Genomic DNA, 45,595 nt, shown 5'->3' on the forward strand with positions numbered 1-45,595 from the left:
CGGCAAAAGCAATTCAAAAAAATATACGGTTGGCACAAAAACAGAAAGATATCGAGCGTCATAACGAGCGAGCAACGTTGTTAAACAATAGCCGTATGGGTAAGCAGCGCGGCTTATATCAGTATGGTAGTGCCCAGATATTTGTGAGTAGCGGTATTGGTACGCGAGGATTGCCTTTTCGCTTGTATCGTCCCACTATCGATGTGTTGACAATTCGTTAATAATATCTGAAAGTCTTATCAGCGCTTATTTATATTGCCAACTACTGGTTAAGTAATGACGCTATTAATGATAGGGTTTGAGCTTGGCATCTACAATGTTTAGAGAGAAAAGACACTGTTGATTTGGCGTTGAATGATTATATGGAACGTTAATTGTTTGATAGCGGTCAAATCAAAATATGCTACACTAGCAGTCGTTTTTATTATTAAATGTTTATTCTTTCATAGACATTATTAGTCATTGGCAAAAATAACGTCAATACTGATTTGAGTGTTTAAATTTTATAATATAAATGCTCTAATAATAGCCAAACAGACAGCATTAATATCAAGCAATATGCTTATTAGTTATTAGTTATTAGTTATTAGTTATTAGTTATTAGTTATTAGTTATTAGTTATTAGTGTCTATTTTTACACATATTATGAGTGTAGGAACAGACATAAAGATTGATACTGGCAAACGACCTATCATGTGACAGCTTTGAAAAAAGCTAGGATAATACAACAGTAAGGCACAGTTATGAGCACAGCATACGACGAGATTAAAACCCGACTACAAGGCTCAATGGTAGCTTTGGTAACGCCCATGCACCCTGACGGCAAGGTCGATTATAAACGTCTGTCTGATCTCATAGACTGGCAAATTGAGCAAGGCACGCATTGTCTTGTGGCGGTTGGCACGACTGGTGAGTCAGCGACATTGTCGATGCAAGAGCATAGTGATGTTATTCGTTATTTTGTGAAGCACGTTAACGGTCGAGTGCCAGTGATTGCTGGTACAGGCGCAAACAATACCAGTGAAGCGATTAAGCTGACGCAAGATGCGGCAGATGCGGGTGCGGACTGCGCATTGTTGGTTGCGCCTTATTACAATAAGCCGCCGCAAGAAGGCTTGTACCAACATTATAAAGCCATCGCCAAAGCCGTAAATATCCCGCAGATGCTCTATAATGTGCCTGGGCGTACGGTGGTTGATATCGCTCAAGAAACGGTCGAGCGCTTAGCTGATATCGATAATATCGTTGCGATTAAAGATGCTACTGGCTCTGTTATCCGCGGTGAACAATTGATCAAAGCCGTTGGTGATAGAATAGTCGTGCTATCGGGCGATGACGGTACGGCGCTGGAACTAATGAAAGTGGGCGGTCAAGGTAATATCTCAGTGACAGCCAATGTTGCTCCAAAAGCCATGAGCGAAACTTTCGCTGCAGGTTTGCGTGGCGATTTTGACGCGGCAAATAAAATACATGATATTGTCAAACACTTGCACCGTGACTTATTTCTCGAATCAAGTCCTATCCCAGCGAAGTATGCCCTACATAAAATGGGTATGATAGACAATGGCATTCGCCTGCCACTAGTATGGCTGGCTGAACAACATCACGCCACTCTTGATGACGCTTTATTGCGTGCAAAAATAATGTAGCTGCATGAAAAACAATATAATTTCGTACGAGACGACGATGGATTCGTGCAAAATTATTATAGCAATACAACGATTAATAGCAATACAACGACTAAATGCTAAGTCGGTTGGTAATAACATGACTTAGCAAAATTTTATAAGATTTAGTAAAAACGATAAGCCAATTGTTCAAATGAGCAATCACTGCTAACCCAGAGAGATAACATGATGAAAACATCATCAATAACTGCAAAGATATTCCCTGCAATGCTGACCTTAATTATGGGAAGCACCCTAGTATTAAGCGGCTGCCAAGCAACTAAAGATTTACTTGGTAAGCGTGACAATGGCAGCTTAGAGTATCAACAAAGCAAAAAACTTGCGCCAGTAGAGCTAAAAGCTGACCAAGAAACGGCGCCCTTTGTCCCTTTGTATCCAACTCCTAGTGCTGGTGCAAATACACTCACACTGCAAAACGAATCAGGCAGCCAGTACAAACTGCCAAAGCCTCAACGTGTTGTCAGTAGTCCTTCAGAGTAACCCTATTTCCCCATTTATACCGCTGGCTTGTTATTACGATTAATTTGAATACAATTAATTCAGTCGTATAAGACTCAGCGGTCGCTGCGCGTTTTTACCACATAAGCTTGAACGAACAGGAACTCCAATAATGCAAAAGCAAAAACTGCTGTATAAAGGCAAAGCCAAATCTGTCTATGAAACAGAAGACAATGATCTTTTGATTTTACATTTCCGTGACGATACCTCAGCGCTTGATGGTAAGCGTATCGAACAATTAGCCCGAAAAGGCGTCGTTAATAACCGCTTTAACGCTTTTATTATGCAAAAGTTGGCTGACGCTGGTATCGAAACGCATTTCGAAAAACAGCTGTCTGAAGACGAAGTTTTGGTCAAGCGTTTAGAGATGATTCCAGTTGAGTGCGTTGTCCGTAACTTTGCGGCAGGCAGCTTGGTTCGTCGGTTGGGCTTAGAAGAAGGTCAAGCACTGACCCCATCTACTTATGAGCTTTTTTATAAAGATGATGCGCTTGGTGATCCAATGGTAAACGCCTCACTTTCTGTGTCTCTTGGCTGGGCAACTGACGCACAATTGGCAAGAATGAAAGAGCTGACGTATCAAGTGAATGATGTATTAAAAGCATTGTTTGATGCAGGTGATTTGATATTGGTCGATTTTAAGCTAGAGTTTGGTGTATTCCATGGCCGCATCGTTTTGGGTGATGAGTTCTCACCAGATGGTTGCCGTATTTGGGACAAAACCACCAAAAAGAAACTAGACAAAGACCGTTTCCGTCAGTCATTGGGTGATGTGATCGAAGCTTACGAAGAAGTGGCTAACCGTATTGGCGTGCCTTTAAGCTAAATGATCTAACTAAGCTTCTAAAATAAAAAAAACTGAGCCATGTGCTCAGTTTTTTTATGCAAAAAATTACTGAATCGTTATGAAATACGCACGAGGAATGTGACTGACTATTCTTATAATAAAGCTTATTTACTCAAATTATTTACTTAAATAGAAGGCTTAGCTTCTATGCTCAAACCTACAATACCTAAATCGAGAGCATCTAAATTGGAAAAGCCTGAATCGACATCAACCGTTTTAGATCCAATATGGTTTACTCGTCCAACTTGTGTGGTCGCTGCTGATTTGGTCGGTAAGGTGCTTTGCAGAAAGCTGATAGATACTGATGGCACGGTGAAAGTATTGCGCATGCGCATCTCAGAAACCGAAGCTTATATTGGAGAAGAGGATCCTGCTTGTCACTCGCATGCGGGCACTCGGACGCCGCGCACTGAAATTATGTACGAGCAAGGTGGGGTATTCTATGTTTATTTGACCTATGGCATTCATCATATGCTCAACGTAATCAGTGGCCCTCTAGAATCACCTGAGTCGGTGTTGATTCGTGCTGGATTCTTAACAGAGGATAGCGATCGCTTGATTGAAGAACAACAACTGAGTCCAGACAAGCAGCTTACCCATCCCAAGCAATTTGCAGGTCCTGGCAAACTGACTAAGCAATTACAGATTGATCGCCAATTATATGGCAAATTCATCGTTCCTGAGTCAGGAGTTTGGATAAAAGATGATGGTTGCGCGCCGCCAGTATCGTTGCGTCCACGTATTGGTATTGATTATGCTGGGGATGCCAAAGATTGGTTACTGCGCTATATATGGACGGCGCATCCCTCTTTATCCAAAAAATAGCGGTGCTCAAATAATAACATTAGCCAAAAATAGTAAAATCGTTCCACTATAAAGTAGATACAGTGTTACTGGGGTGAATTTTGCGTAGCCTTTGGCAGTAACGGCACAGCAAGCAAGGAAAATTTATCTCAGTAGCGCGTGATAATAGCTGTATCTCTTTTATCTAGGACTGACTATAGTATTGCTGAGTGTCCAACTTTACTTTTAGCTGGTTTGACGAGGGCATTATATGTATAAGCTGACGGTTTTTATCCCCAATGATGCACTCGATACGGTGAAGTCAGCTTTGTTCGCCGCTGGTGCAGGAAAGATTGGCAATTATGAGCAATGTTGTTGGCAAGTACGGGGTATGGGGCAATTTAGGCCATTAGCAGGTAGCAAACCACATATCGGAGCGCAGGATCGACTCGAAGAAGTTGACGAATGGCGAGTTGAGATGGTCGTTGATGAACCAATGATTCATGCTGTTATCGCTGCGTTAAAACGAGCACATCCTTATGAGATGCCCGCTTATGATGTGATAAAGGTCTTAGATTTTTAAGGTTGCCTATACTTATTAAGATTACCAGTATTTCTAATAAAATAAAAAAAAGCCAAATATACCAAGGGCTGGTTTATTTGACCAAGAACATCACAAAGCTCGTGATGTCAAAACTTATATATCGTTAAAAAACAATAAAAACGCGACATTAATGCTGGAATGAATTTTTTGAAGCCTCTGTCTGCAACGACGCAGCAAGCGAGGAAAATTTATACCAGTAGTATCTGACGATTGATGGCTGATAATGCCATTCTCTTTAAGTATTAGTGATTTTTATAATGCTTATTGTTGTTATGTTTGCCATTATTATTGTGCTTGCCGTTATTTCTGTGTTTATCTTGCTTATGATGGTCTTTTTTATATCTATTATTTTGCTCTTTGTTAGACCAAGACGTTTTATTTGAGCTAATGAGTCTGAGGCTAGGATAAGTATATTTCAGCTCGTAAGGCTGGTTATTCTTTTTGGCATAAGCTGTGAGGACGCGATCACCACGGTAGTTATCAGATTTGATATCCATCACCTGATAGCCTTGACGGCGTAAGTCTTGACGCAGCTGTTGTTGGGCGCGATTGTAATTAGCATTGCTATTGCCATTATTACTATTATTATCGCGATATATCGGTCGATTGTCATAGCCTGAACCTGCAACCGTACAACCAACTGTAGTGCCCAATAAAACAGCCACAAGGCCAGTAGATATAACGGTTTTAAACGAGAAAGCCTTTAAAATGTTCATAATTCAATATCCTATTATATTTACAAACTTCTCGTTACTGTCGTCGATGATGGCAGCTGAAAGAGTTAGGCACTTTGTGAGTTTTGGCATGATTGGGTTTGTACCATATCTACGCGATTACGTTTTAAAAAATAATTAGTTTAAGAATCATTCATTCTTTAAAACGTATCATAAATTATTTGGAAATATCTTCTTACATTATCTATATTAAGCGACAAAGCTTGATAGTACGTGTCTTGTGCGTTAATGAGTTGTAATTTTTTTTGAGTAATATGCATTTTGTAAGCATATGCTTACACGCAATGACGCTTACGCGACTTAACATCGGGTTAAGATAAAGGCATTATAGTCATACGGCATTAGGGAATGTGACTCAAGGATTGAGTTGACCGCATTAAGGATAATGATTCATTTACTAGCATCAGGATGATAAAAGTAAGTGAAGCAAGGACACATAACCTTTGCTGATAGATAGCAGTAGTGAATATTGCTAAACGTAGTAAAAAGGGTAGGATGCCCAGTGTCACAATATACTGCATATTATGCAAGGATGCATAGGAAACAGTCGTGATAGGTAACATGGATCGTTAACAATAAAACCGCATAACAATTAATTGCTATGCGGTTTTATCGTGTCTGGGTGTTAAGTCTATAGGCTCTTTTATGACATTTTTTACCAAACAACTTATGCTATGAGTCTATATTTTTTCGTTAAACAATAAAAAACCGCATAGAAGTCTATACGGTTTTTTATTGTTTAACGGTTATAGAGTGCGAGTTATAAATAATTAGTATTTATTTTCAGCGCGCCAATCATCGACTGCACGTTCAGCGTCTTCTTTATTGTGACCATAACGTTCTTGGACTTTACCTACTAGTTTGTCGCGACTGCCTTCAACATGCAATAGATCATCATCAGTAAGATCCGCCCATTTTTGTTTCACTGAGCCTTTCATCTGATTCCAGTCACCTTTTAGCGTATGTTCGTTCATTATTATATTCCTTATTTTATTATTAAATGATTGTTAAGACAATTTTTCCATCTGTCTTTAATTAACAGTTTACTCAGTAGCTTTGTCAGCCAGCTGATAACACTTAATATAAGCGTCCAAAATTGCCTTGTCTGTATGTGCAATGTTTATAGTGTTGCGTTACTATAAAAATCGGCATGGTTGTGTTATGAGTCGCTTGTTTGTGTAATAACTGATGAGTGTTATCAGCGAGATACGTAAACAGAGCCGATGAATTTGGCAGAGATTTCTGACGCTGTGTGAGAGAAAAAGCATTATTTTTATTACAACGATAATGATTAAAAACTTAGTGATAGACATATCAGATAAATGACTATAGGCTTATAGTTGAAACAGTCATCGTCTTTAAATTGAACCGACTATAAGCTTAGGGTAGATTAATGGTAAGTTCTTCCAAAACAGTAACTCTTACAAATGAGATGGTTGAGGCGCCAGTAGAATCAAAGCGTGAGCTGGCAAAAGCCAAAACGCGTCGTGCCTTGTTAAAAAGCGCGTTAAAGTTATACAGCTTGGAAGGCGCTTGCGGCATGAGCATGAACAAAATCGCAAAAGGCGCGGGTATTGCACAGCCAAGCTTCTATAATCATTTCGCTAGCTTAGATGAGTTACAAAATGAGTTGAGCGAGCAGCTCAAACACAATTATCTCTCACCCATGCGCAGCGCTTGGATAACTATGTTAAAAGATTATGCAACGCTGACGCACGAGCAATTTAATGAACGTTGTCAGTACTGCTTGACCGTGATTTTTGATGCTGCATTCCAAAATATTGACTTGTTCCAACGATTAATCGAGGATAGCATACGCGATCATCCACAGACGGCAAATCAATACAGGTCAAACGATGCCTCACTCTCTAACCACTCAGAAAATAAAGGTTTGGGACGGCTGATTGGTGAGATAAAAGAAGAGTGGGCAGCGATATTTATTCAGGGATTAGTGTCAGCCGAACACCTCATTGACCGGTCTGAGATAAATCTATGTGTCGATGTTGCCACTGCACAAGTACATGAGCTGATACTGGGCTGTCATCAATTGCGTTATTCACGTCAGCAAGCAGTAGCTATATTGTGCAAAAATTTTGATGCGCTTTTCAGGAGCTTTTCTCAAGCGCGTTGCTAAGATTGAGTAAAGAATAAGAAACTAACTCTTAAGCTCATGATTTGATAATCACTAGTCTTATCGCTGGCTAGTTATAGAGATTATTAAAGAAACTGTTGTCATAAAATCGCTAAAAATGGAATTTATATAGTGGGAACGATAGTAAATAAATAATAGGGAGCGCAATCATGAGTAGTGAACCAGTCAAGGATAATGAACAAACACACTTTAGAACCTGCAATTTATGCGAGGCGATGTGCGGTATCGTCATCAAGCATGATGGCAAAAAAGTACTATCGATTAAAGGTGATAAAGACGATCCATTTTCGCAAGGCTACATTTGCCCAAAAGCGACTGCCTTGCAAGATTTACATGAAGACGCTGATCGCTTGCGCGCTCCTGTAGAGAGAACGGCTAATGGCTGGAAAGAAATTAGCTGGACGGACGCGCTGGACAAAGTGGCAGCAGGCATCGAATCTGTTCAACAAAAATACGGACAAAATGCGTTTGGGGTGTATTTGGGTAACCCTAACGTCCATAACATGGGCGGCATGTTGACGATCAAGCATTTATTACACAGTATAAAGACGCGCAGTCGTTTTTCTGCGACTTCTATTGACCAGTTGCCGCATCACATCGTGAGTATGCATTTATTTGGGCATATGCTACGCATCCCTGTCCCTGATGTGAATCACACCCAATACATGCTCATCATTGGTGGTAATCCGCTGGCCTCTAACGGCAGTATTATGACAGCGCCAAATATGCGCCAAAAACTAAAAGACATCAAAGCTCGCGATGGCAAAGTGGTGGTGATTGATCCAAGGCGCACCGAAACGGCAGATATCGCCAGCGAACATCACTTTATTCGCCCAGCGAAAGACGTTTTACTATTACTGGCTATGCTCAATGAAATTTATGCACAAGGTTATGCGCGAGTGGATAGCAGAGCCGCAGCGTTAGCGCCAGAGATTGACCGTATTGCTTCATTTGCTGAAGAATACACGCCTGAGTCCGTCGCAGATATTACGGGTATTACCGCCGCTGAAATAAAACGCATTGTCAAAGAGTTTTGTGAAGCCGAAAGCTCAGTCTGTTATGGCCGTATGGGTATATCGGTGCAAGAATTTGGTTTGTTAAGCCAGTATCTGTCTATGGTCATCAATATTGTGACAGGACGCTTGGATGAAGTAGGCGGATTGATGTTCCCCAATCCTGCCGTCGATGTTGTGAATAGCTCCGGTCCTGGCTATTTGGGCAAACGTCATAGCCGTGTGAGTAATCTGCCTGACTTTAATGGCGAGTATCCCGTGGTTGCGATGGCAGATGAGATGTTGGTAGAAGGCGAGGGACAATTGAAAGGTTTTATGAGTGTCGCGGGTAATCCTGTCCTGAGCACGCCCAATGGCGAAAAATTGGATGAAGCCTTGGCAAACTTAGATTTTATGGTTTCATTGGATTATTTTGTGACCGAGACCAGTCGTCATGCCAATATCATTTTGCCACCCGTCTCGCCACTTGAGCGCGATCATTACGACGTCACGTTTAATGGCTTTGCCGTACACAATGTAGCCAAGTACTCGCCGGCATTATTTAGCAAAAACGACAGCGAAAAGCACGACTGGGAGATTTATTTAGAATTGGCCAATCGTTTGGATAAAGACGCGTCAGAAGCGACGCAAAAAGAACGTGCAGCGACAAAAGCATTTGGACCCAAGTTTTTACTCGGACAAGCTCTCAAATATGGGCCTTACAAAGATGTCACATTGGACGCGCTGATAGACAATCCACACGGTATAGATTTGGGACCATTGCACAGCATGTTGCCAGAGGCTATTAAGCACACGGACAAGCAGATTCATCTCAATGTTGACTTTTATCAGGCAGATTTGGCGCGTGTCAAAGCAATGAGGCAACAATACGATCATAATGAGATTTTGCTCATTGGTCGTCGTCATGTACGCAGCAACAATTCGTGGCTGCACAACAGCCATCGACTGGTAAAAGGTAAGCCTCGCTGTACGTTAATGCTACATCCAGAAACGGCCAAGGAGTACGGTATCGAGGATGGTCAGCAGGTGAAGGTGACCTCACGTGTCGGTAGCGTTACTATCATCGCGGAAGTGACTGACGAGCTTATGCCGCGGGTTGTGAGTATTCCGCATGGTTGGGGTCATGGTCGCAAAGGCGTGAAACAAAAAATTGCTCAGGCACATGCGGGCGTCAGTGTGAATGATTTGACGGACGATACACTTATCGATACGTTAAGTGGTAATGCGGCCGTCAATGGCGTGCCAGTACAGTTAGAGGCAATCGCGCCAGCAGCGCTTGATTTGAACACTATTGATTCCAACCCTGAATCCAGTAGCGCTGCATAAAGTAATTCTAGACTAAAATTTTCAACTTGAATAAGAAGGGCGCTCATATACTTACATAGAGCGCCTTTTTTATGTTGTTATACCAACAAAATCAAAGTCAACTATTGGCGTCTCACCCTGTATCAGCAAGCTAAGCGCTTTTGCTGACCCGCATGCATGTGTCCAACCAAGCGTGCCATGACCAGTATTGAGCCATAAATTATCAAAAGTGGCATCCACGTTATGGCTACCGTGACGGACTTGACCCATATGCGCCCGTCCGATTAAGGGCACATTGGAGGGAGTCATAGGACGTAGCCCTGTCCAATATTGCACAGAACTTGCGACGATCCCTTTGGGGAATAATTGCTGTACACGTTTGGTGATGGCTTCACAGCGGACGCGGTTTAAATCCAAATTATAGCCATTAAATTCAGCCGTACCTGCTACCCGCAGTTTATCGCCCAGCCGTGAGGTGACCAGCTTAAATTCATCATCAATGAGACTGACAAAAGGAGCATGGTGCGGCGACCGAGGATTGACTTGATAAGTCGCTGAATAGCCTTTCGCAGGGAAGATAGGCAGATGGATATTGAGTGCTTTCATCAGCGGCACGCTATAACTACCAAGGGCTAGTACGTGGCTGTCAGCACTAAAGGTTTGTGCGTTTTCACCTTTGGGTCTAATGGTAATACTGTACACGTGCGGGCGACTACTGTGCGTATCTGTATTAATGGCTAAAATCTCTGTCTCATATAAGAAACGGACGCCAGCCTCTATGCAGCGCTGCGCAAGACGCTGAGTAAATAGGTGCGCATTGCCTGATTCATCACGACTGGTATAAGTTGCGCCCGTGAGCTTGTGAGCAATGGGATAAAGGGCTGGCTCCAAACTGACGGCGTTATTGATGTCAATTACATGGCGCTCACAACCAAGCGCTTGCATGCGCTCCGTTGGTTTGAGAGCTGCATCAAACTCAGCCTGATTGGTATAAAAATGCATAATGCCGCGGGTTTGCTGCTCGTAATTGATACCGATATCCGCTCGTAGCTGCTGCAAGGCATCGCGTGAATACAGTCCTAAACGAACCATCTGTACCAGATTGGCATCGGCTCTATCAGCGCGGCACTCTTGCAAAAACTGCATGGCCCATTTGAGCTGCGCCTTATCAGCACGCAAGCGATAGAGTAGTGGTGCATCCTCTTTAAACAGCCACTTCAGTGCTTTCATCGGAGTGGCAGGATTGGCCCAAGGAGTGGCGTGTGATACCGATATTTGACCACCATTGGCAAACGAGGTCTGCATGCCTGCGGCTGATTCGCGCTCGATCACCGTTACATCATAGCCTGCTTGACGTAGATACCATGCGGTGGTCACGCCCACCACGCCTGCTCCGAGTACCGCAATATGTGTCATAGGACGCTCTGCTGCATTTTAGTAAAAATACATGAAAATGTGCTTATCGTTTAGTATTACTTCGGACGAGCAACATTCGCTTGTAAGGCAGGTGGTAAGTCCAATACAGTCAGATCACTCTCAGCGAGATGTTCTGGGCGAGCCACTACAAGCGCTTCAAAGCCATCCGCCTTCGTTAGCGTATTGACCACTTGGATTTTATCCAATTTTGCACCTGCTGTTGGTGCAGCACCCGAGCCTTTTACATAGTGCAAAAATGCTTTGGGTGCTGATTTGAAATAGATACGGGCGATGACTTCTTGACCCAAATAACAGCCTTTATCGTAGTCCATGCCGCCACGTTGATGCAAACGCAGCTCTTGCGGTTGGAACTCGCCTTGAGTGTCGGCGACGATCCAATAGTTGCCAGCGGTAATACTGCATTGCACCCAAGCCTGCGTGTCCTCTAGGGTATTGTGGTCATCTTTATGGCTAAAAGTCGGCTCATTTGCTAATACGCAAGGATAAATCGCTGCTGGTGCACTAGTCTCAAACTTTGAAAATGCTCCGAATTTTTTTAAATGCGCTTGCAAAGCATCGGCACAATCGGCACTGATGACCACGTCAAAGTGTTTTTCTGCTTGTTTCTTGATCCAGATGCCGAATTCAATGCGACCTTTTAAGTTACAGCTGGCGGCAGCTTGGTAGCTGAGTCCGAGCTTGGTGACATCACAAGTCAGCTGACCTTGTAGGAATTTTTCGGCATCCTCACCCTGAATGGTTAATTGTGAAAACTGTGGCAATAGTGAGGTAGTTGAAACTTGAGTCATTATTATTATCCTTCTAATGGATGTTTATTTTTTAGAGATATAGGCAGTAAAATTTAACGATATAAAACAGGGAATATAAAACTCATTTAGGCTAAGAAGAGTACCACAAAAATCGTAGTCATAAAAAATGTCATCTTACGTGGTGAGTTAAGTTATAAATTGGGCACAGCAGACAGTTTTCAACGGTACAAATTAGTGAAAGGTGGTGAGTTACGGTACAATGTTGGCTAGACAACAAACCTAATTCACAACCGCTGCCGAGGAAATGATGAGCTTACCAAATTGCCCAAAATGTGATGCTGAATATACGTATGAAGATGGTGCGTTACTGGTATGTCCCATGTGTGCTCATGAGTGGACAGAAGATGAGACGGATGCGGCACAGGCTGAAGATCAAGATGCGGTCATTCGTGATGCCGTTGGTAATGAGCTGCACGACGGTGATGCGGTTACTGTGATTAAAGACTTAAAGGTCAAAGGATCTTCAACCGTCATCAAAGTTGGCACTAAAGCAAAAAGCATTCGCCTACTACCAGATGCTAGCGATGGTCATGATATCGATTGCAAACTGGATGGCTATGGCCCAATGAAGCTCAAATCTTCTGTGGTGAAGAAAGCGTAATTTAGAGTATATAATCGATGCAATATCAAAAGAACACAACGGGGCTGGGATGAATTTTTTGTTGTCTCTGTCTGTGAAGGCACAGCAAGCCAGAAAAATTTGTCCCAGTCACGCAGTATCGTGTTGCGTATCCATTTTATTCAGTATCGACTATATATCTATATATAGTAATGGCTTGAAAGATTGAATAATGAACAAATATAAAACTGATATCAGTCAGAAAATATAGAACCATTAAGTAGAGAATAACTATGAGTACTAAAAACGAACAACTATTTGCACAAGCCCGCAAACATATTCCAGGTGGCGTCAACTCACCCGTTCGCGCTTTTGCTGGCGTAGGCGGTACACCAATTTTTATGCACCGCGCTAACGGTAGCAAAATTTATGACACCGAAGACAATGCTTATATTGATTATGTCGGCTCTTGGGGCCCGATGATTTTGGGTCATGCGCATCCAAAAGTGATTGATGCGGTGAAAAAAGCGGCGGACGATGGTTTAAGCTTTGGTACGCCAACGCCGTTTGAAACGACCGTTGCAGATAAAATTTGCGAAATCGTCCCAAGCGTTGAGATGATTCGTATGACCAGCTCAGGTACAGAGGCGACCATGAGTGCGATTCGTTTGGCACGTGGTTATACTCAGCGTGACAAAATCGTGAAGTTCGAAGGTTGCTACCATGGTCACTCAGACAGCTTGCTGGTAAAAGCAGGATCAGGCATGCTCGATATTGGCGAACCTACCTCCAAAGGTGTGCCAGCAGATTTTGCTAAGCACACGATTACGATTCCTTATAATGACCCACAAGCGATCAAAGATTGTTTTGCAAAGTGGGGCGACGAGATTGCTTGCGTCATCTTGGAGCCTATCGCGGGCAATATGAACATGGTCATTCCAACGCAAGAATTCCATGATACATTACGTGCAGAATGTACTGCCAATGATTCAGTGCTTATCTTTGATGAAGTCATGACCGGATTCCGCGTTGGATTGGGCGGTGCGCAAGCGCATTTCGGTATCGACCCTGATTTGACCTGCTTTGGTAAAATCATTGGGGCAGGCTTGCCCGTTGGTGCGTTCGGTGGCAAAAAAGAAGTCATGTCTTGTATCGCGCCACTCGGCGGTGTCTATCAAGCGGGTACCTTATCAGGTAATCCACTGGCAATGCGCGCTGGCATTGCGATGTTTGAAGACTTGACGGTTGAGGGTTTTTACGATGAGCTTGCCGCAAAAGTAGATAAGCTTATTGATGGTTTTCAAGCGGCAGCTGACAAACATGGTATCAATATGCGCACCAATAAATTGGGCGGCATGTTTGGTATGTTCTTTGTCAAAGATACTGACACTGCAACGCCAAAGAATTTTGACGATGTGACAGAGTGCGATATGGACGTGTTTAATACTTTCTTTCACGGGATGCTTGATCGCGGTATTTACTTGGCACCTTCTGCTTATGAAGCGGGCTTTATGTCTATCAAGCACAGCGATGCAGATATTGACGCATCGATTAAAGCAGCTGATGAAATCTTTGCAGAAATGGCAAAAATCTAGCATAACCGTTCAAAGTTTTAGATATAGTTGATCCACTATAAAACAAACACAGTGCTACTGGTATAAATTTTGCGCTGCCTCTGACAGCAACGGCACAGCAAGCAAGGAAAATTTACACCAGTAGCGCGTGATAATATTTGTATCTCTTTTATCTAGGACTGATTATATTAAGTGCTTAAATAAAATAGTCACTAGCACGAGCAAACCAGCACAAGTACATCCGTTACTGTGCTGGTTTTTTTGTAGATAGGTTTTATCGTACTTTATCGAACTTGCGATCTTTTAAACTTAGTCGACCACGCAGTACATCGCTATACATACGAAAGTCGCTGGCAAAGCTTTTTAGTGGCGACTTAAAAGACGCTGGCTTGTTTTTTTCAAAGAAAAAATGTCCGATCCAAGCGCAGGCGTACCCTGCTGCAATGCCTTTGAATAATGGTTTTGGTGAACGGTTTTTGATAGATTTTGCCAATCCTAATAAGCCAAAGCTGCTACCGGCAAAATGCAGGCGGCGACAAGCCATGTTTTGATGTTCATCCAAATAGAAATCATAAAATTTCTGCTCTGCTGGAGGATTAATTTTTACGACGTCTTTTTTAGCGTTATCGATAGCCTGAGCATCTGCTGTCTTAGGCGAATTTGGTGCGACAATTTGATTCATTTTTCTAGCTTCCTTGCTGGTCGTTTATCAAATAAAAATCGAAGAGGCGTTTTAATAAATATCGTGATAATTTTATAGAGCACTTATACTTATAAATAACCAGTAAGTCGCTGTTATTTATTATAAAATTGGTGGCTTTTAATGTAGCAAACCCATATTGTTAACACAAGTAATAGATATCGAGCGTCGGTCTATTATTTATTTATGGTTTGTCTACCATGGTGCTAGGATTTTATGTTACTTGCCAGTTTTTGGCATAAATGCTTTAATGGCGAAATTACGTCGATTCAAATAGATATTGCTCTTTTGTGTGTCCGTCATACTTATAATTATTATGTGCCTAATATTTGACCAATATTCTTTTTTATTTATCCAACATGGTAACGACTTCTCTTATGCCTATTGACTACCTGATAAACCCACCACTCACTGATGACGAAATGATGGCAGCCATTGATATTGGTTCCAACAGTTTTCATTTGGCCATTGCTCGTCTTGACCATGGTGAGGTACGAAAAGTAGTTTCTATGTCCGAAAAGGTGCAGCTCGCCGCAGGATTGGATGAACATAATATTTTAAGCGCAGTCGCTGAGAGTCGCGGTCTCGAATGTTTGAGCCGTTTTGCTGCGCGCTTGGATTCAGTGCCGCCCGAACGCATTCGTGTCGTGGCAACCAACGCGTTGCGACAGGCCAAAAACGCCAATAATTTTATCGCCCAAGCCAACAAGATTTTGCCCAAGCCCATTGAAATCATCTCAGGACGTGAAGAGGCGCGCTTGATTTATTTGGGCGTGTCACATACCAATGCCAGTAGTGACAAGCGTTTGGTCATTGATATCGGTGGGGGTTCGACAGAGTTCATCATTGGTCAAGAGTTTGATCCGCTATTGACCGAGAGCTTACAGATGGGCTGCGTGGCCTTTACGCAAAAGTATTTTGCGGACGGTCTGATTACCAAAGAAGCTTTCAATAATGCCATTTCAGGCGCTCGCAAAGAAGTGCTAGCGATTAATGGCCGTTATCAAAAGACGGGTTGGAGTAGTGTGGTTGGCTCTAGTGGGACGATTAAAGCGGTGCGCAACGTCCTTGTTTCTCAAGGCTGGGCCGATGAGCAAGAACGCATTACTTATAAAGGTGTCAAAAAATTAGAGAAGCTGCTCACTAAAATTGGCAACGTCAATGACATTGATTTAGAAGGCGTCAAAGACCACCGCAAAGCAGTATTCCCAGCAGGTGTCGCGGTACTGCGCGCTGTGATGAAAGTATTGGGCGTAGAGACCATTGTTTACTCAGATGGCGCGCTACGCGAAGGCGTCATGTATGACATGCTGGGGCGTTTTGCGAGCGAAGACGTACGTGATCGTAGCGTCTTGGCGCTAATCAAGCGTTATTCAGGCGATAAAAAACAAGCCAAACAAGTCGTAAAAACCAGTCGCCATCTGTTTGACCAAGTAAAAGATAAGCTTGGACTTAGTAATGAGGACGGCGACTTGCTCAGGCGTGCGGCGTTTTTGCATGAAATAGGGCTGGCGATTAGTCATAGCAGCTATCACAAACACAGCGCTTATCTGCTCGAATATTCGGATATTCCAGGGTTTTCACAAGTCGATCAAAAGCGTATGGCGCAGTTGATGCTCAATCATCGTCGTAAGCTCAAAGCGGATATGTTCGAGCAGACTTGTAATATCGGTGGTAATCAGCTGGTTTATCTCTGTTTATTACTTCGTCTCGCGGTACTGACGCATCATAGCCGTAGCGACTATGATCTACCAGAATTACAACTAAAAATAATCGATGAAAACTGCTGGCAAATTGCCATTGCCGATAGTAGCGAGCATTATGCTTTCTTGTTGGCTGATCTTCATACTGAAATTGATCAGTTCTCTAAATGGGGCGTGGCACTGAGTATTATCGAAGTTTAGGGCCAAGGCTTTTATAGATTACGATTGTGATTATTGCGTTAAAGATTCGTGTAACAAAAGCTGCTTTGTCGGTAATGTCATGCCATATAAGATGTGCTACTATAGCTTCTATTGAGTTTACAACTGTACTTTCATTATCTGAAAATCGATAACGATGCCATTATCAAGTATAACTATTAAAGGGAAGCGTCTATGAGCACTGTCTGGGATAGTGTGCAGCTTGCACGACACGCCAAGCGTCCATTATTTATGGACTATGTTAATCAGCTATTTACCGAATTTGATGAGTTGCATGGCGACCGTGCTTATGCCGATGATAAAGCCATTTTGGGTGGACTGGCACGCTTTGACGGCAAGCCAGTAATGGTCATCGGTCAACATCGTGGTCGCAGTACTCGTGAGCGTATTGCTCATAACTTTGGTATGGCAAACCCTGAAGGCTATCGCAAAGTGATTCGTTTGGTCAAAATGGCTGAGCGTTTTGACATTCCAGTGATGACTTTCGTTGATACTCAAGGTGCTTATCCTGGTATTGGCGCTGAAGAACGTGGACAAGCACAAGCCATTGCCGAAAGTATCGCGGTTTTTTCTAGCTTAAAAGTACCTATTATCGTCACTATTATCGGCGAAGGTGGTTCAGGCGGTGCACTTGCGATTGGCGTTGGTGATAAAGTGAATATGCTACAAAATAGTATTTATTCAGTCATTTCTCCTGAAGGTTGCGCCTCTATCTTGTGGAAAACGGCTGAAAAAGCGAAAGATGCCAGCGAAGCATTAAAATTGAATGCGATTAATTTGTATCAAATGGGTTTGATCGATGCTGTGATCGAGGAAGGAGAGGGCGCTCATATTCACCCGCAACCTGTGATGAAATCTTTGAAAGCACTCATTGCTGAACAATTAGATGAAATCAAAGACTTGGACGCGCAAGAGCGTTGCGAGCTACGCTATGAAAAGCTGAAATCCTTTAACTCAGAAGTGATGCTACCCGCTTAAATGCAACGCTTTTAATATTAGAGAGTTGTGCTTAATGCTAAAATAAAACGTGTCAGTTAATGGCGCGTTTTTTTATGCCTATCAATTTCAGCTTATAAGCAAATTCATTCATTCCAGCAGCACCGTAGCATTTTTACTGTTTTCTACCTATAACCCATCTGATCATCAAATAAATAAGGCTGATTATGACCAGCAGCGCAATTATTCCCTATCCTATTGAGCCAATAGCAGCGTTGCCAATTGATGATAATTTGGCACAAGCAGTCTTGAATAGTATGGCTGAGTATGGCACGCAGCTGCATGGTCGCAGGCTTTGGCTGGCATGTAGTGGTGGTCGTGATTCGTTGGCACTCGCGGCGCTGTGTGTGCAGCTTTATCGGCAAGGTAAGTTGCCATTTTTACCACAGCTTTTACATGTTGATCATGGATTACAGTCTGAGAGTGATGAGTGGGCGGCGCATATCAATCACTGGGCAAAGACGCAGCAGATACCTTGTCATATTTTGCAAGCAAAAGTGATCGGCCATGACGAGCAGGCGGCACGACAAGCCCGCTATGACGTTATGCGTTCGTATATGAATCAAGAGGATGTTTTATTACTAGCGCATCATGCTGATGACCAAGCGGAGACGGTATTAATGCGGTTGATTCAAGGGGCGGGCGTCAATGGTCTATCGGGTATGCAGCCGTGGCGAGTACAAACGCAGGGCGCGCATCGAATAGTATTATGGCGACCTTGGCTCACGATACGCCGTACCAATATTAGTGCCTATGCCAAGCGTTTGAAGCTACCTTATATCGACGATCCGACCAATGAGACGGGCGATAATGTTCGTAGCGGACTGCGACGTGACATCATGCCAGTATTGGCGACATATAATCCAAATGTCATTGAGAATATGGCTCGTAGCGCGCAGCTACTGAGCGATGCAGAATCTACCGTTCGAGCGCAAGCCGTCCAAGATATGCAGCAGACAGCGATTGACTCATTACAACTGCCACCCGCACAGCGGGTACTAAATATTGATCAATTAGAAAAGCTACCTTGTCACCGCCAACGCCAGCTCTTGCACCATTGGCTAGGCCAAGATGAGCCGTTACCGCCTGCCAAACAATTGATAGATGATGCACTAACGCTAAGCCAACGCCGTGATCATGACCATCAAACCGAGCTATTTTGGCAAGGTCGCATGCAGTCATATACCATTCGCCGCTACCGTCAGCAGCTCTATCGTTTGAGTAATAAGTGGCTAGCAGGGCTGAAAATGCCGCTTATCGAACAAACAGAATTAGTACGCGATCCTAATTTTATGCAGGATGATTTACATAGTGCATGTATATCCATCACTTTGCGCACGAGCAAGGATTTTGTTTGGCAACTGCAAGTAGCGTCAAACGCGTTGGCGCAACTATTAAACCACTATAATGATGAGACGGCGTTTAAAACAGTGCTGAAAATAACACCATTAGATCGTCAGCAGCGTCTTCAAACGACACTGGCTTCACGCCCGCAAGCAGGCAAAAAACTATATCAGAACTTAGGCATTCCATTGTGGTTACGCGAGAGTTTGGTTGTCATCAGTGTGGCGTTTATAGATGAAGAGAACGCCAAAAACGAGCTAATAAAAGATATTCCTATCTTATTGTTATCACCTTTTGAGCGCTGGATATTAAACACTGATCCTGTAGCTATTCATACGAATAAAACCTTACTCAACGACCTTATTGACAGTCATCTAAGCATCAAATAATACACGCTAAAAATTGGCTTTATTCATTTTAGATCATTGGATTTTTCGATATTTAATGACGCTAATGTCTGCTTGAATTTATCAAACGGTAGCAGTAGCAGTATGGTAAACTGAGTGTCATTTTATATCTCGTTATGTCAATTTGAATGTTTTTGAGTTTTTTAGTAGGAGACAGTTATGTCAGTATTAGATAATAAGAAAATCAGCTTTATCGGCGGCGGAAACATGGCGCAGGCTTTGATTAGTGGGCTTATCGGCTGCGGCGTCAAGCCTGAGCTTATCACCGTATCAGCACCTAGCAAAGAGACACGCGAGCAGTATGATAAGCAGCAAATGAACACGGTTGATGCAAGCGAAGATCCCAAAGCTGCCGTGATTGGCGCTGACGTCGTAGTATTGGCAGTCAAGCCGCAAGTAATGAGACAGGTCATTGGTGAGTTTGCGGATGCGCTAGATAATCAGTTGGTGATTTCGGTCGCGGCAGGTTTGTCGACCGAGGTTTTATCTGGCATGTTAAATGGTTATCGCAATATTGTGCGCGCGATGCCCAATACGCCTTCGATGATTCAGATGGGTGCCACGGGTCTTTATGGCACTGAGAATATTTCTGCCGAACAAAAGCAATTAGCAACGGCGGTAATGGAAGCATCAGGGCTGGTCATGTGGGTCGAAAACGAAGAACACATGCACGCGGTCACAGCCGTTTCAGGTTCAGCGCCCGCTTATATGTTTTACTTTATTGAGTCGATGGTCGATAGAGCGGTTGCATTAGGTTTGGATCAAGAACAAGCGTTAGCGCTGGCATTGCAAACGATGATGGGTGCGGCAAAAATGGCCATGAATAGTGATGATTTGCCTGCTGAACTGCGCCGTAAAGTAACCTCACCGAATGGCACAACTCAAGCAGCGATTGAGTCAATGCAGCACAATGAAATCGGTCGCCAAATAGGTGAGGCCATGCAGGCTTGTTATGATCGCAGCCAAGCACTTAGCGAAGAGCTCAGTAAATAGTTATCTATCCCTATAAAGTGCCTCATTTTCCAAAGGTTAATGAGGCACTTGAGTCATTATATTAATCATGACATTTGTCATCCTAAAACCTGTTAATAATGTCATATTGAGTAGCACTTTATGAGCAACATGTTATTTCAAATCTTTGATTTGGTCACCACTTTCGCTATGATGTTGGTGTTCATTCGTTTTATGCTACAGTTTGCAGGAATGGACGCGAGTGACCCTATGGTTGCGCCTGCTTATAAAGCAACCCATATTGTCGATGTCTTTGGGCGTATTTTTCCAACCGTCGGTCAAGGTCGTATCAGTATTGCCGCTATCGTGCTGATGTTTTTGATTCGCTTGATTGATATCTCTGGTAAAGCGGCATTGATGCATAAAGGAATTTCGCCGGTACCGTTATTTTTTACGGGTACAACCAGCTTAATCTTGGACTTTTTGCGCCTGTGTCGCTATCTAGTCATTGGTTCCATCATTGTCAGTTGGATTGTGGTGTTCACCCAATCTCAGCATCCGATTATCGGTATCATTATTAATCTAGCGGAGCCTATCTTGGCACCGTTTCGCCGTATCACACCAAACCTAGGCATGCTTGATTTATCGCCAATGGTCGCTTTTCTTGCTTTTTACTTGCTTGAGATATTCATTGGTGGTTTGACATCTAGCCTTATGCCAATGTTGGGCTAAGCGGTATTTCTCCAAAATTAAGAAAATAATGGCATCGTAATATTCAAATAAAAAGGCGCTCTATATCTTATAGAGCGCCTTTTTGCCGGATGCTGTTGATCCTATTATTGTTTTATAAATATAGTCAAAATATCCTGAAAACGCTATGGCACTACTGATACCAATTTTTTGTAGCTGCTATCTGCGCAGGCACAGCAAGCAAGAAAAATTTGTCTCAGTCACGCAGGATAGTGTCGTGTATCCATTTTATTCAGTATCGACTATATCTGTCAAAAGCGGACGAAGCGATTGGGTATCAATTGAGCTTTAGCATCGCTAGGATGTGGGACGTCAGCCGCACGCAAAGTCTGGATAATCCAGCTATCTGCTGCTTTAACTGCTTCTACAAGCACATCTCCCATCGCTAAGCGTCCTGCGATAAAGCTGGCCAGTGAGCAGCCTGAGCCATGGAACTCACCTTGTAGGCGCGGCAATGTGCTTTGATGAATCATTTCACTTTTTACATATAAGTACTGCTCGATATCGCCACTATCAAAGTCATGTGAGGTCTTCACTAGGACGGCATAAGCACCCTCTGCGCATAATTTTCGTGCCGCGACATGCAAGTCTTGTTCGCCGCTCAAAGCACGTAACTCATGGCTGTTGGGCGTAACTAAAGTGGCATAAGGTAACAGTTTCTTAAAGGCAGTCACTAACGTTTTCTCATCACCTAAGCTGCCGCCACTATTGGCCACCAATACGGGATCTAATACAAAAGGGGTATTTTTCTTAATAACTTTATTAGCGAATAATCTAGTCATCATTTTTATATTATCAGTGGTCCCGAGCATGCCCGATTTGATAGCCTTTACTGGCAAATCTTCGAGTACTGCCATCGCTTGGTTTCTGACTAATTCAGCGCTACAAGCTTCAAAGCCAAATACTTGCTGCGAATTCTGTATAGTGACCGCTGTACAAGCGATGGTGGCATGTGCGCCTGCTTGGCCGATGGCTTCAATATCGGCTTGTAGACCAGCACCGCCTGAGGGGTCCAAGCCTGAAAAACACAGTACCACTGGTCGCATAAGAATTCCTTTCGCATGTTTGAAAATAAATAACAAATACTATAGCTATCTACTGACCGAAAAGCCATAGCTGTCCAAACAGTGCGTTTAAATGATCAAACCATCAATACATAGTCGATTCACCATAAAATAGATACAGCGCTGATAGGGTAAATGCTGTTTTTACTGATACTTTGATGCTTTAAAAGGATATGAAAGCAGATAAATGAATAATTATGCTAAAACCTTCATTAAATCTATAGACAACGCTTGCAATTCGTTTTGGCTTTGCTATAATACTCACCCACGGCATAAGGCGTATCATTAGCATTGATACCTTGCTTATAGAGTTTTTATAAGTGTTTTATATCGTTTGGTGAAGTGGGTGAGTGGCTGAAACCAGTTCCCTGCTAAGGAACCATACGTTTGCGCGTATCGAGGGTTCGAATCCCTCCTTCACCTCCATTTATTCAGTTGTTATTAGAGTAGTAACGCATTATATTGGCGTTAAATATTTTTTAGTCATTAAATCAGAAACTAATTTGGTTTTAATGAAAAAATATATTGACACAAGCGATATTATCTATATAATGACCAACCTAATTTACTGCAATTGTTTAACAAGGCAGTAAATGATGTGCAAAGTACGCGCTTGTAGCTCAGTTGGATAGAGCACTTGGCTACGAACTAAGGGGTCGGGAGTTCGAATCTCTCCAAGCGCACCATTTGCATCATCACTTCTTTAATACAATTTAAAGAAAACATTAAATAAATCGCCTGTCTTATGACAATTTGGCGGTTTTTTTATGTCTGCAATTTTCTTAATTACCCTAGTTTTCTCATGACTGTATTTTTCTTATTGCCATGGTTTTTTCGTGATTATAGTTTGCCTGTGACTTTATTATGTGGCTAAATGGCATTATTAGGATAATGTACGATAAGACCATGAATTACGGTACAATAGAGCCATTATTCACTGCTTGCTATGAGCTGGTATCATGTCAAAGAGTTTATCTAAACGCCCATCAAAATCTGCCATTAAGCCAAAGCCTCAATGTAACCCCGCTATGCAGCAAATTCCCGATGAAGAACCAACGATTGCTCAGCCAACGACTCGTGTCGTGGCTATTCTCTATGATGGCATGTTGATTTTGGCATTACTATTTTTGGTGGGAACAACGCTAACGGTTATTGGTACATTGATGACTATGGAGACGGGCACGCAATCCTCGCAAGCACAGTCGCTACCAACGTGGTATCAAAACGTGATCATGACGCCAGCTTTTATACTAACGCTGGTGGGCTTTTATGGGATATTTTGGCGACGAGGCGGGCAAACACTAGGTATGCAAACATGGCGACTAAAAACGGTCAATAACTCAGGTCATCTACTGACATGGGGACAGTCTTTTAAACGTATTTTGGCTGCTTGTTTGATGCCGTTACTTTTTGGCATTATCGGTAGCCTAATTGGCGAGTCACGTGCGTTATTATTAACCAGTGCGATTTTAGGACTGATCTTCAATTACGTGTTCTGCTTATTTAATCCTCGCGGCTTAGCGGTGCAAGACATGATATCCAACACCATTACCCTAAAAATGCCAAAAGTCGCACAAGAAGGGTTATGGCGTGGCTTTAGAAATCGCAGAAAAAATAAATAATACGATCTAGGGCGTGTCATCATTTAGATTGTGAGGCTTAAAATGAGATAAATGGCAGTCAAACAAGGAAAATAACTGGTTAATATCGAGATATTAACCAGTTATTTGACGATGTTTGGCAAAATTTAGCCATTTTAAGACCACTAAATGATTAAGTGTGCTAATTGATGACATGCCCTAGAGGCAAAGCGTTTAAGCTTCTCATATTTAAATAGCGGTAAAGCCAACAGTATAGCGATTAAAAACTACATATTGGCGGTTTGAATGAGCCATCCTGTATAACCGATAAAAAACAGCACCAGTGTAGCACCTGAGGTGCGACCAAATTGACGTTTCGTTATAAAGGCAAAGACGCACAGTGCGATGAGCAGTAAAGTGATTGCGCCCATTGTTAACACGTCACGAGACAAAATAACCGGATTGACAGTAATCGGTGTGATTAGTGCGGCAAGACCGACAACGCCCAACGTATTAAAGATATTAGAGCCAATGATATTGCCCAATGCCATGTCATGTTCGCCTTTGCGTGCCGCTGACAAACTCGATACCAGCTCAGGCAATGAGGTACCAACAGCGACAATCGTTAGCCCAATGATTAGCTCGCTGAATCCCCAAAATGTGGCCAGCTCCACAGCGCCCCAAACGATTGCACGCGAGCTTATGACCAGCATCAGCATACCAATAAATAGGCTACCAACACCTCGCACAACGCTTTGTTCTACGTAATTTGGGTCGATACTATTACTATTATTATCTGCGACCACATCATCTTCATGCTCATGATAGCCTTCACGCAAGCTGAGGATGATCTGCATTCCTAATACCACGACCAATAATACTAATAGAACGAGGCCATCGGTTAAGCTTAATAGCCCATCACGCAGTTGCCATGCGGCGATAGCGGTAATCAGTAATAAGATAGGCAAGTCGCGCTTTACGATACCCTTACGGATGATAATAGGACTGATTAATACCGTCGCACCCAGCACTAATGCGATATTGATAATATTAGAACCATAGGCATTGCCCAATGCCAATTCAGGGCTACCCTCTAATGCTGCTAATACTGACACCACCATCTCGGGCGCGGATGTTCCTATTCCTAATATTAAAACACCGATTAAAAAGCTTGGAACCCTGAATCTCTTTGCCAGTGCCGTCGCTCCATCAATGAAAACATCCGCACTCCAAACCAAAATTGCTAGACCAATCAAAATTGCAATGACTGCCAACCACATGTAGATAACTCCTTCGTTAGGGATAAAAAATAGCTATTGGGTTTTGAATAATCTTACATCATATAAAAATGGCATAAAAAAAAGCTGAATCACAATCTGGATTCAGCTTCGATATAAGTACAAGTATTTTAATAGGATTTTGACAACAACAGCAATGGTACGATGACGTATTTACTCATACTTTATGTAACAAGCTTTTAGGTGATTTACTTAAGCCACTTGCACAGGAATAATATTTGCGGTGTCTTTTACGGTATTGTCTTCGTTGCAATAGACCAATTTTGGCTGATACGTCGCCGCTTCTACTTCATCAAAATGGGCATAAGCACAAATGATAACGATGTCACCCAAATCTGCCATATGGGCCGCAGCACCATTCAACGAGATAATACCAGAACCTGCTTCAGCACGAATAACGTAGGTGCGAAAGCGTTTGCCGTTGGTTACATTATAAATATCGATAGACTCATTTTCTCGCAACCCAGCAAGATCCAAGAGATCACCATCGATACCGCACGAACCTTCATAGTGCAGTTCAGCATGGGTGACGCGGGCACGGTGTAATTTGCATTTAAGCATATTAAGTAGCATCGGTTGCTTCCTTAGCGTAACTGAGATTAAGTAACTAAATCAAAAAATAAATGGGGATTAATTTGCTAAAATAAAAGACGGCTGACATTTAAGTAGTGTCTTATTCAGGGAGTTTAAAGCTATTAATTTGCGAACGTGCTTTTTCAACATCACCTGCTAATAATAAGGGTAACGCCTCAAAAGCCGCCGTTAAAGCGCCATCAATGGCAATCTGTTCATCAGGAGACGCTTTTGAGAGAACATGTCCACTCACTTTAGACTTGTGGCCAGGATGTCCGATACCAACACGTAGACGATGAAAATCATTGCCAATATGTGGCGTAATATCACGTAGCCCATTATGACCACCATGTCCGCCATCAGTTTTGAGCTTGATACTACCAGCTGGAATATCAAGCTCATCATGAGCAATTAACAGCTCATTATTATCTATGCCGTAAAAATCAACCATCGGCACGACTGACTGACCAGATTTATTCATAAAAGTTAATGGCATCAATAAACGCACATCAGATCCGTGAATTTGTCCGCGCCCTGTCACTCCATGAAATTTTTTATCAGGGGAGAGGGTAATATTGAATTGCTGAGCCAAATGATGGACAAACCAAAATCCGGCATTATGACGCGTAAACATATACTGCTGACCAGGATTACCGAGACCGACAATAAGCTTTATGGCCATAAAAATACCCTACTTGGATTGAGTAAATAAATAATAAGCTTTGAAAATAGTATCGACATTATTTTCAAAACTTACTGACAAAAACAGCAGGAGATCTGAATCACCTGCTGTTTTTTTTGACTGAATAAATCATCCACTATATGTACTGTATTAACGATAAACAGTCATATAGAGAGTGACAATTACTCGTCGTCTTTCTTCTCTTCAGTTTCGCCTTCAGCATCTTGCTCAGTGGCTGGTACGTCATCAGCATCAACGTCGTCAGCAACTTCATCAACTTCTTCAACCGTTGGTGGCTGCATGTTAACGATGGTGCGGTCATGGCCGTCTTCTAGCTCAAGCTCATGAATCACAACGCCTTCAGGAAGTTTGATGTCTGATAAGCGGAACAAGTCACCGATTTCCATACCAGATACATCTATTTCTAGATACTCAGGTAACTGTGATGGTAAGCAGATAATTTCGATATCAGATACTAGCGTAGATAATACACCAGCAGCAGCAGTACCAGGCGCATCTTCACGACCAGTAAAATGCACAGGAACATTCATGTGGATTTTTTGACCTTTCACAATGCGCTGAAAGTCAGCATGCATTGGGAAGCCTTTCGCTGGATGGCGTTGCAAGTCTTTGATTACAGCTTGATGCTCAGTACCGTCAACGTTGATAGTCAAAATGTGCGAGAAAAATGCTTCGAATTCAAGTGCTTTTACTAGCTCGTTGATTTTGATAGAGATAGAAGTTGGCTCTTCGTTACCACCATAAATGATAGCAGGAACTAGATTCTGCTTACGTAGGCGGCGGCTCGCACCTTTACCTTGTTGTTCAGCAGAGCGATCAACGGCGTTTAGTTCAAAATGATTAATGCTCATGGATATAATCCTATAAAAAGAATGATGAAGTGTCTGGTCATAAAAAAGTGGATTTGCGACCAATCCACTATTACGTGATGATAACTAAATTTATCATTGCTAATAAAGCGCACAATGTTAAATTTAGCCATTTGCTTATGATAACGATTTTTTTGCCAATTATGGCCAAGTTCGTCGTCACTTTTAAGCATGATCAGCACTTTTGATAATGCCAACCCCATTAAATTAATAAAACGGGCAGCACAGGCGCGCATTATACGTGTTTTTATAACAATAATAAAGACCTACGAAAAAGGCCTACGCAAAAAACAGCGCCAAGTAATAATACTTGACGCTGCTTTTTGATAATTCTATGTCATAACAAATAACGCTATCAGAAAATATAGCGATGATTGCTTAAACGTCAAACATTGCGCTAATAGATTCTTCATTATTGATACGGCGTAAGCTTTCAGCCAACATCGGTGCAATACTAACTTGGCGAATTTTGCTACAGGCTTTCGCTTCTGCTGATAATGGAATCGTGTCAGTAACAACCACTTCGTCTAGCGCAGATTCACTGATATTTTTCAGTGCATTACCCGATAAGACAGGGTGGGTGATATAAGCCAATACGCGACGTGCACCGTTTGCTTTAAGTGCTTCAGCGGCTTTACATAACGTACCTGCGGTATCGACCATGTCATCAACGATCACACAATCACGGTCACGAACGTCACCGATGATGTGCATCACTTGTGACTCATTGGCACGGGCGCGGCGTTTATCAATGATAGCCATATCAGTATCACCTAACTGCTTGGCCATTGCACGTGCGCGAACCACGCCGCCAACGTCAGGTGAGACAACCATGATGTTGTCATAATCTTGTTTTTGTAAGTCGTTCAATAGCACAGGCGTGCCATAGATATTATCGACAGGAATATCGAAAAAACCCTGAATCTGATCTGAATGCAAATCAACAGTCATGACGCGATCGATACTGACGATGTTCAGCATATCAGCGACCACTTTGGCCGAGATAGGAACGCGAGCTGAGCGTGGACGGCGATCTTGACGGGCATAACCAAAGTAAGGCATGACGGCTGTGATACGACCAGCACTAGAGCGACGCAATGCGTCAGCCATCATCATGATTTCCATCAAGTTGTCATTGGTTGGTGCACAAGTAGGCTGCATGATAAACACGTCTTTACCACGAACGTGTTCTTTGATTTCCACGGCAATTTCGCCATCAGAAAAACGCGTGATGTCAGCTTTACCAAGAGGTATATGAAGATGATCGGCTACGGTTTTTGCTAATTCAGGGTGGGCATTACCCGTAAAAATCGCCAAATAAGGCATGACAGAAGTCCTATTGATTGACTCAAGCAGCGACCGCTAAGCAGTGTCAAACTGCTCAAATTCAGAAAAGAGTGGTGAAAAGTATGGATGACTACTATTACAGTAAAAAATGGCAGGGGTAGCTGGACTCGAACCAACGGATGTCAGGATCAAAACCTGATGCCTTACCAACTTGGCTATACCCCTGTAATGTCTAGGTTGTGTACATCGATATCTAACAATAACTTTTAATAAAAATCATTATTAGAGTAATGTCACGACCTGTTCGTTATTTGATAAACGGATAAACCGTCTAAAATATAACTGTTCCCTAACGGTGCTCATTGCGAACTATACCGAAACGGGGATAACGTTGTCAATGTCAATAAGTAGCTGTCTATAAACCACTTGTAACAAATGCATATCAAACGCTTTGAGCTTAAAAATGGCAGGGGTAGCTGGACTCGAACCAACGGATGTCAGGATCAAAACCTGATGCCTTACCAACTTGGCTATACCCCTATTGAGGCGACCTATTATAAGTAAATTTTCAGATTTTGCAAGTCATTTGCGCCTTTTTCTGGCATTTATTCATAAATATTGAATGATGGCTTTAGTTTAGCCAGTTAAGTTTGCTAATCTTCTCGCTGCCGTCCTTTAAATGATCGACTGTAAAATGGTTACAATTTTTATTTTAAACTCCCAACCACAAATCCTGTACAAGGCGAATCTTCAATCCACTTTGTCAAAAGCGCTTGATTACTTGTGACGCTCCTATCCAACGGTAAGAACACCGCGCTACCAGAGCCCGTCATGCGTGCTATGCTGAGTGCTTGTATCTCTAACCCTTGCAAATATCTGAGTGCTTCATCGACAGCAGGAGCAAGGCTCGTTACTACTGGCGTAAACGCATTTTGGTAAGGCGTATTCAAATTTTGAACGTAATGATTAGACTGATTTTTAATCATATCAATCGATAGTGGCGCGATATCTCGCTGTAGTTTGGGATGTGCGAATAGCTTAGCGGTATTGACATGTGCGTTTGGTGTTAGCACTAAATACTGCTGCTCAGGCAGATCAATCGCTGTCAGCTCCTCGCCAATGCCTGTGGCAATGGCATCTTGGCCAAAAATAAAAATGGGCACATCTGCGCCAATTTTTGCGCCAATGTTTATCAGCTCATTTTGATTAAAGCTAAGCTGCCAAATCTCATTGAGCGCGAGCATGGTCGTTGCAGCATTGGACGAACCACCACCCAATCCTGCGCCCATCGGCAAGCGTTTATCTAACGTGATACGCACGCGTTTTAACTGTTCAGGAAGGGCATCTGACTGTATGGCAAACGCTAGCAATGCACGCGCCGCTTTAAAGATTAAGTTGTCTTCTATATCGGCAGTTATCGTCTCGATACCAGCCAATACCAATAGCTCATGACAGAGTTTATTAGCATCTGGTTTAATATTAGCCGTCTGTATCACGGCATCATCAGCCAGCCAAAAATGCAGATAATCGCCCCAATTGAGCAGGCGAAAAACGGTCTGCAGATTATGATAGCCATCAGGCCGTTTGCCCATGATGTGCAAAAATAAATTAATTTTTGCAGGTGATAAACGGCTAATAGTGGTAGTGGATGAAACGGCTAAATTCTCAGTCATAAAAAGCGGTCTTAAGAAGCGGTGATTACAGATATAGTAATCATGACTTAGTGATTGATAGTCATGACAACCTTGTTGCCTTGTGGCTGAACGGCTGTGATTTTGTTGGGCAGTTTATCTGCGCCACTGTAGGTAAAGCTGGCACGCCAATCGCCATTTACCGAGCTAATTAAGCGGTTTTGCGCATCCATTTGTGGTGCGCTGTCTGAAGGTGCTGGGCGACCAGATATCCAGTAAGGCATTTGCGAGATAGGCGCTTGCCAGCCAGTCGCTTTTTTGAGCAATGTCTCAGGATCATCGGCGGTCAATGTCCCTGTTTTTTCGCTGACCAAAGTGGCCGTTTGACCATTGTATTCTATGTTGGTTTTACCGATACCCAATGCGCCAATCAATTCAATCGCAAAACGATCGTTTTCTTGTCCCCATGCATAAAACGCACTGCCGCCTTGGGTTACTGTGGTGTCATTGGCAGCTGTCGTGACGCCAATTTTTCCGGTGATCTTGAAGCTCTCTAGCTTCTGTGGTTGCGTCGCGTTTGAACCTTGCATGGTAGTAGGCTGCGCTGCTGTGCTACCCGTTTTTAATGACTGACAGCCAGACGTGATGGCAATTGCCGCCGTCATGGCAGTAAATAGAGCCAATTTATTGGGTTTATAAGAAGATGTGAGTATTGACATGATGTTTCCTCAAAAATAGGCAAATTTACAAAGATATTAGGGCGTGTTCTCAATTCAAACGATAGTATCTAAATGGGCTAAAAATGGCTAAATTTTGCCAAACATCGTCAAATAGCTGATTAATATCCCGATATTATTTGCACTATTCTTCTCGTTTGACCGCAATTTATCTCATTTTTATGACCATTTTTAAAATGAGGCCACGTCCTAGCTTAAGTTTTATTTGTTACTCGGTTATACGTGGTTGTTAGCTTCTTATAATAGCCTTGTAATCGTAAGAGCTTGGGCGATTTATCTCGTACGAAATACCTTATTAATATAATTGTATACGGTCATTTATATTGTGCTGTCCAAATGAGAAGCGCTGCTGTAAGTCTGTGAGTAGGGTCTCGACTCTAGCATTGTCACCCAAGCCTTGATAAGCGCGCAGTAATAACGTTCCTGAGCGTAGCGTTGGGAATACATCATAAGGCGTTTGTAGATAGTTGATGACTTGTTTATAGTCTTCGTTGGCTAAAGCATTGCTTGCGAGCACATTGAGGGCTTGTAGATGCAGATCATTGTCATAGCGTGGGTCATCGTAACGGATTTGAATAATAGCGGTTGCCAATGCAAGACCTTGCTCAGAGCTACGTTCATTGGCGAGTAGTAGCTGTGCGTAGCTAAGCTGATAAGACAGATTGGTAGGATCTAATGCTTGCAAATGATTGAGCAAAGTCCGTTTAACAATGTAGTCTTTTTGGTCATCAAGTAGCTGGGCGCGAGCAAACAGCAACGCTTCATTATCCGGATACTTACGAGCTGCTCGAGTTAATAAACGCAAGGCTTCTTCGGGTTCGTTTTGCTGCCATAAAATATCGGCTTGCAGCACAAATGTGTCAGGCGCGAACACGGTAAAGTCTTTACGCAGTTTTTCTAAGGTGGCGATTGCCGCATCAACATTGTTATCAAGCATTTCAAAGTCCACTACTTTTCTACGAGCTTCTAACACCAAGTCTTCTTGCATGACGCCATTGAAATAGTATTTGGCTTGCTCAAAGCGCTTCTGGCGCTCGGCACTGATACCGAGATAGTAGTAGGCTTGATCCAGATAAGATGGAGATTTTGCTAGCATATTGAGTAGCTGGTCAGCGCTATCGTATTTTTCAATATCCAAGCTTACCAAGGCAGCAAGTAAGGTGATTTCTTCGTCATCATTAAAGCGGTCATGTGCTTTGAGCAACAATTGCCATGCTTCTTGACTCTGCTTTAAGTCCAGCAAATAGCGTATCTCATATAAATACAAGCTTTTACTATCAGAATTGCGTAGGCGGGCTTGGTCAAGGTATTTAACCACTGTTTTGGCGGTGACGATTTTGCGCATTATGTCCGCTTTTAGCGTGATAAAAGGAACGTAATCGGGTTGGCGTTCTAACGCGCGATTGATATGCACGAGGGCAGTTTCAGGCTCATTAAACTGGTAAAGCAAACCTGCTTTTAAGACGGACAATGACGCATTTTGTTCACTATCGAGTGGCTGCAAAGCGGCAAGCAGTTCGCGTTTGTCCTCATCATCGTTGGGATAAATGCCGATCAGGATTTCACTTAAATCTGCGCGAGGGTCATAACGTAAAATACGGTTGAGAGTCTCACCTGCTAAGAGATAATCATGCGCGCGTAGTGCTAAATGTGCCACATAAAACCACGCGGGCACGTGATCTGGGTTGTGGTCTTGCCATGACTTAGCAAAGTGTAATGAATCCTCAACTCTTTCAGTACGCAAAGAGAGGCTAAGGGCTCTTTCAAACACGGCAGTTGCATCTTCTTTGAAGGATTGCTGCTTGTAGATAGTGACTGCTCGTATTTTATCACCACGATCTGCTGAAAATTCTGCATCCAATAGCGCGTACAAGCTGGGCTCGCTATGCTCAGGTTGCCATAAACTTGTTGGCGCTAGGCCATCGACATTCGCTACATTTTCGATGGGCTGGGTATTTTTATCGATGTCTTTATCATTTTCGTTTTTGAGAGCCGTTGAGACTTCGGATACGTTTGCCTCTAGCAAGTCATCAGGCTGATTGGCGTGGGCAGGTGTTACTAGGCACAGACAAACCGCCAACGATAACGTTAGCCTGTAGTGTTGGCATAGACGTTCAAGCACGACCTGTAATAAAGCACGAAGTCTAGACTTGTCGGCATGCGCAAGTGGTAATCGCAAATGTGATCTAAACTGTGATTGAAACAATGACCCAAAAAACATCATAGATAGCCATATTCGCCCATTGCTTATCTATATTGATAAGGCAATTTTATGTTAATCATTTCAACTAAATCGTCGGTAACGAGTACCCATGACCAGTATTATACGAGGACATTGACACGATAAACAATAGTGCCCATGTTACTGCAATATTGGTAATAATTATACTATCAATCATGTTTGTACAAAGCCTCATTTACTGAGGTTTTATATCAGTCTCGCTTTTTGTTATTTCTCAAAATTGGTCATAGTATATTTAAAATATAGCAAGTTAACGTGAAGGAAGCGAACAGTTTATGTTTACTTATATGACCACTCACTAAAACCCAGCTATTGGTTTTATAAATCGTATCAGTAGTTGATTTGTTACAAAAGTGCCCAAATACAAGCAAAAAGCCATCATAGCTGGGTGAGTGTTAATTAAATCTGGCAATAATGATATAATAAGCGATTTTTAGAATCTTCGGCTCAGCACTGACGCCCAAAACTGTCTTTTAAAAATAACAAGATAGCTTGGTTGGCAGATGAGTGTCATGTTTATGGTCTATCAATAATGAGATTAGTGGTCATTGGGGTCAATCACAAAACTGCACCAGTCGCTCTTAGAGAGCGCTTGGTACTTGTGGGTGACGATGTGAGCATTGCTCTCAAACAATTAGAAGCATTGACTGATGGTAGTGTGATTGTTTCTACCTGTAATCGTACTGAGATTTATGCGTTAGTTCCGCAGACTTTAACGGTGCAAGACTCACAATCTTTAGCCACACAGTCCTCATCCGCACAAGCGTTAGACTCACAAGCGTCAGACTCACAAGTGATTGAGACTGACGTGCCAGCAAATACTGATAATACGTTTAGCAGTAGTGCGGCGCTCTCCTCTGCCGCCATCAGTGCTCATATCGTCAAGATTAAAACGTGGTTGGCTGACTTTAAGCAGTTGCCACTGACTGAGATTGATTCATACCTCTATGTGCATCGCGATACTCACGCCCTGACTCATTGGCTTAGAGTTGCCGCAGGGCTTGACTCTATGATCTTGGGTGAGCCGCAGATACTGGGTCAAATCAAGCGCTCCGTACACTTGGCTCAAGATCAAAAAGTGTTGAGTAATCAGCTCGGCTGGATCGTCGATCAAGTGTTTGCGGCAGCTAAGCGTGTGCGTAATGAGACGAAAGTTGGCGCACAAGCGGTGTCTCTTAGTTTTGCGGCGGCTAAATTGGTGACGCAAATATTTGATGATCTGCCCAGTCGCACCTTACTTATTGTCGCGGCAGGCGAGATGAATCGCTTGGTAGCCACGCATATCGCTGGGCTTGGGGTAGGGCGAGTGATTATTTGTAATCGCAATCCTGAACGGGCGGAAGCGCTGGCTGCTGAACTGCGTAATCCTAACCGCCGCGTGGAAGTCAGAACATTGCAAGAGTTGCCGCAAGTATTGGCAGAAGCCGATATTGTCAGCAGCTGTAGCGGTAGTATGGATTTATTAATTGACAAAAATATGACGGTGCAGGCGCTAAAGCGTCGTCGTTATCAGCCAATGCTGATGATTGATTTGGCAGTACCGCGTGACATTGACTCCAACATTGGCCGTATAGATGATGTTTATCTGTACTCTGTTGATGACCTACAGCACGTCATTGCTGGTAATATCGAACAGCGTCGGCAAGCGGCGGTAGAGGCAGAGCTGCTCGTTAGCCAATTGGTTGTTGAGATGGATCGTCGCTTTCAGGTACGGCAAGTGGGCAAAGATATTCAGCAGTATCGTACGCGTACCCATGATCAAGTGGATAAACTGCTACATGAGTCCATTGCCAAGTTGCAGCAGGGTGACGCCAGCCCTGAGGATATCATCATTGAGCTGTCACGACGTTTGACTCAGTCGCTGACGCATGCACCATCGAAGCTCATGCGCAAGGCTGCTCGCGAAGGTGACAGCGAATTACTAAATTTTGTTGTATCAGGATTACAAGACGCTGATCGTGGTCGCTAAATCAACGCTAATATAGCGATCTACTATTTATTAATAATTTCCAATATTTATCAACTCTACTTACCTAACTCTTCTAATTATCTCGCGCGCTATCGTTAAATGAGCGAATGGTTGTTAGCCTATATCATCCCTGTCAATTACCTCCATTGTATGAGCAGCCTTGTTTGATAAGCCTTTATCAAAAGTCAATAAAAACTCATGCGTACAAAGCCCATTGAGCAACGGCAATCGCGCTAGGATATAGTGCTATATTGTCAACTCTGCCTTATATTCTATACGCTTAATCATTATCTGATATCTGATATCTGACACCTGATACCAGTAACCAGTAACCAGTCACTATGACCTTTAGTAAAATTTAGTCATCATATTGTTTAAGAATAATAGTTGGCTAACCTTGTTTTGCTAGGCTGGTCGAGATAGTATTTCGATATGGTATATAGATTTTACGGTGGTTAGGGCATGTCATTAATTAGCACTCTTAATCATTTAGTGGTCTTAAAATGGCTAAATTCTGTCAAACATTGTCAAATAACGGGTTAATATCTCGATATCATCTGCGTTATTTTCCTTGTTTGACGGCAATTTATCTCATTTTAAGCCTCACAATCTAAATGATGACACGCCCTAATTTCAGAGAAACCTTAAATAATCTAACAATAAACTAGGAGCGTCCAATGACCGCATTACGTCAAGATATTGATCCAAATGGCTTATTAGAATATTCAGTGGTCTATACTGACCGTGCCCTAAACCATATGTCTAGCGTTTTTCAGCAAGTGATGAACGATCTATCTAGCGAACTAAAATCAGTGTATAACGCTGATGCAGTCGTGATCGTGCCGGGTTCTGGCACTTATGGGATGGAAGCGGTTGCGCGTCAATTGGCCAATGATGAAGATTGTCTTATTATCCGTAACGGCTGGTTTAGTTATCGCTGGACGCAAATCTTAGAAAAAGGCAAGATTGCCAAATCATCTACCGTGCTAACTGCTGAACGTATGGACGATAGCGAGTCGCCAAAACCATTTGCGCCAGTTGATATCGACAGCGCTATTGCCAAGATTAAAGCCGAAAAACCCGCCATTGTTTTTGCGCCGCACGTGGAAACCTCAGCCGGTATTATTTTACCAGATGACTATATCAAAGCATTGAGCGATGCCGTTCATAGCGTTGGTGGACTACTGGTCATCGACTGCATCGCTTCAGGTTGTGTTTGGTTAGATATGCAAGCTTTGGGTATTGATGTTCTGATTAGTGCCCCGCAAAAAGGCTGGAGTAGCACGCCATGTGCAGGTCTTGTGATGCTTAGTGCTGCGGCAATCAAAAAAGTAGACAGCACCGAATCTGATAGCTTTAGCCTAGACTTAAAGCAGTGGTTGAACATCATGCGCGCCTACGAAAATGGTGGTCACGCCTATCATGCGACCATGCCGACCGATGGCTTACGCCAGTTCCGCGACGCGCTTATGGAGGCCAAAGACATTGGTTTTGATAAATTGTGCGATGCGCAGTGGGAATTGGGCAAGCGTATTCGTAACGTTTTGGCGGATAAAGGCATCGAAAGCGTTGCAGCTGAAGGTTTTGAGGCACCAGGCGTGGTCGTATCTTATACTGACCGTGATGATATGCATAAAGGCAGTGCCTTTGCGGAAGCGGGCATGCAAATCGCCGCTGGCGTACCGCTAAAAGTTGGTGAGCCTGATAATTTTAAAACCTTTCGCTTAGGTTTGTTCGGTCTAGATAAATTGACAGACGTTGATGGCGCAGTCGCGCGTTTTGAATCAGCGCTTGAAACCGTTTTGGCTAAATAATTCGCATCATTCAGCCATTTTTTCGACTGACAAGTTCTTGAACAAGCTCCTAAAAAATACTGAACCATAGCGCTAGGCTAGGTTCAGTATTATCAAAACTCACTTAGCGCTAGCCGTTACTTTTTGCGTTTCATGTGCCAATGATTTGGCGGCTTGGCGTAGCTCAAATTTCTGCACTTTACCCGTACTGGTCTTTGGGATTTCTGCAAAAATAACATGTTTAGGGACTTTAAAGCCCGCTAAATGCTGCTTGCAATGCTCGATCACATTATCGCGCTGTAAAGTACTGCCATCATGAATCTCGATAAAGGCAACGGGTACCTCGCCCCATTTGTCATGTGGCGCGGCGACGACAGCACAGCTTTGAATTTCAATCATTTTATACAAGATATTTTCGACCTCGATACTAGAGATATTTTCACCGCCTGAGATGATGATATCTTTGAGCCTGTCCATAATTTTGATATAGCCATCAGGGTATTTAACGCCCAAATCACCCGTCCGAAACCAGCCATCGGTAAAGGCAGCTTCGGTTGCTTTACGGCTTTTTAGATAGCCTTTCATGACCATGTTACCGCGCAGTGCCAGCTCACCCATCTCTTCGCCATCGGCGGCAACGGGTTCAGTGGTACCTTGCTTAAATACATCAAAGCCTGTCATAAGATGAGACGTAACGCCTTGGCGTGACTTTTTCTGTGCGCGAGTGGCCACATCGAGCTCACGCCATTCTTCTTGCTCAGCGCAGACAGTGACTGGTCCATATACTTCGGTGAGCCCATAAACGTGAGAGATATGAAAGCCCATTTCCTCCATCGCCGCGAGCATCGTTTCAGAGGGCGGTGCACCAGCAACCCAGCCTTTCACTTCGTGGGTGATAGCATTTTTATATTCAGGCTTGCCGCTTGCAATCATATTGTGTACCACAGGCGCTGAGCAATAATGGCTGACTTTGTATTTAGCAATCAATTGCAAAATCAAATCAGCATTTATCTGACGCAAACAGACGTTGACGCCCGCGCGCTCAGCGATCGTCCATGGAAAGCACCAGCCGTTGCAGTGAAATAATGGCAGCGTCCACAAGTACATCGGGTGCTTGGGCATGTCCCAATCTAAAATGTTGGACACAGCGTTGAGCGTGGCACCGCGATGATGATAGACCACGCCTTTAGGTTTGCCAGTCGTACCAGAGGTATAGTTGAGGGCAATGGCGTCCCATTCATCCAATGGTTTTTCCCAATTATCCAAACTATCAGAGCTGGTAATCAGTTCGCTATAAGTCATTTGTCCAAAACGCTCGATATCAATGGCAGCATCAATCGAGTGAATGACGATTAAGTTAGGAAACGTTTCCTCGATAATCTCAGCGTGTTCAGCAAATTCACTGTCTAATATTAAGACTTTGGCCTCTGAGTGCTGCAAGCAAAAGGTAAGCGCATTGATATCGAGACGGGTATTTAGGGTACACAATACGCCGCCTGACATCGGGACGCCAAAAGCGCACTCAACCATCGCTGGCGTGTTCGGTAGCATGACCGCCACCGTGTCATTTTTATCAATGCCGAGTTTACGCAGGCCATCCGCCAGTTGTCTGCAACGATCGTAAGTCTGTTGCCAAGTTTGGGTCAGATTATTGTGTTCTAAATCGTCATAGATGATGGCGGTTTTATCAGGATAAACTTGTGCGCTACGAATGATAAAATCAATAGGAGTGAGCGGTTGATGGTTGGCAGTATTTTTGCCAAGTCCGGTGTGAAAGTCAGTCATTGTGATCGTCCCTTATCGTTGTTGTAATAGGCAATGAGGCCATGTTTTATCAAAACTACTGTAGCAGTAACGGTTAATTATGAACAGTCACAAGTCAAAATTTGGCAGATTTTGTATTCTTTATTTGACCAAATATCATAAAGCAATGCCATCAGTAGCGTTTACTGACAGCGAGTATTAATTTAGTGTTCACTCATCAGTCGTTTGTCTGCGTAGCTGATAATAATGGCGGTGTGTTACGATAGCATCAACGCTAACGCCCTGAATTGCATAGCATCACTGTTTTCACGAAGCATTCCCAGCAAATCGTTCATAAGGAAAATAATATGCCCGCCAGCCGCACTGCCAATACGATTGACACCGCCAGCACCAACGAACACTATCCGCATTTGTTTGAACCACTAGATTTGGGCTTTACCACGCTTAAGAACCGTTTGGTCATGGGCTCGATGCACACAGGGCTTGAAGACCGTTTTTATAATTACGGCAAACTGGCAGCGTATTTCGCAGAGCGTGCCAAAGGCGGCGTAGCGATGATGATTACGGGCGGCATTGCGCCCAATCGCGAAGGCTGGTTGTCGCCTGTTGGTGGCATGATGAATACCAAAGCTGACGTGATGAATCATCAGCGCGTCACTCGTGCCGCGCATAAGTATGACAGTAAAATCATCATGCAAATCTTGCACAGTGGTCGTTATGGTTATCAGCCATTCGTGGTGTCATCAAGTCCGATCAAATCGCCAATCTCGCCATTTAAACCGCGTAAGATGAGTATCAAAAATATCGAGCAGACGGTAAAAGATTATGCTCGTTCTGCAAAATTGGCTAAGCAGGCGGGTTATGATGGTGTTGAAATCATGGGCTCAGAAGGCTATTTGCTCAATCAGTTTTTGTCACGTCATGTCAATAAACGGACGGACGAATATGGCGGTGATATTCAAAATCGTATGAAGTTTGCCGTCGACGTGGTCAAAGCGGTTCGCGAAGCGGCGGGCGAAGATTTTATTATCCTATTCCGTTTATCAGTGATTGATTTGGTCAAAGACGGTAACGTCATGGATGAAGTCATCACCGTCGCCAAAGCGTTAGAAGCCGCGGGCGTGACTATTATGAACACGGGCATCGGCTGGCATGAAGCACGTATTCCGACGATTGTCACCAGCGTACCGCGAGCAGCGTTCGTTGATTTTACCGCTGAAATTAAAAAGCATATCAGTATTCCTATGATGGCGGCCAACCGTATCAACATGCCGGAAACGGCCGAAGAAATCGTCGCCAGTGGTCAGGCGGATATGATTCAAATGGCGCGCCCGTTCTTAGCTGATCCAAACTGGGTGAATAAAGCCAAAAATGGCGAAGCCAATCGCATCAATACCTGTATCGCCTGTAACCAAGCTTGTCTAGACCACACGTTTGCCAATAAACGCTCGACTTGTCTGGTCAATCCACAAGCGTGCTACGAGACCGAATTGGTTTATAAAAAAGCCAAAAAACCCAAAAAAGTTGCTGTCATCGGTGGCGGCGTCGCTGGCATGTCAGCGGCGCACGTGGCCGCACTGCGTGGTCATAAAGTGACGTTATTTGAAGCCAAAGATATCTTGGGTGGACAGTTTAACTACGCTAAGGTCATCCCTGGTAAAGAAGAATTCTTTGAAACCATTCGCTACTATATCAATGAGCTTGAGCACTTAGGCGTTGAGATTAAACTCAATACCAAAGTCGATAAAGCCATGCTTGAGAAAGCCAAATTCCATCACGTTATCGTCGCTACGGGCGTTGTTCCTAGAAGCTTGGCAGGTAAGTTGGAAGGAGCAGATTTGCCACAAGTGATGAGCTATGCAGAATTGCTCTCTGGTGAAAAATCAGTCGGCAATACCGTTGCCGTCATCGGTGCGGGCGGTATCGGTTTTGACGTGAGTGAATATCTGACCGCCAAACATGGTCAGCCGCTTGATGAGCTAGGTCCTGAATTGCTAAAAGACCCAAGTTATCGTCCAAAAGCCCAGTCGATTAGCGAATGGCGTGAAGAGTGGGGCGTGACTGGTGATACCGATTATCAAACAGAGGGTGGTTTGATTAAACCTGAAGCCATCAAACCAATCCGCCAAGTGTATCTCATGCAGCGAACCAAAGGGCGTTTGGGCGGTGGTCTCAATAAAACCACAGGCTGGGTACATCGTGCTCATGTCAAATCGCATGGCGTCATTCAAGTGTCGGGCGCTCAGTACAACAAAATCACCAATGAAGGTGTTTGGATCACCAACAATCAAGGTCAAACGCAATTGTTACGTGTTGACAGCGTGGTCGTCTGTGCTGGTCAAGAGTCGGTGGTCGAGCTGATGCCAAATGTTGGTGATGCACCAGACGCGCAATATCATCTAATCGGTGGCGCAAAACTCGCTGCTGAGCTGGATGCCAAACGCGCGATTCGTGATGGGGCTGAGGTTGCGGCAAGTATTTAATAAGTCATTTAAAGTAGTCAATTAAAAAACGGTAGGGAAGCAATTTCCTGCCGTTTTTTCTGTTTAAATAATTTGCAATTATTCTACATTTGAATGATAGTGAGAAATGACAATTTGCCCGTAAATCACTTCCTATTTGAAGATTAAATGTTATGAGAAAAGACCACTTTTTATTAGATGGTATGAGCTTTAAATGGGGCGATAAATTAGCTGATGTCAAGTCTCAGCTCTCAACCAATAGAATAATCAGTGAAAACGATAATTCTTACGCTACAGATAAAACTTTGACCATAAAGTTATCAGAAATCTGGTCTATTAAAACCAATTCATGTGAATTTAGTGCACCTGATGACGATAGATTAATTCATCGAATATGGATTAATTTACCTCCAATTCTATTTGGTAAATACCGAATAATTAGACAGCTCGAAAAGTATTTAGGTCCTAAATCTGATGCTAGTACTGGAGATAACCGGGGTAGTGGTAGCGTAATAAAAAACTGCAACTGGAGATTTGATAACTGTGTTATCGGTGTCAGTATTTATGGTGATCTACGCCTAGAAAATGATGAGGTGAACATGGGACTTTTATATATAGATTTAGAAGACGTTGAACTCTTAGATTCATTGTACTCAAAACCTTTAAAGGATATAGAGTCCAACCTTATTAATAAAATAAACTTTAACACTATTGATGTTTTTCAAATGCAATCAGCACAACGTGCTTCATGGTCAATGGAAACTATGAGATTTCCAAATCATAGCACTAACTTTATTTCTAGAGCGTTTAACGGATTTTATAAACGAGCGTTATTTCAAACGCCATCAGCTATTCAATCGCAGATTTCAAAATTTCAAATTTGTACATGGCAATCGATAATCGGTGATTATTACTTATCAAACTATTGGGAAACCATAGCGCTAAACAGCACTCTCAAAACATCATGGTCTAACCTATTACCTGCTAAAGGCAGAGGTCATTGTTCTGTTTCGATAGGAGATTTTACTGTTAGTAATGAGCATAGTAGGTCTGAAACACAGGTGTTTATTAAACACCTTGAAAGTATAACTAATACAAGCATAGCGTGTTATGAAAGCTATGATTGTTAGGGAATTTATACAAAATTATTTTTAAACCATATAAAGAGCAAGCGTAATCTGCCAAATCTGCGACCTTGACATCTAATGATGGGCACGCTTAATTTTACTCTATATAAAGATTTAAAGCGGCTAACTCACCTCACGCTTTAATACAATACCGTCAAAATAACCTCGCATACCACAATGTCGCTCTCTATATCGATTATCAATGTCTTTTAATAATAATTGAGTCTTACCTTTATAGAGTGCTGGATACAAACGCAGTTCAGCGGTTTCATCTTGCAGATCATCGTTGATGACCCAATGGTTTTGTGACCACGTTGCCTTACTCGCTTCAATCTCACAGGTATGCCCATTGGTAAAAATTAAAATGCTATCAATAATGGCAAGATAAGGTTTAATGGATACATTACGAATCGATAAAGTATTGGTCGTTTCTCCCATATCATCCCACTGTTTGCTATCTGGATTGTACATTGAGATTTGAGAATTTTGAGAAAACTTACCAAAAGCGTTTTTCGTTAGTAGTTCATAACGGCTTGGCTTATTTAAATAACTTCCTGCCACACCATGATGATTTTTATTTCCGATATATTCTTTATACTCTCGAATAAGGCACTTGGTACCTTTGCAAGTATTCCGTTGAAAATTTAGCCACAATTTCTGATCTATAATCATATTGTTTTTATAGGCTTCGATGTCCTCTTCATTAGCTATATTAGCGAGATCTCGTTTATATTTTTCTGCCATAGCGTCATCAAGCTTTGATAATTCATCATTCGCACAAACCGTATTTTCTACCCAAGTAGCTGCTTTGCTGCAATCAAAACTGGCTGAATGTGCCGCAGTAGATAATAGGGCGGTGCCTAAAATACTCATAATGGCTAAGGCTGATTTTTTCATATTATCCTCATCATTTAACGTTTGATTGAATGTTGATAAATACATAAGACTTTATTTTCTAAGGCTAAACATAAATATAGCATTATTGCCATTAAATACCTTATGATGATTTTAAGGTAGGAGCAAAGTAACGCCATATAAAAAGGATTTTGACATGGCATCTTTAAAGGCACTGTTTAAATGGATTGTATTGCCGATCATAGGGCTGTTAGTTATTATCAGTCTGGGATTAGTAGTGACAGGCAATTGCTATATTTTTAGAGGCGTTCAACTCACTTATCTAAAAGGCGAAAACACCGCCAATATTGATGATTATGTCGATTTTGATAATCGTACTATCCGCGCTAAAAATCCTATCGCATGGGACAAATCTCCGAACTTCGACCAAATCAAACTAACGTCTACCTTGCAACAGGCTTTGGACAGCGATGATACCATCGCCTTTGCGATTATCAAAGATGGCAAATTGCTTTACGAAAATTACTGGCAAGGCTACAGCGCCGACTCGCATACCAACAGCTTTTCGATGGCAAAAACTGTCACTACGATGCTGTACCTAAAAGCAGTTGAAGACGGTTATATCGGTAGTATCGATGAGCCAATTACCAAGTGGCTACCTGAATATGCTGACAACAAATATGCGCAAAACTGCACCCTCGCAGATTTCTCAGCGATGACCTCGGGCTACGATTGGACAGAGGATTATTACTTTCCTATCAATCCCACTGCGGAATCTTATTATGGTCATGATTTAGTCAAGCAAATGGTCAATCGTGACTTTGTTGAGCCTTGTGGTGGCCCGTTTGAATATTCATCCGGCGACACGCAAATGCTTGGGATTGCTTTGTCGCGAGCGTTAGAGCCGCATGGTTATACCATCTCTAGCTATTTAGAAGAGAAGTTTTGGCAGCCACTGGGCATGCAAGGCGACGCTTATTGGTCACTTGACGGCTCAGAGAGCATCGAAAAAGTATATTGCTGCCTAAATGCCAGCGCTTTAGATTTTGCCAAATTTGGGCAGTTATTGTTAAACGGTGGCGAGTGGCAAGGCAAGCAGTTGCTTAGCAAAGCGCACGTTAATTTTATGATTAGGCCCAACGCGCAAGCATTTCCAAAGGGTTCTCCGCAAGTTTACGGGCATTCAGTGTGGACGGATATGGATAGTCCCATTCCTTTTTATGCCATGCTGGGTCATTTAGGTCAGAGAGTATTAGTGCTGCCCGAAGAGAATGTGATTATCGTTAGACTAGGCAAACAAAAAGGCTTACCCACGCCAGTAGAAGGATTTCATTTAGAGCTAGATTTAGGTCAGTATGTCACTGAGGTGAAAGTGATTTTAGATGGTTTAGCGGTTGAGTGATGGTTTAATTTTGCCAAGTACTCATTTTACCAACTACCAATATTTTCCATCGAAATCCATGGCTCAGCGGGTGCCAAATGTTCACCATCTTGGAGTAGCTCAATTGAGATATTATTAGGGTCTTTAACGAAGGCCATATGCCCATCTCTAGGCGGTCTTAATATGCTAACACCTGCTGCCATAAATATTTCGCACTGCGCATATATGTCATCAACTTTGAAGGCAAAGTGGCCGAAATTTCTGCCATTTGGATATTCTTCCTCGTCCCAGTTGTGAGTGAGTTCAATCTCTGGAGCACCGTTATGGGTCGCTAAAAAGTACAAGCTGAATCGTCCCGACTCAGAATCTTTTTTTCTAAGAAGCTTCAAGCCCATCAGTTCACAGTAAAAGCTTAAGGTCTCTTCTAGTTTATTTGTTCTAATCATTGCATGTAAGTATTTCATAATCACGCCTTTAGGTTAATTTTTTTCTAAAAAATCTTAGATAAAGTGGTTTAGTGTTTATAGTCATCGCAATTAATACTTGAAGCGTATTCAGGTTTTTTGATATCTAGAGCATTATCACCACTCATCCAGTTTCTTTTATTTTTTGGTATTTGTTTGCCATCTAAGTAATGTTCAAATTCTCTAGAATGCTTTGTTTCAAAATTATTACCGTCACACACATTAATGAAGAAATACACAATATCGTCGCCTGTCGATGTTTCAAAATCTGTCGTTGATCCATAAACGTAAGGTTTTTGAATATACCAACTATCAACGGCTGTCACTTTGCCTGCAATTTTTTCACCTTTGTAGATTAAATAGTAATTTTGACTAGAGATATACCTCAGTTTTAACTTACCTAGGACTGGAGGCTGATAAACCTTATGATTAAGGAATAATAAAATAAGAAACATAAGTATTGTTAGGATGGATTTTTTTAACATTTTATATTCTTATTTTTTATTATATATCAGATTTTAATAAGCAATGCCTGCTGAACTCGCGATTCTATTGCTGTTAATAATGCCGCTAATTGCTCAAGCTATCTTCAATATCACCCAATGTGAGACCTGTTTCTTGGGTGCTATAGATGGTGATACCTGTATGAACCGCCCCGACTATATCGGAGAGTGATTTACTTGAGTCAGGCAGCAATGCCTGACAGGGTTAAATTATCATAAT

39 protein-coding genes and 4 tRNA genes (1 of these 43 running past the window's edge) are annotated in these 45,595 nt (G+C 42.7%); 23 read left to right on the top strand and 20 right to left on the bottom strand.

Annotation, left to right across the window (positions count from 1 at the left end; all coding sequences use genetic code 11):
• The 6 genes from JMX48_RS06480 to JMX48_RS06505 all read left to right on the top strand — a co-directional run.
• Positions 1-221 carry the final stretch of a hypothetical protein gene (locus JMX48_RS06480; RefSeq protein WP_201535755.1) on the top strand. Its footprint begins 973 nt before the window's first position, so the window shows 221 of its 1,194 coding nt (coding positions 974-1,194); its start codon lies off the left edge, out of view; the stop codon is at positions 219-221.
• A 522-nt stretch (positions 222-743) separates the two neighbouring features.
• Positions 744-1,649: a 4-hydroxy-tetrahydrodipicolinate synthase gene (gene dapA / locus JMX48_RS06485; protein WP_201535759.1), complete on the top strand. Its 906-nt coding sequence runs from the start codon at positions 744-746 to the stop codon at positions 1,647-1,649.
• A 183-nt stretch (positions 1,650-1,832) separates the two neighbouring features.
• A complete protein-coding gene (locus JMX48_RS06490; RefSeq protein WP_201535868.1) occupies positions 1,833-2,168 on the top strand; it encodes a hypothetical protein in 336 nt (111 codons plus the stop codon).
• A gap of 130 nt (positions 2,169-2,298) precedes the next feature.
• On the top strand, positions 2,299-3,012 hold the full coding sequence (gene purC, locus JMX48_RS06495; protein WP_201535762.1) for a phosphoribosylaminoimidazolesuccinocarboxamide synthase: 714 nt from the start codon (positions 2,299-2,301) through the stop codon (positions 3,010-3,012).
• Positions 3,013-3,180: 168 nt separating this feature from the next.
• Positions 3,181-3,858: a DNA-3-methyladenine glycosylase gene (locus tag JMX48_RS06500; RefSeq protein ID WP_201535765.1), complete on the top strand. Its 678-nt coding sequence runs from the start codon at positions 3,181-3,183 to the stop codon at positions 3,856-3,858.
• Positions 3,859-4,087: 229 nt separating this feature from the next.
• On the top strand, positions 4,088-4,399 hold the full coding sequence (locus tag JMX48_RS06505; protein WP_201535768.1) for an NGG1p interacting factor NIF3: 312 nt from the start codon (positions 4,088-4,090) through the stop codon (positions 4,397-4,399).
• Positions 4,400-4,662: 263 nt separating this feature from the next.
• Here JMX48_RS06505 and JMX48_RS06510 read toward each other — a convergent pair whose 3' ends face one another.
• Both JMX48_RS06510 and JMX48_RS06515 read right to left on the bottom strand, forming a co-directional pair.
• Positions 4,663-5,136, bottom strand: a complete 474-nt coding sequence (locus JMX48_RS06510; RefSeq protein WP_201535771.1) for a PepSY domain-containing protein — start codon at positions 5,134-5,136, stop codon at positions 4,663-4,665.
• A gap of 788 nt (positions 5,137-5,924) precedes the next feature.
• Positions 5,925-6,128, bottom strand: coding sequence for a CsbD family protein (locus tag JMX48_RS06515; RefSeq protein WP_201535774.1), 204 nt, complete (start codon positions 6,126-6,128; stop codon positions 5,925-5,927).
• Between the two features lie 419 nt (positions 6,129-6,547).
• Between JMX48_RS06515 and JMX48_RS06520 the strand changes: the two genes are divergently transcribed.
• Complete coding sequence (locus JMX48_RS06520; RefSeq protein WP_201535777.1) at positions 6,548-7,288, top strand: TetR/AcrR family transcriptional regulator; 741 nt, start codon at positions 6,548-6,550, stop codon at positions 7,286-7,288.
• A 167-nt stretch (positions 7,289-7,455) separates the two neighbouring features.
• Positions 7,456-9,645 carry a molybdopterin oxidoreductase family protein gene (locus JMX48_RS06525; protein ID WP_227687928.1) on the top strand — a complete coding sequence of 730 codons (2,190 nt, stop codon included), beginning with the start codon at positions 7,456-7,458 and terminating at the stop codon, positions 9,643-9,645.
• 69 nt (positions 9,646-9,714) lie between these two features.
• Here the strand turns inward: JMX48_RS06525 and JMX48_RS06530 are convergent, their stop codons facing one another.
• The gene (locus tag JMX48_RS06530; RefSeq protein ID WP_201535779.1) at positions 9,715-11,040 is read right to left on the bottom strand and encodes a D-amino acid dehydrogenase; all 1,326 of its coding nucleotides are present in this window, start codon (positions 11,038-11,040) and stop codon (positions 9,715-9,717) included.
• 56 nt (positions 11,041-11,096) lie between these two features.
• Positions 11,097-11,849: a YgfZ/GcvT domain-containing protein gene (locus JMX48_RS06535; protein ID WP_201535781.1), complete on the bottom strand. Its 753-nt coding sequence runs from the start codon at positions 11,847-11,849 to the stop codon at positions 11,097-11,099.
• 268 nt (positions 11,850-12,117) lie between these two features.
• On the opposite strand from JMX48_RS06535, the gene JMX48_RS06540 reads away from it, so the two are divergent.
• Entirely contained in the window at positions 12,118-12,471 is a 354-nt protein-coding gene (locus tag JMX48_RS06540) for a zinc ribbon domain-containing protein YjdM (protein WP_320158143.1), read from the top strand.
• Between the two features lie 251 nt (positions 12,472-12,722).
• Positions 12,723-14,024, top strand: coding sequence for a glutamate-1-semialdehyde 2,1-aminomutase (gene hemL, locus JMX48_RS06545; RefSeq protein ID WP_201535785.1), 1,302 nt, complete (start codon positions 12,723-12,725; stop codon positions 14,022-14,024).
• A gap of 253 nt (positions 14,025-14,277) precedes the next feature.
• Here the strand turns inward: hemL and JMX48_RS06550 are convergent, their stop codons facing one another.
• Positions 14,278-14,685, bottom strand: a complete 408-nt coding sequence (locus JMX48_RS06550; RefSeq protein ID WP_201535787.1) for a DUF962 domain-containing protein — start codon at positions 14,683-14,685, stop codon at positions 14,278-14,280.
• Between the two features lie 413 nt (positions 14,686-15,098).
• Here JMX48_RS06550 and ppx point away from each other — a divergent pair, with 413 nt between their 5' ends.
• The 5 genes from ppx to JMX48_RS06575 all read left to right on the top strand — a co-directional run bounded on the left by ppx (position 15,099) and on the right by JMX48_RS06575 (position 21,055).
• Positions 15,099-16,607, top strand: a complete 1,509-nt coding sequence (gene ppx / locus JMX48_RS06555; RefSeq protein ID WP_227687936.1) for an exopolyphosphatase — start codon at positions 15,099-15,101, stop codon at positions 16,605-16,607.
• Between the two features lie 192 nt (positions 16,608-16,799).
• Positions 16,800-17,603 carry an acetyl-CoA carboxylase carboxyltransferase subunit alpha gene (locus tag JMX48_RS06560; protein WP_201535791.1) on the top strand — a complete coding sequence of 268 codons (804 nt, stop codon included), beginning with the start codon at positions 16,800-16,802 and terminating at the stop codon, positions 17,601-17,603.
• A 185-nt stretch (positions 17,604-17,788) separates the two neighbouring features.
• Positions 17,789-19,354 (top strand): tRNA lysidine(34) synthetase TilS, encoded by a 1,566-nt coding sequence (gene tilS, locus JMX48_RS06565; RefSeq protein ID WP_201535793.1) that lies wholly within the window; start codon positions 17,789-17,791, stop codon positions 19,352-19,354.
• 177 nt (positions 19,355-19,531) lie between these two features.
• On the top strand, positions 19,532-20,365 hold the full coding sequence (gene proC / locus JMX48_RS06570; protein ID WP_201535795.1) for a pyrroline-5-carboxylate reductase: 834 nt from the start codon (positions 19,532-19,534) through the stop codon (positions 20,363-20,365).
• Between the two features lie 129 nt (positions 20,366-20,494).
• Complete coding sequence (locus tag JMX48_RS06575) at positions 20,495-21,055, top strand: YggT family protein (protein WP_227687929.1); 561 nt, start codon at positions 20,495-20,497, stop codon at positions 21,053-21,055.
• Between the two features lie 269 nt (positions 21,056-21,324).
• Here the strand turns inward: JMX48_RS06575 and JMX48_RS06580 are convergent, their stop codons facing one another.
• On the bottom strand, positions 21,325-22,119 hold the full coding sequence (locus JMX48_RS06580; protein ID WP_201535799.1) for a hydroxymethylpyrimidine/phosphomethylpyrimidine kinase: 795 nt from the start codon (positions 22,117-22,119) through the stop codon (positions 21,325-21,327).
• 354 nt (positions 22,120-22,473) lie between these two features.
• Between JMX48_RS06580 and JMX48_RS06585 the strand changes: the two genes are divergently transcribed.
• The 3 genes from JMX48_RS06585 to JMX48_RS06595 all read left to right on the top strand — a co-directional run bounded on the left by JMX48_RS06585 (position 22,474) and on the right by JMX48_RS06595 (position 23,759).
• Positions 22,474-22,563: transfer RNA gene (locus tag JMX48_RS06585), tRNA-Ser, on the top strand.
• A 183-nt stretch (positions 22,564-22,746) separates the two neighbouring features.
• Positions 22,747-22,823: transfer RNA gene (locus JMX48_RS06590), tRNA-Arg, on the top strand.
• 273 nt (positions 22,824-23,096) lie between these two features.
• Complete coding sequence (locus JMX48_RS06595) at positions 23,097-23,759, top strand: RDD family protein (RefSeq protein WP_201535801.1); 663 nt, start codon at positions 23,097-23,099, stop codon at positions 23,757-23,759.
• A gap of 245 nt (positions 23,760-24,004) precedes the next feature.
• Here JMX48_RS06595 and JMX48_RS06600 read toward each other — a convergent pair whose 3' ends face one another.
• From JMX48_RS06600 to JMX48_RS06645, 10 genes are all read right to left on the bottom strand, one after another.
• Positions 24,005-24,997, bottom strand: a complete 993-nt coding sequence (locus JMX48_RS06600; RefSeq protein ID WP_201535803.1) for a calcium/sodium antiporter — start codon at positions 24,995-24,997, stop codon at positions 24,005-24,007.
• A 210-nt stretch (positions 24,998-25,207) separates the two neighbouring features.
• Positions 25,208-25,588 (bottom strand): aspartate 1-decarboxylase, encoded by a 381-nt coding sequence (gene panD, locus JMX48_RS06605; protein WP_201535805.1) that lies wholly within the window; start codon positions 25,586-25,588, stop codon positions 25,208-25,210.
• Positions 25,589-25,688: 100 nt separating this feature from the next.
• Complete coding sequence (gene pth, locus JMX48_RS06610; RefSeq protein WP_201535808.1) at positions 25,689-26,270, bottom strand: aminoacyl-tRNA hydrolase; 582 nt, start codon at positions 26,268-26,270, stop codon at positions 25,689-25,691.
• A gap of 182 nt (positions 26,271-26,452) precedes the next feature.
• Complete coding sequence (locus JMX48_RS06615; RefSeq protein WP_201535811.1) at positions 26,453-27,142, bottom strand: 50S ribosomal protein L25/general stress protein Ctc; 690 nt, start codon at positions 27,140-27,142, stop codon at positions 26,453-26,455.
• 396 nt (positions 27,143-27,538) lie between these two features.
• Positions 27,539-28,486 carry a ribose-phosphate pyrophosphokinase gene (locus tag JMX48_RS06620; protein WP_201535814.1) on the bottom strand — a complete coding sequence of 316 codons (948 nt, stop codon included), beginning with the start codon at positions 28,484-28,486 and terminating at the stop codon, positions 27,539-27,541.
• Positions 28,487-28,596: 110 nt separating this feature from the next.
• Positions 28,597-28,672, bottom strand: a tRNA-Gln gene (locus tag JMX48_RS06625).
• A 239-nt stretch (positions 28,673-28,911) separates the two neighbouring features.
• Positions 28,912-28,987 (bottom strand) — tRNA-Gln (locus tag JMX48_RS06630).
• 167 nt (positions 28,988-29,154) lie between these two features.
• Positions 29,155-30,120, bottom strand: a complete 966-nt coding sequence (ispE, locus tag JMX48_RS06635; protein WP_201535817.1) for a 4-(cytidine 5'-diphospho)-2-C-methyl-D-erythritol kinase — start codon at positions 30,118-30,120, stop codon at positions 29,155-29,157.
• Positions 30,121-30,167: 47 nt separating this feature from the next.
• Positions 30,168-30,797, bottom strand: coding sequence for a lipoprotein insertase outer membrane protein LolB (gene lolB, locus JMX48_RS06640; protein WP_201535820.1), 630 nt, complete (start codon positions 30,795-30,797; stop codon positions 30,168-30,170).
• Positions 30,798-31,110: 313 nt separating this feature from the next.
• The gene (locus JMX48_RS06645; RefSeq protein WP_201535823.1) at positions 31,111-33,039 is read right to left on the bottom strand and encodes a tetratricopeptide repeat protein; all 1,929 of its coding nucleotides are present in this window, start codon (positions 33,037-33,039) and stop codon (positions 31,111-31,113) included.
• Positions 33,040-33,589: 550 nt separating this feature from the next.
• On the opposite strand from JMX48_RS06645, the gene hemA reads away from it, so the two are divergent.
• A complete protein-coding gene (gene hemA / locus JMX48_RS06650) occupies positions 33,590-35,026 on the top strand; it encodes a glutamyl-tRNA reductase (protein WP_201535825.1) in 1,437 nt (478 codons plus the stop codon).
• 677 nt (positions 35,027-35,703) lie between these two features.
• Positions 35,704-36,840, top strand: coding sequence for an aminotransferase class V-fold PLP-dependent enzyme (locus JMX48_RS06655; protein ID WP_201535826.1), 1,137 nt, complete (start codon positions 35,704-35,706; stop codon positions 36,838-36,840).
• A gap of 99 nt (positions 36,841-36,939) precedes the next feature.
• On the opposite strand, the gene JMX48_RS06660 is transcribed toward JMX48_RS06655, so the two are convergent.
• The gene (locus tag JMX48_RS06660) at positions 36,940-38,604 is read right to left on the bottom strand and encodes an AMP-binding protein (protein WP_201535828.1); all 1,665 of its coding nucleotides are present in this window, start codon (positions 38,602-38,604) and stop codon (positions 36,940-36,942) included.
• Positions 38,605-38,930: 326 nt separating this feature from the next.
• Between JMX48_RS06660 and JMX48_RS06665 the strand changes: the two genes are divergently transcribed.
• Both JMX48_RS06665 and JMX48_RS06670 read left to right on the top strand, forming a co-directional pair.
• Positions 38,931-41,066: an NADPH-dependent 2,4-dienoyl-CoA reductase gene (locus JMX48_RS06665; RefSeq protein WP_201535830.1), complete on the top strand. Its 2,136-nt coding sequence runs from the start codon at positions 38,931-38,933 to the stop codon at positions 41,064-41,066.
• Between the two features lie 152 nt (positions 41,067-41,218).
• On the top strand, positions 41,219-42,175 hold the full coding sequence (locus JMX48_RS06670) for a hypothetical protein (RefSeq protein WP_201535832.1): 957 nt from the start codon (positions 41,219-41,221) through the stop codon (positions 42,173-42,175).
• A gap of 120 nt (positions 42,176-42,295) precedes the next feature.
• Here JMX48_RS06670 and JMX48_RS06675 read toward each other — a convergent pair whose 3' ends face one another.
• On the bottom strand, positions 42,296-43,069 hold the full coding sequence (locus JMX48_RS06675) for a lysozyme inhibitor LprI family protein (protein ID WP_201535834.1): 774 nt from the start codon (positions 43,067-43,069) through the stop codon (positions 42,296-42,298).
• Positions 43,070-43,223: 154 nt separating this feature from the next.
• Between JMX48_RS06675 and JMX48_RS06680 the strand changes: the two genes are divergently transcribed.
• Positions 43,224-44,429 (top strand): serine hydrolase domain-containing protein, encoded by a 1,206-nt coding sequence (locus tag JMX48_RS06680; protein WP_201535836.1) that lies wholly within the window; start codon positions 43,224-43,226, stop codon positions 44,427-44,429.
• A 26-nt stretch (positions 44,430-44,455) separates the two neighbouring features.
• Here JMX48_RS06680 and JMX48_RS06685 read toward each other — a convergent pair whose 3' ends face one another.
• Both JMX48_RS06685 and JMX48_RS06690 read right to left on the bottom strand, forming a co-directional pair.
• A complete protein-coding gene (locus JMX48_RS06685) occupies positions 44,456-44,872 on the bottom strand; it encodes a VOC family protein (protein ID WP_201535839.1) in 417 nt (138 codons plus the stop codon).
• Positions 44,873-44,922: 50 nt separating this feature from the next.
• Positions 44,923-45,357: a hypothetical protein gene (locus JMX48_RS06690; protein WP_201535842.1), complete on the bottom strand. Its 435-nt coding sequence runs from the start codon at positions 45,355-45,357 to the stop codon at positions 44,923-44,925.
• Positions 45,358-45,595 lie beyond the last annotated feature (238 nt).

This window comes from Psychrobacter immobilis (assembly GCF_904846225.1).
GTDB lineage: Bacteria > Pseudomonadota > Gammaproteobacteria > Pseudomonadales > Moraxellaceae > Psychrobacter > Psychrobacter immobilis_F.

Excerpts from the sequence above, each read along its gene's own strand:
- JMX48_RS06515 (WP_201535774.1), bottom strand. The coding sequence starts at position 6,128 with ATGAACGAACATACGCTAAAAGGTGACTGGAATCAGATGAAAGGCTCA.
- JMX48_RS06550 (WP_201535787.1), bottom strand. The coding sequence starts at position 14,685 with ATGAATCAAATTGTCGCACCAAATTCGCCTAAGACAGCAGATGCTCAG.
- JMX48_RS06680 (WP_201535836.1), top strand. The coding sequence starts at position 43,224 with ATGGCATCTTTAAAGGCACTGTTTAAATGGATTGTATTGCCGATCATA.
- JMX48_RS06660 (WP_201535828.1), bottom strand. The coding sequence starts at position 38,604 with ATGACTGACTTTCACACCGGACTTGGCAAAAATACTGCCAACCATCAA.
- JMX48_RS06510 (WP_201535771.1), bottom strand. The coding sequence starts at position 5,136 with ATGAACATTTTAAAGGCTTTCTCGTTTAAAACCGTTATATCTACTGGC.
- JMX48_RS06670 (WP_201535832.1), top strand. The coding sequence starts at position 41,219 with ATGAGAAAAGACCACTTTTTATTAGATGGTATGAGCTTTAAATGGGGC.
- JMX48_RS06500 (WP_201535765.1), top strand. The coding sequence starts at position 3,181 with ATGCTCAAACCTACAATACCTAAATCGAGAGCATCTAAATTGGAAAAG.
- JMX48_RS06620 (WP_201535814.1), bottom strand. The coding sequence starts at position 28,486 with ATGCCTTATTTGGCGATTTTTACGGGTAATGCCCACCCTGAATTAGCA.
- JMX48_RS06525 (WP_227687928.1), top strand. The coding sequence starts at position 7,456 with ATGAGTAGTGAACCAGTCAAGGATAATGAACAAACACACTTTAGAACC.
- dapA (WP_201535759.1), top strand. The coding sequence starts at position 744 with ATGAGCACAGCATACGACGAGATTAAAACCCGACTACAAGGCTCAATG.
- JMX48_RS06645 (WP_201535823.1), bottom strand. The coding sequence starts at position 33,039 with ATGATGTTTTTTGGGTCATTGTTTCAATCACAGTTTAGATCACATTTG.
- panD (WP_201535805.1), bottom strand. The coding sequence starts at position 25,588 with ATGCTACTTAATATGCTTAAATGCAAATTACACCGTGCCCGCGTCACC.
- lolB (WP_201535820.1), bottom strand. The coding sequence starts at position 30,797 with ATGTCAATACTCACATCTTCTTATAAACCCAATAAATTGGCTCTATTT.
- JMX48_RS06595 (WP_201535801.1), top strand. The coding sequence starts at position 23,097 with ATGTCAAAGAGTTTATCTAAACGCCCATCAAAATCTGCCATTAAGCCA.
- JMX48_RS06665 (WP_201535830.1), top strand. The coding sequence starts at position 38,931 with ATGCCCGCCAGCCGCACTGCCAATACGATTGACACCGCCAGCACCAAC.
- pth (WP_201535808.1), bottom strand. The coding sequence starts at position 26,270 with ATGGCCATAAAGCTTATTGTCGGTCTCGGTAATCCTGGTCAGCAGTAT.
- JMX48_RS06505 (WP_201535768.1), top strand. The coding sequence starts at position 4,088 with ATGTATAAGCTGACGGTTTTTATCCCCAATGATGCACTCGATACGGTG.
- hemA (WP_201535825.1), top strand. The coding sequence starts at position 33,590 with ATGAGATTAGTGGTCATTGGGGTCAATCACAAAACTGCACCAGTCGCT.
- JMX48_RS06675 (WP_201535834.1), bottom strand. The coding sequence starts at position 43,069 with ATGAAAAAATCAGCCTTAGCCATTATGAGTATTTTAGGCACCGCCCTA.
- proC (WP_201535795.1), top strand. The coding sequence starts at position 19,532 with ATGTCAGTATTAGATAATAAGAAAATCAGCTTTATCGGCGGCGGAAAC.
- JMX48_RS06690 (WP_201535842.1), bottom strand. The coding sequence starts at position 45,357 with ATGTTAAAAAAATCCATCCTAACAATACTTATGTTTCTTATTTTATTA.
- JMX48_RS06560 (WP_201535791.1), top strand. The coding sequence starts at position 16,800 with ATGAGCACTGTCTGGGATAGTGTGCAGCTTGCACGACACGCCAAGCGT.
- tilS (WP_201535793.1), top strand. The coding sequence starts at position 17,789 with ATGACCAGCAGCGCAATTATTCCCTATCCTATTGAGCCAATAGCAGCG.
- ispE (WP_201535817.1), bottom strand. The coding sequence starts at position 30,120 with ATGACTGAGAATTTAGCCGTTTCATCCACTACCACTATTAGCCGTTTA.
- JMX48_RS06535 (WP_201535781.1), bottom strand. The coding sequence starts at position 11,849 with ATGACTCAAGTTTCAACTACCTCACTATTGCCACAGTTTTCACAATTA.
- JMX48_RS06615 (WP_201535811.1), bottom strand. The coding sequence starts at position 27,142 with ATGAGCATTAATCATTTTGAACTAAACGCCGTTGATCGCTCTGCTGAA.
- JMX48_RS06530 (WP_201535779.1), bottom strand. The coding sequence starts at position 11,040 with ATGACACATATTGCGGTACTCGGAGCAGGCGTGGTGGGCGTGACCACC.
- hemL (WP_201535785.1), top strand. The coding sequence starts at position 12,723 with ATGAGTACTAAAAACGAACAACTATTTGCACAAGCCCGCAAACATATT.
- JMX48_RS06580 (WP_201535799.1), bottom strand. The coding sequence starts at position 22,119 with ATGCGACCAGTGGTACTGTGTTTTTCAGGCTTGGACCCCTCAGGCGGT.
- JMX48_RS06600 (WP_201535803.1), bottom strand. The coding sequence starts at position 24,997 with ATGTGGTTGGCAGTCATTGCAATTTTGATTGGTCTAGCAATTTTGGTT.
- purC (WP_201535762.1), top strand. The coding sequence starts at position 2,299 with ATGCAAAAGCAAAAACTGCTGTATAAAGGCAAAGCCAAATCTGTCTAT.
- JMX48_RS06520 (WP_201535777.1), top strand. The coding sequence starts at position 6,548 with ATGGTAAGTTCTTCCAAAACAGTAACTCTTACAAATGAGATGGTTGAG.
- JMX48_RS06575 (WP_227687929.1), top strand. The coding sequence starts at position 20,495 with ATGTTATTTCAAATCTTTGATTTGGTCACCACTTTCGCTATGATGTTG.
- JMX48_RS06685 (WP_201535839.1), bottom strand. The coding sequence starts at position 44,872 with ATGAAATACTTACATGCAATGATTAGAACAAATAAACTAGAAGAGACC.
- JMX48_RS06540 (WP_320158143.1), top strand. The coding sequence starts at position 12,118 with ATGAGCTTACCAAATTGCCCAAAATGTGATGCTGAATATACGTATGAA.
- JMX48_RS06655 (WP_201535826.1), top strand. The coding sequence starts at position 35,704 with ATGACCGCATTACGTCAAGATATTGATCCAAATGGCTTATTAGAATAT.